The following is a 57671-nucleotide window of genomic DNA, read 5'->3' on the forward strand; positions in this document are numbered from 1 at the left end:
TCCAATGAAATTCAGGACAAAGGCCGCTTCGTAGCTTTTAATATTTGTGCTGTCTACTTGACGGGGTGCAGTTCACTATCGGGACAGCCTCTTCTTTCTATGTATGCTGTGTTCCAAGATTGTTGGCCTAATGGGGAAGAGGATGCATTCGCTCCGGTCGCTGTTGAAACCAGGAAAATAAGGATTATACTTTGCGGTATTTTCCCGGTTTCAAAGGCGAACGCCAGGTCTCCTCCACGGATACATCCTCTGATTCTGGGGCGCGGCCTCCAATCTTTCCACCCCCACATAAGAGAGCCATCCCACTCCTCTGGGATGGCTTTTTGGGGGCGGGGCGGAGAAGGGGGCAGCGCAGACTCGTATTACACGGTCAGCTTTGCCTGGTTGCATTGCCGAACATGCTGTGAATCCCTCTGGGACTCACGGGCTTGTCGGCGCAGCTTCTTTGGCCACTCGGGAGTTTGCAGCTCCCCCATACGGCCTTGTAGCATTATATCCACCACAAGGCTCCCTCGCTCAAGAATGCAAAAAGATCATGCCCATGATAAAGGGCATGATCTTTTTTTACTGTCTAAATCTATTTCTTCTATAATACTACTCTTTTATCGTAACTGTCACTGGAGAGTATTCGGCAATAACGGTTTGTCCATGCACGGATACGCTGCCTTGCGGCGTCAGGTCTTTTTCGGTCATGATGCCAAGGGCAATGGTAAATTTGTTGAACTTGACTGGAATGTTCTTCTCCCGGCGGATCTCTTCACCGTTCACGTAGAAGATCGCTTCGTCCTCGCCACGGTTATACGTAATTTTGTACGTATTGAATTCGCGCGGGGTAAAATGGGTATCTTCCTCTTTAAAAATGCAGAAGAAACGGGTCTTGTCCGATTCCGGCACCTCTACACCAGGGAACGGCAGAACCGCGTACACACTGGCATATTTGTCGTTCGAAGCAAAGAAATCCAGGGCAGCCCCGGTGCTGAAATCAAGCAGATTCAAAGATACGTAGCCGTCATACAAGTCGCCGGGAACCGTACCTTGGGTGCGTGCCCGAATTTGCAGCTCGAACGTGATCTCACCCGATTCCGGCACTTCCACCTCTTCGTTGGAATAATACATATGCTTGGCATTGTCGAGAATTTGAATCTGGTCGTTCTGGCGGCTTAGTGGCGCACGCACATACAGGATGCCGTTACGGACGATTACGACTGCATTCGGCTCGCGATATTCCCAGAATGAACCGTCCGGCAGTGGAAAGCCGCCGATCTTCCATGTTCCGCTCTCAGACAGAATGGAGTGAAAATCACCAAAAATACGTTGTTGTTCCATCTAATTCCCCTTCTTTCTACAAAGTCTGAATAATTCCCTGGATGATCAACGATAGAATTAATACAGCGCCGCAACGCATTGTCGTCATGGTTGAAGCGCCCATCAGCGGCAAGTACGCTTCAGAACGGTTGTTGCTCTTCAATCTTCCATATACCAAATACAATGGAATCATCGTCAGCAGTGCAATTAATGCATAGGGCGGCAGTGCCCCGGCTAATACGCATGCGATCAATGATAAGCAGGCCAGAAGCAGCAGGACTCGTGAGAAGATCAACGCTCTTTTTTCGCCCCATACCACGACCAAAGTCTTCTTCCCTGCCTGACGATCTGCCTGCCAATGCAAGAAATGATGATTGAACAGAATCAGTGTCGTCAACAGGCCAATGGGCAGAGACAGCAGCAGCGCCCGAACATCCATATGTGAGGTTTGAACGTAGTATGCGCCCATCACGGGCAGAATACCAAAGGATAGCAAAATCGCAATTTCGCTATAACCCTTGCCCCGGTAGCCAAATTGAATCGGCGGTGCGACATAGAAATAAGCAATCAGTCCGCCGAGCCCGCCGAAGATAAATGCCCACCAGCCGCTAATCAAGCTGAGAATGATGCCGCTCAGTGCCGCAATCCCAAACAGCCCCCAGGTGATCATCTCAAACTTGCGCAGTGACCAGACACCTTTCGTAAGAAAGCCGGAGTTGGTGGAGATCGCATCGACATGCTCCTGTGCCTCGGTGTCCGTTCCGTTCTTATAGTCCCATAAATCGTTCACCATATTGGAGAACAGATGGGCGGCGCCGCTTCCGATCAACGTCAATAAAAAGAGGCCTATATGAAATTTGCCCTCCCATACATAAGCCCCAAGCGCTCCCAAAGCAACCGGAATCAGCATGACGGGAATCACTTTGATTCGGGAAGCTTTTTTGAACTGTGCAAGGGCATCCACTTTAGATATGCTCCTTCCTCTGATGAAATTTGTAAAAATAACAGAATAGAACGCCTGCAACTGCTTGCAGACGTTTAACGTTGTGAAACATAGAACTTGCATAAATAAGAATAACATAATTGTCGAACTTTGTAATCCGTTTGTTATAACTTGCCTATGCCATTCATCACACCGAGGATCGCTCAATCAACTCAAAAGCAAGCTCCTTGCGAACCGGCTCTTTCTGCTCTCCTTGAATATGCGCATATAACATCCTGAAGGCCTCCGAGCCCATCTCAAGCAACCGATTATCGATGGTGGTCAGACCCAGCATTTTGCCGATCGGCTGGTTGTCGAAGCCAATGACAGCGAGCTCTTGCGGAATGGAGAGTCCTCTCTTCTCAGCTTCATAGATCAAACCCGCGGCCACATGGTCACCCGTTACCAATAAACTACTTGGACGTTCCTCCATAGCGGACAGCCGATCCATGATTGCCGCGCCGTCTTCCAGATCGATACAGCCATCCAAAATCCATTCCTGGCGGTAAGGCTCCCCGATCTCTTTAAGAACTTCTTCATATGCCACTTGGCGTGCTCTCGTGCTCGGACTATCCAGTCTTCCCACCGTGAAGCCGATGCGTCGATGTCCTCGCTCTATCAAATATTGCATGGCACTGCGAAATGCCTCAGCATGGTTTATATATATAGAAGAAAATAATCGTTCGCCCGCATCCTGACAGCATACAATCGGTCCATAAGCACAATAGGCTTCGATCTGTTTTGGGGTCACGGCCGATGATAAAATAATAATGCCGTCAATCTCGCGGTTTCGCAGCATCTCCAGCACTTCCACTTCCTTGTCCGGCGCATACCCGGTTTGGCACAGGATTAGGCGATAGCTAGCGGCAAGCGCTTCTTGGCCGGCTCCCTCCATCAGCAAGGAGAAGTAGGCATGATTAATAAACGGCAGCATGATAGCAATATTCATCGTTTTCCCTGTAATCAGATGAACCGCGTTCATATTCCGGGCGTATTTCAACTGTTTCATGGTCTTCAACACGCGTGTCCGCTTATCTTCCCTTACATAGGGATGGTTGTTCAGCACCCGGGATACCGTTGAGACCGATACGCCTGCCAGCTTGGCAATCTCTTTAATGTTAGCCACAATCCATCAAGCCCCCTTCATCCACTGGTTCCTTCCTGATACTATCATGATTGCTTTCCCTATTCAAAGAGAGGCAACCCGGTAGTAAAAAGCAGATGCGTTAGCGTGTAAATAATACCCATTTATTGATTTTTTTGGTATGATTACATGCATCATCCCTTTGGAGGTATTGGCATGTCTAAACTGTTCAAGACACTGGGCGCTATATGGCTCATCGGCGGTTTTATCGGAGGAGTCATCGTTTATATCATCATGGAAGGCAATTGGTTAACCGGTATCACTTGGCTGATTAGCGGCGCTATCTCGGGTGCTCTGTTCTATACGGTCGGTGAAATCCATGAAATTGTGTTGGAAAATAACGCCCTGCTGCGGGAAGTGCTGCACCGTCTTCCCGAGCAGCCTGGCGATCAGAAACCTTCCCTTGGAAATTCCAGAGCTAATCTCAGCGGACTGAAGGGGTATAAGATGAACGCAAAAGATGAACAACGATAAAAAGAAAACTTGATCTGGTATGCTTTTCATACTTTACACTAAATGTGTAGCAACCTTTCACTGAGGCCAGCGTGACCGTAAGGGCGTGATGGCACAGTAAAGGCTTCTGCCTTTTTTTTATAAAACACAAAATCTCCTCCGAATTCAACAACGAAAGCTGAGCTTTAGTAGATGATTTTTATCGTTGTCCATGTTGATAACGGTAACGTCGGAGTAAGGTTTTCCGCCGCCTTATTCCGCTTCAGCCACGCTCTAGCGTCTCCCTTCCAGTTCCCCGATCATTTTCTCCTCGACCTCATCCAGCTTGTAGAACGCATACAGTACGGCGCATAGAAGGAAGCAAATAAAAGGTATCCATACAAAATTGAACTGGATCGCGGCCAGACCGGAAGCCGTCTGTTTCTGGTTGGGCGCGTAATGACCAAGGGCTAACACCCATGCAGCTATAGCTCCTCCGATCCCCATCCCGAACTTGACACCAAAGGAGCTTGAAGCCGTCAGCAAGCCCTGTGCCCTGACACCCGACTTCCATTCTCCGTAATCTACCGTATCCGCGAGCATTGCATACATAAGTCCTGCTGTAAATCCGATTCCGATATTTCCCAGAATGACGGCTCCAACCAATACCGGAATGGAGCTGGCCACTGCTCCTGCATACATAATAAGCTGACTGACGGCACCGATGATAATACCAAGGAGTGCCGTATTGCGCTTGCCCATTCGCCGTGCCATCGCAGGCATCAAGGCAATACCGACAAGCATCAGCACATTTAGACTGTTAACAAGCGGAACGAGATCCTCGCGACCCAGATTATATTTGAGAAAAAATACAGCAGACTGACCTTTGCTCGTAAAAGCGACCCAGAAGAATACATTAATGAAGAGCAGTAGCCACCAGGGTAGATTACCCTTGAGTGCTTTCACACTTTCCTTAAACGGCACAGCTTGCCTGCTGCTTGCCGTCTGTACCCGTTCACGCGTATTCGCAAATGTGATGAAAAAGAATACGACCGCAATGGAGGCAAACAGAATCATAGTCCACAGAAAGCCCTGCTGCTGATTTCCCTGACCGAATGCTGCGACCAGTGGAAGCGCGCCAATGCTAACGATTAAACCTCCCAATTGGCCACCTATCATCCGAACGGAGTTCACGACTGTCCGTTCCTGTGAATTGCCCGTCATGCTCGGAAGGAGCGAGGTCAGCGGCAGATTGATGGCCGCATACAAGATACCGAGCGTAATATAAGTTGCGTAAGCGTATACAATTTTACCCGTCTCACTCAGATCCGGCGTCATGAACGTGAGTACAGCGACAAGCCCAAACGGGACTGCAAGCCAGAGGAAATAGGGTCTCGATTTGCCCCATCTTGTATGGGTCCGGTCGATCAGTACACCGATGATTGGACTATCAAAGGCATCGATGATCCGCGCAACCAGAAATAATGTGCCGACTGCTGCCACGTTCAATCCGTACACATCGGTATAGAAGAACATCAGATACAGCGTTATCATCTGGAAAACAAGGTTCGAAGCCGTATCCCCGAGACCGTAGCTAATTCGCTCTTTCCATGAAACCTGATTACCCATGGGACAACCCTTCTTTCGCATTCGGTTCAAGCAGTGTCCCGCCCGTTGCTTGAAAGCCCAAGCGAGCGGGCGAGACTCCACTTCATATCAATCCAAAATAATTTCTTTACCTGTTCTGGACGATTCATAAACCGCTTCCAGAATTGTTGTCACAATATAGGCTTCTTCCGGTTTGACCAGCGGCTCTTTATCCTCCATAATCGCTTCAATCCATTGTCTGGCCTCGCGATCCCCTTCGGTCTCCTCTTGTGAGCCATAGTATGGAATGGATGAGATCATCTCCGGCGTAATTTCGACCAATTTCCCGTACATTTCCGTATTCAGAGACAAGGCCGGATTACCGTTAACAGGATGACGGCGCATCTCGGCTCCGCCCCTTGTTCCGGAAAGCGTTGTCATCGCTTCGCGAACGTCAACCGTATTCAAAGCCCATGAAGCTTCCAGGTAGATCGTCGCTCCATTTTCCATTTTAATAAATCCGACAGCCGCATCCTCCACTTCAAATTCAGCAGGATTCCACTTTCCGAACATATTCGCTCTGTTCTGATCCTTCAACTTATGAAAGGCCGTCCCGGATACAGATTTCACTCTATAGTTGTTCATATACCAGAGCGTCAGATCCAGAGCATGTGTTCCGATATCAATCAGCGGCCCGCCGCCCTGCTTCTCCTTGTCCATGAAAACACCCCATGTTGGCACTGCACGGCGGCGAACGGCGTGCGCTTTAGCCAAATAGATGTCGCCGAGGAAGCCGTCGTCGCATGCCTCCTTTAGCATCAATGCATCTTCTCTGAAACGGTTCTGATAGGCGATGGACAGCTTTTTCCCCGTTCTCTTGGCAGCATCAAGCATTTTGCGGGCTTCCAGCGAATTAATAGCCATTGGCTTCTCGCACATCACATGCTTGCCCGCTTCCAGTGCATCAATCGTAATCGATGAATGGGAACTATTAGGTGTTAAAACATGCAACACATCAATTGTCTTATCCTCTAATAGCTGCTTATAATCGGTATAGGTTTTGGCTCCTTCAGCACCGTACTGCTTGGCGGCAACCTCCGCACGTTCTTCCAGAATGTCACAAAAAGCCGTCATTTCCACAAGGTCACTCAATTTGGCCAATGCCGGTAAATGCTTGGCATGAGCGATTCCGCCGCAGCCGATAATACCCAGTTTTAATTTACTCATATCGTCCTCCAGCTTCTTGAAGTATTAGGATTGAAAAAGTTCAGAGATATAGGTATAACTGATCTCAACGCTCTCCAGCTGATTCCGGGTTGTCCAGTCCTGCTCTACAAAAAGATACCGTGCCTCCGGCTTGCTCCGGAACGCCTCCACGATAGCCGGAATATCCATGATTCCTTGTCCCGCTTCCGTAAAATACTCAATTTTGTGAAGCTTAACCATCATCTCCATGTCAATATGGGCATCCTCGCCAATCACTTCAAACAGATTGACCGGGGATACGCCAGCTGGCAGATCCTTTTGGTGAATAAGGTCACAGCGGTCACCGAGCTTCTGTAAATATTCAATCGGGTCAACCCCGCCTCTCATCGCCCAATACGTATCAAATTCCACCTTCACCAACTGCGTATCCGTATTTTCCAGAATGATGTCCATGACATACTGTCCATCAAACTTCTGAAACTCTTCAAAGTGGTTATGATAATACAACTGAATGCCGTGCTTCTTGAACCGTTCGCCATACTTGTTCAAATCCGAGCACATATCGAGCACCGCCTGCTTGTCACTGAAGAAAGCGATTGCAATTGCCACCGAAGTGAAACCTGCCTCCTGAGCATAAGCGATAATTTTCTCCGTATTCTCCTCCGTCAAAAATCCGAGGTCGATATGAGCCGATACCGCCTTCAGGCCAACACGATCCAATTCCGTTCTCAGCTGGGCCGGATTCAAGCCGCCAACCGTACCACCGATGTTATTCGCATCATGGAAAAACAGCTCCACATTTCGATAGCCGATAGCAGCCACCTTTTCGAGGGTCCCTTTAAAATCCTTAATCAATTCATCCCGTACCGAATAAAGCTGTAAGCCAAATTCCAAACTCATGGATCATTCCTCCTTCTTGATCATACACAAATGAAATCTCCATTTTTGTAATGGATTACATTTTATAATATAAACATAATTAATAGCTAACGGATTAAAAATGTAATGGATTACATTTGTGTTAGATATATCGTACAATAATCTTTAAGCTCTCGTCAATACTAATTGAATGAAATCGACCGAAAGCACACAAGTAGTGTGACAATTCCATAATAAAAATGTCTACCACTTTCTCAGTACAGGCCGAGGGCCATGCTTCGAAGTTTAAAATCTGATATCTTGAAAAAAAGGAACCGGATGCAACCTGAGCGAGGCTCTCGGCACATACCGATTCCTATTATTAATGTACCGTGCTCTTATTCCTTCCGATTTACCGGCGTCGACTCTCTTTCAATCAACCTATGTGCGAGCGTCACATTCTCATACTTTTTGTCTGGCTGGGTCATATTATGAATCAACAAATCCATGGCGGTATAACCCAGATTATACTTCGGCTGATGAATCGTTGTCAGCGTTGGCGAGGACATGGTCGCCTCACGTGTATTATCAAATCCCATAACCGCTATGTTATGGGGTATAGTGTACCCCTTATTCCGGATGGCGTTGACACAGCCGATCGCCGTACTGTCACTCATGCAGAAGATAGCGCTAGGTGGATCTGCAAGCTGCAGCAGCTCATCCGCAAGCCTGGTTCCAGCGTGATGATCGTAATCGCCATATTTGATCCATTCTTCCCGGTACGGTATGTGGTGTTGCTCTAGCGCCCTTTTATAGCCGTCATGTCTCAGGCGGGTTGAATGGGCCAATTCGGAACCGCCGAGCAAGGCTATGCGACTGTGCCCCAACGTGATGAGATGACGAACAGCGTCGAAAGCCGCCTGCTCATCATTAATAGACACACAGCAGGTATGGGATGCATAGGTAAACTCACAGCATTGAACAATGCTGTTTCTTTGGCCCAGTTCACTCAGCTCTTCTTCGCTAAGCTTGGAGCTAAACGTAATGACACCGTCCGCCAGCCTCGTTTTCAGCATTTGAAACAATTCTTTCTCCCGATCCAGATGGTTGGAAGTCGGGCAGACCAGTACATAGTAGCCATCTTCTTTGGCACGGTCCTCGATCCCCTTCACAATATCCGCAAATATGGGGATGTCCAGGCTTGGGGTTACTACCAGCACCTTCATCGTCTCCAACCTTCTCAGGTCGCGCCCCAGCAGATTGGGCTGGTAATCAAACTTTTGAATCACGCCTAGTACTTTCTCCCGGGTCTTCTCTTTAACTAAAGGACTATCATTCAAAACCCTCGATACCGTAGCGACGGAAACGCCTGCGAGCTGCGCCACCTCCTGAATCGTCATCGATTTTTGCATTCGCTCCTCTTCCCCTATTCATCAAAATAATGTATGACTCCAATTGTTTTTTACATAAATTCGTTTTCAGTTTACCCCTTCATGCAATATGTCCGCAAAGTTTTATTGTGATCCATAACTCAACTTCAAAATTAAACATATCGTACAGGTTGTGTCAACATCGATTTGGTCTGACAGACTAATATAGCGGAATTTTTTCTTGCGATATCAACCCTGCTGCGTGCTTCCCAAGGGAACAACTTACGATGCACCGGGTCGTTGTGGCCCGTCTGATCATCGGGTTCGAGACACCAAGAAAGGACGACCTACCTTGGATATCCAGAAAAAAAAGACTCCCTCACTGAGGAAATCTTTATCAATAGTATTCAGTCAGCTTACCCTTGTATCAGAGGCCGATCACAACTTACTTCAAAATATTCTTGAAGGCCTCCGTCTGCTGCTTAATGCCAACCTCCGTGGCAAAACGCTCAATGCTGGATGCTCCGAAGAACCCTTCCACGTCCTTGGTTCTGGACAATACATATGCCGCATCCTCAGGCTCTGCAATCGGACCGCCATGGCACAGAATCATAATGTCCGGGTTAACGGTTTTTCCGGCATCACAGATCGCTTGAATCTTTTCAACGCAATCATCGAGAGTCAGTGCCGTTTTTGCGCCTATGGTTCCTTTGGTGGTAAGACCCATATGGGCAACCAGAACATCGGCTCCGGCTTCGGCCATCTTCTTCGCTTGATCGGCATCAAACACGTACGGGGTTGTCAGCATATCCAGCTCATGCGCCTTCCGGATCATCTCAACCTCAAGATCATACCCCATGCCGGTCTCTTCCAGATTCGCCCGGAATACGCCGTCAATCAGGCCGACCGTCGGAAAATTCTGCACTCCCGCAAAGCCCTGCTCCTTAAGCTGCTTAAGAAAAATGTCCATAATCCGGAACGGGTCCGTGCCACAAACACCCGCCAATACCGGCGTATGCTTCACAACCGGCAGCACCTCATTCCCCATATCCACCACAATCTGATTCGCATCTCCGTACGCCATAAGTCCGGCGAGCGAGCCGCGCCCAGCCATCCGGTAACGGCCCGAATTATAAATAATGATCAGGTCCACGCCCCCGGCTTCGGCACTCTTGGCCGAAATGCCCGTGCCTGCTCCCGCTCCCAACAATACCTTACCCGCTCCTACTTCCGATTTTAGTTTTGCTAATACTTCCGCTCTCGTTGCCATTGCCATGGTCATTTCCTCCTTCAGTATGAATGCTTGATGTGTTGTTGTCCCCATCTCACTGCCGCTTCATCAGTTCCATTAGCTTATCGGCCGCAGCCACTGCAAAAGCTTGATCATTGATGTCGGTATCCATCTCAATCAATTCAACGGTCTTGCGGTCAATGCGTTGTCTTAACGTATCAAACAGCATCTCATCCTCTTCCGTCCCACGGAATGCTTCACCCTCCACATCGAGCATTGATACGCCCTGCAGAGGAAGCATCAGCACCGTAGGACCTTGCGACAGATTCAGTTTGTCTGCAATAATCTCGCCAAGCTGCCGGTTCTCCTCCACCGTGGTTCGCATCAGCGTAACCGAGGGGTTATGCCTGTAAAGATTCCGTCCCCGGAATACCTCCGGCACGGAATCATAAGGACCGAAGTTGACCATATCCAGCGCTCCTGTCGATACAACCTGCGGCACTTTGCAGCGTCCAGCCGCTTCCAGTCGATGCGGCCCAGCCGCCAACACGCCGCCAACCAGCTCATCGCACCATTCCGTTGTCGTCAAATCCAGTACGCCATCTATATATCCAGCCTCAATTAAGCTCTCCATCGTTTGTCCGCCCGTACCTGTTGCGTGAAACACAAGCACCTCGTAACCATGCTGCTCCAGATGCTCTCTGGCATAATCAATACAAGGAGTTGTAACTCCAAACATCGTGGCTGCAATCAAGGGCTTCTTATCCGCCGGAGGCGCCGATTCAAACGTCACCATCCCGGCAATTGCGTGAGCCGCGTTCGTGAATATTTTGGTAGAAAACGAGTTCAGTCCGGATACATCTACGATGGAAGGAAACATGATAATGTCGCTTGTCCCTACGTACGGTGCCGTATTCCCGGAAGCGACTGTAGACACCATCAGTTTCGGGACGCCAATCGGCAAGGTTCTCATCCCCGCTGTAACGATGGATGTTCCTCCTGTTCCACCGAATGACAGCATGGCATCGAATTTACCTTCTGCATAGAGCTTCGGCACGATGTGCTCCATCCCGCGGGCTAATGTTTCGGTCCCGGCTGACCGGTCCTTCCGAGCAGCAATTTCCCGTATATCCGCACCAACTGCCGCTGCAATCTCCACATTGTTTACATCCGGCGTGAACATGGGTTCAAACACACCGCAGTGGATCGTAAACGTCTTTAGCCCCAAGCTCTCTATGACCGATTTTACATATAAAAACTCGGCGCCTTTTGAATCAAATGTTCCTGCAATCGCTACCGTCTTCACCGTACAGACCTCCTCTTATGTCTCCTGCGGGATCGCTTGTCCGTCCCGACCAGTCCGGCATCTGATCCCTACAAGACCATAATACAGCGCTTTCAAATAAAAAAGATCGTATCCATGTACGATCTTTATGTATATTTGTCTTTTATCTGCTGACGATAGGATTGGGGAGATGCACCCGTGTATTTTTTGAAGGTTTTGCTGAAGTGAACATAATCAGGATATCCTACCAGCTCTGCTATTCTGCCCAGGGACAACTTGCTCTGTTTCATGATATCCTGCGCCTTGTGGATCCGGTATTTGGCTATATACTCCGGAAAGGTGCATCCAACTTCCTTGTTAAAAAGCGCACTCAGATGCGTTCTTGAAACATGAATCCGCTCTGCCAGCTCCGTCATTGAAATCGGGTCTGCGTAATGCTCAGCGACATATTCTTTAACATAAGCAACATAATCCAGCGGCTCTTCAAGCTGTGTCAGCTTATCCATCAGCTGCTGATCCTGCTCCAGATGGCCCATAGCCTTAAAGCGATGTGTTGCATCCACTATGGCCTCTTCCGTCGGCGTCCGTTCAACACTCGACCCACCCACGTAACCCATGGCGGAGGTGTTGTCGTACATGTATTGCACATCAATCGGCGTATGAACCGGGCCGCCATAAACCAGCTTGATTGGCTGCTTGCCCGAAGTATCACACACTTCGAATATGCCTCTGGCGATTTCCGCTCCCTTCTCCAGCGACCATGACTTCGTGGTGCCCATCATGCCGCCTGCCGTGACACCCAGATGGGCACAGATCATATCTGCTCCAGCCTCCAGCATCCACTTCGCCTGCTCCGGATTGAATACAAAAGCCATCGTAAGCATCCCCTGCTCATGGGCGATTCGAATGGCTTCGACCTCATGCAGGTAAGTAATCCCTTCCTCCTCCAAAGCTTCACGAAATTGTCCATCAATCAATCCTACAGTCGGATAATTGATGATACCGGCAAAACCGCTGTCCCGAATCCATGCCAAATAATCCGGCATCTGGACCGTTGGATCCGTTCCGCACAAGCCGAAGATGACCGGCGTATCACGGACCGCCGACAGAATTTCACGCGAGCCGAATTCCATTACCATCTCATTGGAGTTGGCATAGGGCATGAGCCCAGCCAAAGAGCCAAGCCCCATCTGCCGAAAACGGCCAGAGTTCAGGGCCAATATAAAATCGGCACCGCCCCTGACCGCATATTTTGCTGAAATTCCCGCTCCTGCCGCAACGCCAATCAATCGTTCTTGAGTCTGTATCCCTCTATGTAATCGGTCTAAAATCTGTTCTCTGGTCGTTATCAAAGTTACGGGTCCCCTTATCTTCAAACTGACCGTCATATTTCATCATTTCCTGAAATCGCTAAACCTATTATAAAACGAATATCAATAAAGACGTTTCGTGTAACTGTCCTGCAGTGCCTGCGTAACGGACTCTTCCGTCACGCTCTCTTGATTCACATGATCCGCTATGATCTTGGACGGATTCGGAAGCTGCTCGCGGGCCAGCCATGAATCCGGATCCCAAATCTGCGAACGCATAAATGACTTGGCACAGTGGATATAGCATTCCTCAACCTTGACTCCGATGCCAAGCCATGGCCGTTTGCCCTGTACTCTAAGGTGATCCAAAATGTCTTCATCCCTTATCAAGACAGCACTGCCGTTGATTCGCAAGGTCTCCTTCAAGCCAGGGATGACAAACACGAGTCCAACTCTCGGATTGGACAGGATATTGCGCAGCGAATCAAACCGTCGATTACCCGGCCGCTCGGGAATAACCAAATAGGATTCATCCATTACATGCACAAATCCCGCCGCATCGCCCCGGGGTGAGACATCGCAGGATCCGGATGCATCGGAAGTAGATATAAATAACAATGGACTTTTCGCAATGAAGTCTATGCAGTGATGGTCCAATCGATCAATTGCCTTGTTTTTGACCACGGGGCTGGACTCGCCGAACAAATTCCGAAGCTCATCCTCTGATGTAATAACCGATTGAAAAGGAACTTTTGACATCACAATCACTCTCCTATTGGTTACCTCTTATATCATTCCTCTATATTTAATCATATCCTGATTTTTGTCCACTTTCATCATCAAAAAAGAAGCTTCCCACAAGTTCAATGAACCTATGAGAAGCCCTCCTAATCGTTCTTATAAGAAGATAATCAGCAACGTTCCTACGACAAAGCAGTAATAAGCAAAGTATTTCAAATTCCCGCGCGCCATAATATTCATGAACCATTTCATCGCAAAATATGTACAAACCAACGTAGCGATGAACGCGATCAGATACGGGATGAACAGCGAGGAGATGTTAGGATCTGATGCAATATCCTTTGCCCCCAGCACCATGCCCCCCAGGCTAATCGGGATGTATAACATAAATGAAAACCGCAGAGCCGTTTCCTGTTTCATACCTACCGCAATGGACGTAATGACGGTTGAACCCGATCGGCTAATACCCGGGATCAGCGCTACAGCCTGTGCCAATCCTACGATCAGCGCATCCTTAAATGACAGATCGTTATCCAGCTTGCGCCCCCGCAAATTCCGAATCAGCCACAGGGCAACGCCCGTGAACAGCAGCGCAATTCCGACCGTACGTACAGAGGCGAATATTTCCTCAATCTGATCTTTGAATAACAGCCCGATAATGACAGCCGGAATCGTACCTACAATAATATACAGAATAAACAGAAAGTCTGGTTTATATTCCGGTTTTCGTGTGCGCAAGTAACCTAAGCCATTAACGATCAGTCGCTGCACATCCTTACGAAAGATATACACAATCGCTATTAATGACGCCGTATTGGTCAAAATTTCAAACGACAGTCCGTTCTGCTCCATGCCCATAAGTCTCTGGGCGACAATCAGATGTCCACTAGAGGATACCGGAATCGGCTCCGTAACCCCTTGCACGATCCCCAGCAACAAATACTTCAACCACAAAATGAAATCTCCCATAAAACAAATTCTCCTAATCTTGTAAACACATTTGTCTTCCTTGTAAAAATACTATTCTATCATAGCCTAACAAAATAGGAAGAATCAAACCTTTAGTGGAACATGCTGGTGCCTTTTTGATATGATCTATATTCATTTGTTTTGCCAAAAAGTTATGTAAACAAGAGAAGCCCCTCTAACCACGGAATTAGAGGGGCTCCTAATCTATTGTTAAGAGGTGATTTCATCATAAGATATACAGCTTAATAAAACCTTAAAGCTTCATTAGGGGAACATAAAAAGTTAGCACACTCCCATGAATACGATGATCATACACTGCACAATCAAAATTTATAGCAGGTAGTTCTTTCAGCCCACCAAAACTTCTTTTTTCTACAATATTCTCACAATATAGCATCCTGTTATAGAAATAAATACCTAGTTCTGATAGACTGGTCTATAATCTTCCTATCATGAATGTGTTTATTATAGCTGTTCCCTCATAGCAACAAGTGGAATTCTTCCGCCTAAGCCAATCCCCTAGCCGATAGGGACTTAAAGAAAAGAGAAGAGAAGAAAAAATGAGATCAAGCGCAAAATTCACCCTGTTCATCCTATTATTAGCGGTTATGCTAACTGCCTGCAGTTCAGAGAAAAAAACAACCGAGGATTCACCCGCTCCTACGCCGAAAGAAGAAGTAGTAAAAAACACTTCTACTGACGATACAAAGGAGAAAGAAGTACATAATAAAACACAACAATTTTCAGGGGAGAACTTCTCCTTTTCCTACCCCTCGACTTGGAAGGATGCCGAGCTTAACGTTCCTCAAATTTCTGCTGCATTTGTAAATCCGAATTCCCAAGGGCCTTTTGCTGAAAACGTAAACTTAGTTATCGAAGAATCATCTGCCACACCTAAGGAAGCAGCTGATATCTCCGCACAAAGTTTAGCCAGTGGAGCTGGCGGAGAGCTAATACAAAACTACAAAAAATTAAATTACATGGATATAGCGGATAAAGCTGCAGGGATTCTCGAAGCTGAATACACGCAGGGAGAGTTGAACGCGCAGGTCATATCAACGCAATACTATGTCTCGGATGGCCAAGCGATGTATATTCTTTCCATTGCCTACTCCAAAGAAGCTTACGATAATGGAGGGAAAGCGATTGTCCAGAATATAATAGATTCCTTCGAAATCGTTAACGCTAACCATGCTGTTGCAGACCCGAATGCTAACGCTGGCACGAACAATGACGATCTTACGGAGGAAAATCTTTTTGCTGAAATGATGGCTTATATCATTCCGATCGAAGTCGAAAACGGAGCACTTGACCAAAAAACCTATAACTACATTGTTAAGAACTATACGTTATTTCCAGCACTAACACCTGAAACTCAAAAGAAGGCGATCGCCGAAGTCAATCCAAACATCGATTCCCGTCATCTGTTTAAAAATATCAATCCCTATTTAGAACAAATGATTGAGGTCAGCGGATACGTTGTTGAAATCATGGAAGAAGAGATCGATGAGGGTCTTACCGTTACCGAAATCCATATCATTGATGATTACGATAACTCCATTTTTGGCTATTACGCCCATACTACTGGCGATATTCTTCAAGACGATTACGTAACGATGCGAGGCGTGCCGGCCACCTATTATTCATTTGAAAATATTAGTGGCGGAACAACAAATTCTGTTCTTATGGGCATTTCGACAATCGAAAAGACTCCATAATCGTCTGGAACAGGGGCTCCTGCTCTAGGATGAACCGGATATAAAGAAAAAGCACCGCTCAAGGTGCTTTTTCTTTATTCTTTATTCTCGACATAAAGCGGGGGGTTCCCTGCTGGGATCGGGGTAAATAAACGGAATTTTCACCTATCGCACTGCTTTTACAATCCATACCTTAGCATTCCCTAATTTATGGTATATTGGTGGAGTCGTTGTTCCATTCTCAGAGGAAATTTTCATTATATAAAACATGTTGGTGGTGAAATCTAATGATGCTGCTCAAGCACAAACGAATGACCCTGATTACTGTCATGCTCATGTTGTCTTCCGTCATTTTGTTGTACGGACTGCTCTATATGAAAGAACAATCTGGCGGGTTTTCAGATTGGCGTATATCGCGCACCATGGGACTTGAGGGTACGATTCGAATCCCGCTTGGCAAGTCATCAGAAGATGCTGTTGAACAGTTTAGAGGCCCATCGACGATGCGGGTTATTCACCAAGAACCTGTAAGAGGGGGCACCCTTTTGTTTATGGACCGGGATGGTAAAGAGGACAGCAGCAATCTTCAGATAGAGTATGTACGAAAAACATGGTTTGGATGGAAATGGGCTTGGGGTGGAGGATATGGTATGAGTAAGTCCCCACAGTCTGCGTTAAACTATATGATCATGCCTAGACCTGATCATATCTCAGGTGCTTTTCCCATCGTTTTCGGAAATATTCTCGACCCCTCGGTCCAGAGTATCGCTATTCAGAGTAAGGGTGGAGATCATTACAACGCTGAACTGGCTGCCGTGGGCAGCGGGAAGAGAATCTGGTTTGCATATCTGCCCTCGTCCGCTTTTACCCCTTTTGATATCGAAGCTTTTGATGAACAAGGGGAGCTTATAGCTGAGCAAACCGTAACGGACCCCAATGACGGCGGCTCGATCGATGTTAGAAATTGATCTCATAGCATTACGGTAATAGGAGTGCTGTAAACCGGTCGCTTCTCATCTAGCGGAAACAATATCATCGATCTTAATCCAGTGCCATTCCTCTTCGGTTATGGACAGTTTGATCTCCCGTCTGAATGTATGAATTAATACCACAATCCCCACCAGCTCCGTATTCCCATATTCATCAAACAGCCTTACTGTAACTTGGTGGTGCTCATGAAAGGACTCGGCCAAAGCACTTTCGATCAGCTCCATTTCCTGTGGATCGAGGATTGGCCGCTCCCTTCTTCCCTCCTCCAACTGCCGGCGGATAATGGTTTCTTTGTGCTCGGGAAGCATCATGCGGCTGGACTCCCATAGTCCGTTTCCCTCCAGCTTTTTGCGTGTTGTCATTTATAGTGTCCTCCTATCTTAGCTGATCGGTCCAGCGCTTGGCCTGCGTCTGTCTTGGATACGGCTCGGATTACAATCGAATTTCCATACTTATTCTTAAGGGCGTCCGTCACCCGCTCCAGAGCCATCGACCGCTCCCGGCCGGTATCAAACAGTGATATCTGATATTCCGTGTCTGGACTAAGCTGTGATAAACTTACGCCTACTCTCCGAATCGGTAAGCCATCCCAATACTTCTCCAGTAACCGACAAGCCCATTGGTAGACTTGATTCGTAATGTTGGAGGGGTCCTCCATTTTAAGCTGACGGCTGAAGCCGGTAGGTCGATCGAAGTCTGCTCCCATGCAGCCGACCGTTACCACATGCCCCATAAAACCAAGACCACGGCAGCGCTGGCACACCAGTTCCGTAAGCTCCAGCAGCACCACCTTGATCTCCTCCAGCTTGCTGTAATCCCGAGGGAGCGTCATCATATGTCCCACCGACTTAGGATCGACCTGATGCGTGCCTGGACGTACGGGGCTATCATCGATTCCGTTAGCAATTCGCCAGTACATCTCGGCCTGGATGTCCGAGTTCTTTCCAAACTTGCGCCGCATCATCTGTTTGAGCTTGGCAAGCGGCGTCTGTGCGACGCTGCCGATCGTTGGCAGACCCATGACATTAAAATGGCGGGTCATTCGGCTGCCGGCCATGAACATTTTATTCACTGGCAGCTTCCAGAGCGTTTCGGCAAGCATATCCTTGGACAAGGTATAGATGCCTGAGGGATTTTTTTTGGCATAGTTATCACATGCCGTCTTCGCCAGAATCTTCGTCTCCGCAATTCCAAAGCGAGTGTACACGCCCGTTGCCGCCTGAACATGCGTTTGAATCATCTGAGCAAGCTCTTCCGGAGTATCGGCGTATAGATGCATGCTGCCGGTCACATCCAGGAACTGTTCATCGATGCTGTACGGCTCCACCAAGTCCGTATATCTCTTATAAATGTCCGTGATAAGCATGGACACATCAATGTACCGCTGCATTCTGGGCTTGATAACGACGAGATCTGGACACTTCGCCATGGCCTCCCCGAGTCTCTCAGCCGTGGTTATCCCCTTTTCCTTCGCAAGCGGGCAAGCAGCAAGCACAATTCCTGACCGGCGCTCCGGATCGCCAGCAACCACGAGCGGACGATCCTTGTACTCCGGATGCTCTGCCTTCTCCACACTGGCGTAAAAAGACTGGCAATCACCTAACATCACAATCCGTTTGGGTGATCTCACGGTTATTTCCTCCTTCAAGTCATGAAATAGGAACATTCGTTTGTATTATATGCGAACATTCGTTCTTTTATCAATGTAAATTTAACCCACCCATTAGAAGAAGCATCCCAGGGAGAAGTGAGAAGGATGTGGACATTTGATGCGCTTCCAAAAAATGAATGTGATAGAATAAAAGTGGTAAAGAACTGGCGAGGTTAACAACAGAGGGCATGATGGGAGGAGCATAATGAATTTTCTTATAACTGCAGGATTAGTATGCCTGGCGATTACCGGGCTATTGTCAGGAGCCTTTACGACAGGATATCAACAGAGAGGCAACTTCTATGCAGACTCCAAGGATGATCGCGCCTCTAAGAAGGTAGTGGCCAATGGGTTCTTCCTAGCTGGTCTTGCCTTTCTGGCAGCAGCAGGTATCGTCTATTTATTCAACTAACAGAGGGATTACGATAAAGTGGTGATCATAAAAAAAGGGGGCATATTTAAAATGGGATCAGCAGTTGGTTACGCGGGTATCATAACTATGCTAATCATATTTTTAATTACTTTATTAGTAGTATATCGATTGGTTAAACTTGCTGTTAACCGTTCAGAACTCAAAACAGATATTACTAAGTTGAGGATAGAGGTCAAAAACCTGAATGAAAAAATAAATAGAATGGAAAAGTCGGCAGGTGAGTGAGATCTATTCCCACTCCGGATCACTTACCAGCTTGCAGAATCACATACTGTCGTAACCAAAAAGTAACCGTCCATGAAATGCCTAGTTAGCATTCGGCTCGGTTACTTTTTTTGATCTATTTGGTGTGAATTGCATAAAGTATCGTTCTTTCTCTACAAATTTTGCAATGTTTTCAATTCTGAGAAAATTCTTTGCTTGCTTACGCTCTCGTTATACGCATCTTCTGGATCCGTCCCATCCATATTGAATTTACCAGCTTGCATATTAATTACGCTGTATTGTCCATACGTATTCTTCGCCATAAAGATCATATATCTGCTGCCGCTTTTCATTTCGGTATAGCCTGCCATTGTTAATTTTTCTTTCCCTGAAAGAGTTTGCCTCAGAACAATGGGTTCTATCACTTTCAGGTTACTCGCGTCTTCCTCTGGACCTTTCAAAACCCTTTCCACTTCAATCTCGGTTAATGTGTAAAAGTCCATAATCACACCATTCTCAACTGTTCTAATCGTCATTTCACGATCCTCAAAATCTTTCACGGGACTTCCAATAACGACTAACTCAGCACCAGAAAATAATGCTGGTCCCGTTGAGTACCCCTTATAATCTGGGTAAGTTCTAATATCGCGAACGGAATTATAAATGGCAAAATAATAATAGCAGGCTGCTGCAAGGATGATCGCCAACAATAGTGAAAGAATTAGGCTTTTCTTTTTTATAAATATATAAATCCCCCCCATAAGCTAACGGTCATGCTTGTGACTATGGAAAGTGCTCCATATCGAGCCATTCTATCTCCTCATATTTTAGAACGTTAATCAACGAGTGTTAGTTACTCCCTGCACCAAAAACTGCAGTTTAACACTTTCGCAAATATTTAGATGATTTCAATTCTGAGAAAATCCTTTGTTTGTATTGGTTCGATTGAAGTGCTTTAGAATGGGATGCAATCCCTGCAGAAGCTGAACAAGATGTGTCGGATGCCTGTTAAGAGTCCCTGCTATTCTATAGATGAACGGAGGTCGTTGGATGAATATGCTTGAAAACTTAAATGGAGCATTAGACTACATCGAACAAAATCTTGAGAATGAGATTGATGAACACGAGATAGCAAAACGTGCTTACTGTTCAGTTTTTCATTTTAAAAGGATGTTCTCATACCTGGCAGGTATTCCTCTCCAAGAATATATTCGCCGCAGACGTCTCACACTCGCAGCATTGGATTTGCAGGACAGAACACTTAAAGTGATCGATATCGCCGTTAAGTACGGTTATAGTTCACCCGACGCATTTACCCGTGCTTTTCAGGCTTTACATGGGATTACACCAACAACAGTGAGAACCACCAACCGTTCACTAAAAGCATACCCTCCAATGACCTTTCGATTATCAATAGGAGGTAGTGAGCCCATGAAGTTTAGAATCGAGCAAAAAGACGCGTTTCAATTGCTTGGGGTATGTAACAGAGTTACGCCGGTAGATTCTGGTGAACACCCTGGTGTGGAACAGGTCTGGAAATCAACCGACACCGAAGTGTATGATCAACTGAAATCACTAAATAATTTAGAACCGTATGGAATATTGCATGTGAATGTTGGAGATGGAATACGACTAAAGCAGGATTTTGATTATTACATGGGAGTTGCTTCAACAGAGCCATGTCCAGAAAACCTTTTAAAATTATGTGTATCAGCAATGACATGGGTCGTATTTGAAGTAAGTATCCCCTGGGAAAAGGAAAAATGGCATCGCATTTATGGAGAATGGTTTCCTTCCTCTGGATATGAGCAAGTTGAGGGTCCTATGATACAAGTAGGCCCTGAAATCAAAGTAGGCTTAGACAAACAGGTATTTAATGAAGAAAAAGAAGTTGAGTTATGGATTCCTATTGTAAAAGTCAGTTAGCAGCAAACCAAATTCATGAATAAAACATCTACTTGTGTTCAAATGCCTCATAGTAAATTTTACCCACCTCTGATATACTAAAAGCATAACTTTAGGCATAGGTATGTGATCAATCAAATGTGGGATAAAGAACTGAAAATAGCTATACAGAAGAAGCAAATCGTGACGATATACCTTATTGATGGCGCAGTATTACAAGGGATACCAGATACTTGTACAGATCGTTTAAAGATGCGGAGTGCTTATGGGCCAGTCTGGGTGCCATTAGAGGAAATAAAGCATGTGAGTCGATTAATACGGCTAGACGTAAAAAAGAACCTACTGGCACATCCCTAGTAGGTTCTTTTTGCTATCTACAAAGTGAAATGTACTTTGAGGAGCGTCCGAGTATATATGGGAAGAGGAACAAAAGCAATTAGATTTAGCAATTGAATCAGATGAGGAGGATTAAATAAAATTGAGGAAAATCATCACATTCATTGTTGTCGGAATATTGAGTGGCATATTACTTACTAGAATTTTGGCAAAAAGCGAATCCTAAAAAAAGACCCGTTATTAGGGTCTTTTTCTTTGAAATTAGTTAGACCAAAAAAATGACCATGAGTGTGACTACAAATTTTAGAAAGGATTAGACGAATTATAAAAATTTATAAATAGACCTGTTAAGGAGGTTTCAACAATGAAGCTAATTAAAATGAATTGAGCCGGATTCGTCTTGGAACAAATAGCACAGGTCGCAGTACGCAAATATTAATTGAATTGTTTATAATAATCAATTCGTTGTTCAATTTATTTCCTCCTTACTATTCCTTTCACTTAAAGAAGTATTAATTCAGATGCTAATCTTGAAGCAGCTTCTTCAGCTTCTTTATATGCTTTTTGTAATACTTCATTTAGCGTCAGTAAAGCAGTTCCTTGCGCCCGAATGACTTGGTAATCTTCAATTCCAATGAAATTAAACATCGACTTCAGGTATTTTTGAGAGTAATCAACTTCTGTATACCAATCATCATTTGTATAGATTGAGCCACTTGCTTGAATGATAAGCATTCTTCGTCCGTCTTTAAGTAGTCCCACTGAACCATTTTCAGTATATTTAAAAGTTTCACGTGCGATAAAGATATTATCCATATAATCTTTTAATTTTGATGGAATATTAAAATTATGCAAAGGTAAAACAATAACATACGTATTTGCGCTTTTAAATTGTTGTAAGATTTCTGACATACGCTCCATTACTTTTTGTTCTTGGTTAGTTAGTTCCTGTTCTTCTCGTTGTTTTTCCCATGCACTTAACACCGTTTTATCAATCATAGGCACTAAATCACTGTACAAGTTAATTTGTTCAATTACTTCGCTATCAGGAATTAATTCTTTATATGCTTTCAAAAAGTGGTTAAAAACCTGCAAGCTAACTGAAGAAGTATCATCAATTTTTGGATGTGCATTTATGATAAGTGTTTTGTTCATTATTATTTCCCCTTTAAAATGAATTTTAAGCCCTTATTAAAGACTGAGTTAATCGACGATTAACATTGTCCATGATATATGTTATAATTATTTTTGTCAAATGAATAAAATTAATCAAAAGCAGGTGAGTTTTTATGCAATATAGTGTCGGAGTTGAATATGCTTTACATTGTCTGGTTTATTTAATTGATGTTCCTTCCACAGAAAGTGTTGGGATAAAGGATTTGGCAGAATTCCAAGGACTTTCTGAGACATTTCTTTCGAAAGTTTTTGGTAAATTATCTAAAGCTGGTATTGTAAGTTCTGTCCCCGGTGTAAAGGGTGGATATAGATTATCTAAGTCCCCAGAAGATATTTCCTTTTGGGATGTTGTTGAAGCAGTTGAAGGTCCTAAGCCTATTTTTCAATGTAAAAATATTAAAGATAATGGTTATTTGTATAGAGAAGGCTGCTGTTCAGCTCCCTCCTTCTGTACAATCAATTTAGTTATGCTCTCTGCGGAAGAAAAAATGCGTGATGACTTACGTAGTAAAACACTTTCGTGGTTAAATGAAGAGCTTGATCGTGTCTTGCCCAAACAAATACGTGAAAATACCCGGAAATATTTTTCGAAAAGTAGCATATAAAACAAACCTCTCATGAACTCCTTAATTAAGAGGAATTTAGAGAGGTTTTTCTTAGATCAAGGAAATGTATCTTTATCTTTCGAATTAGGTTGAAGAGCAGAATAATTAAAGGATGTCAGGGTAGCCAATGGAGAAATAGATTGCATAGAGGTTTGTTCTGGAGTATTTCCACTTACTATTACCCCACTAACATCATTTACTTTTTCTTCTACTGTAGGCTCAGCGTAAGAACTACTAACAAAAGAGAGTAACATGATTACAGACAAAGCTAATGCAGAGAATACGTGAGTGTTATATAAAATAGGCTCCCTTCCGGGAGCCTCAGCCTTCAGTTCATTATGATATTCGCTGCTGTAAGGACCGACTCAATTCATTGCTGATGTATACCATAAGAATCATCAGGATGGTTCTCGAGCAATTTGTTAATTCTGGCGGTTTCCTCTTTATCAAGTTGCTCCGCTTTACTCACAGCGGCTGCCGAGTTAGCAGACTTACCCGGTGCTGCCTCGGCGGCAAAATTCATGGAACCCAGCATGAAATGTACCACTTAAGGCAGCAATCGTTATTTTCGCATCTTTTTTCATAAGTCATATTCCGGTAGTTGTTGTTGTCTATTTATATAACAATACCGATCAAGGAATTTGTGACATGAACGTAAAATGATAACCTACGTTATTATTTCTGCACCGCTTCTTTCAGAATTGCGACTTTCTGTTCCTTGGACATATCCCATGTGGCTGAAATGCTGTATTCGAAGCCGCCTTCATGCCAAAAAACGTATTTTGGATAGATATGCGCCGGGAAGTCATCTTCAAAGAAACCTTTCTTCTTAGTTCCCTCTGACTCCAACGTATATTTAGAAATGGCCAGCGTATCTTTCCCGTTCGTATATTCAAGACGGATGGTTGCCGCCTCTTTCCAATCTATTTTTTTCGCATAGACGGGTTTACCGCTCTTCTTGCCTTCGGCCCTTACTTCATCAAGGAACTTGCCTTCGGTTGGACCTTCAATTCTCGCTTTGGAAAACTTATATCCCTCCGGCAAGTTGGCGGGCTGCTTCAGGATGGAACCTTCCAGCGTGGAGGCTCTTTTCAAGTAGTCCTCGTAAAGAGAGAAGTGTTCTATCCCTCCCCAATAACTTAGGTCGAGTCCGCTGTTAAGATCCTTATATTTATGATACAGAACGTACATATCACCTGTCTCTTTGCTTAGCTTCTTCACTCTATTGGTCTCAGCTTCGATATACTTCTTTTCCTCTGGAGTTAGAGCCTTGGCTGCTGCTTCTGCTTTCTTTTCGGCCTTTTCCAGTTCTTTTTTGTAAAGCTCGCGGTCTATATCACCCTCAGGATAGATAATATCCGGCACGTTATTGACAACAGCTTTTGCATTCTGTTCCGATTGCACGGAAGCCTTTGGCGTTACGCTCTCTGTATCGCTTTCCTTGGCATTAACCAATGTCACGCTGCCAAGCGCGAGAATCATCCCCATCCCGAGAATGGACAGGCGGTATGATTTTTTGTGAAAATGTTTAATCATCGTAAGTCTCCTTTTCATTTGTTTATGCGTGGCGGACAGGCCGGCAAGCCCCGGCTGGCGTTGGTTTCCTGAAAAATGCTCCAACACGTGGATGATCGTTTGTCCGTATGCATTGTTTTGCTGCGGGGTCATCCGATTCAAGGCGCATGCATCGCAGGCCATCTCCTGATCCTGTCTTGCTTTACGTATGGCTAGCCATAATAACGGATTAAACCAATGGATGATCAGGATGATATGCATTAACCAGTTCACGGCGACGTCCCGCCGCTGAATGTGCGCGAACTCATGCGCCAGAATATATTGAAGTTGATCTTTTTTAAGCGTGATAAGCAGACTGGGCGAAATGACGATCGCCGGCTTGTTAAAACCGACCACGGCAGGTCCAGGAATTCGCTCGCTGGACAGAAATTGCACTTTTTGCTTCACGCCTAGTTGCTGTTTCGTCTCGTGAAACACTGCCGATAGAAAAGGCGTATCTATCTTTCGGCCTGCCCTCAGGGCTTGTTTCAATCGAAGCTGGTCGTATACCGTTTTCGCGGCAAGAATCAGCACGCCCGCAAGCCAAACCGCAATCAGCGTATTGGTGAAGCCTATTTGGTTGAACCCATTCCACCAAAAGCCGCTCTCCTGCACGAGTCCCGATTCAAGGGATGGAGCAGATACTTCCGAAGTTCCGCTTGCTTCCGGGTTTATAGAGCGCTTAACATGAATCGTCGCCTCGCTTATTCTCCCCGCTTCTTTCCCACCCGATGAAATTTGTGTTTGTTGATGAATACCGGGTGCTATGGCTTCCAGAGACAAAACATTGTATAGGCTAAGCGAGGATTCCGGAGCCCAAGGGAGCAGCAAGCGAATGACCACGGGCAGCCAAAGCCAATATTTCCATCTGGCTTCAATCTTGTTTCTTAATAGAAATTGCAGAATCAGGACAAGTACGATCAGGATGGAGGCCATGAACGATCCGCGAATCACCCAGCCAAAACAAAACCATAAATTTTCTTGCAATGTAAGACTCATCAGGGCTCTCTCTTTTCTGTTTCCCCGTCGCTGCGGTTATCGTCAAACAAAGCTTTTAGATCCTCGATTTCTTGCGCATTCAGTTTTTTATCCTGCAGAAAGTTGGCCAGCATCGGTTTTAAAGCTCCCCCATAAAGCTTTTTCATGAAGGATTTGGTTTCGGACTGCAGATACTCCTGCTCGCTGATGATCGGATAAAATAGTTGGGTGCGCCTTGAACCCTTTTCCAGTTTCGCACCCGCTGCTTCCTTCTGCACCAGACGACTGAGGAGCGTCCGGGTCGTATTGGGGCTCCACCCCATTTGATCCGTCATTTGTTTTACGACCTCGCTGGAAGGGCAGTCCGGATTTGCCCACAATACGCGCATAATTTCCAGCTCTGCATCCGTAATCGGTGGTATTTGATTCATGCATGAAACCTCCAAAGTCAATTTACTCAGACTACATATGTAGTTATAATACACATGCTACATTTGTAGTTTAGTAATGTCAACTTGTTTGTCAGAGCGTAATTTTCTCGTTTTTGTTACACGAAAAAATGATTCGCACCGCCTGTGGGCATGATGATCTGCAAAAGAACCCATGTCATCGTATTTTGGAGCGCCTGTCCGAGAAAATATATAGCTGGCGCAAAATGTTATTTTTTCACGGCTGCTTTTAGCACTTCGATCTTCTGTTTCCTGGACATATCCAAAGAGGAGGTTGAAATGCTGTATTCGAATTTGCCGCCATCATTCCAAAAAACGTATTTTGGAAAGACATGCTTCGGCAGCTTATCGTCAAAGAAACCTTTTTTCTTGCTTCCCTTCGAATCTACCGTATCCTTGGAAAAGCCCAGCGTGTCTTTTCCGCTCGCATATTTAAGACGGATGGTTGCCGCCTCTTTCCAATCTATCTTTTTCACATAGATGGGCTTCCCGCTCTTCTTACCTTCGGCCCTTACTTCATCAACGAACTTTCCTTCGATCGGACCTTCAATGACCGCTGATAAAAACTTATATCCCTTTGGCAGGTTGGCAGGCTGCTGCAGAATGGATCCCTTCAGGGTTGAAGCTTTTTTCAAGTAGTCCTCGTATGTTGTGAATTCATGAATCCCTCCCCAATAGCTAATATCAAATCCGCTATTTAATTTTGGGTACTTATGATACAGGACATACATATCACCCGATTCTTGGGCCAACTCCTTCACTCTCTGGATCTCAGCTTCGATAAACTTTTTTTCCTCTGCAGATATAGGCTTGGCTGCTTCGTCTGTTTTTTTAACAGTGGCTTCTTGGGCTTTCTCGTTGGACTGCGCCTTCGCCGCGAGGCTTACGGAAGAACCCATTAATAAAATGCTGCTTAGTGTCGCGATTGCTACTTTCGTTGCTACTTTCATTTGGTAATGCTCCTCTCCTATAATTTTTATTTTTAATAAACTACATCTGTAGTTTCGATTTAATACTACAATTGTAGTTCAATAATGTCAATACGTTTGTGCAGATTTTTTTATTTTCGTTTGAATACAAAAAAGACCCGCAGCGTCTGCGGATCATGAAAAAAAGGAACCCTTGCAATCCTGTAGCAGAATGACTTGCAGGCATCTTTACGCAAGAAATGCGACCTTTTTGTGACCTTATACAAGAAAAGAGACCCCAAGGGGTCTCTTTTTTATTGATATGACAGGCTTTTAAGGCCTTACTTACATCATGCCGCCCATTCCACCCATGCCGCCCATGTCTGGCATAGCTGGTTTTTCTGGTTCTGGCTTGTCAGCGATAACCGCTTCAGTAGTCAGGAACATTGCAGCAACGGAAGCTGCGTTTTGAAGAGCGGAACGAGTTACTTTCGCAGGGTCAACGATACCTGCTTCGAACATGTTCACCCAAGTATCTGTAGCAGCGTTGTAGCCAATACCGATCTCTTCTTTTTTCAGACGCTCAACGATGACGGAACCTTCTTGGCCAGCGTTAGCTGCAATCGTGCGGATTGGCTCTTCCAGAGCGCGCAGAACGATGTTCACGCCTGTTCTCTCGTCGCCTTCTACTTCCAGAGCAGCAACAGCACTATATACGTTAACGAGCGCTGTACCACCACCGGAGACCATACCTTCTTCAACCGCAGCACGAGTAGCATTCAGGGCATCTTCGATGCGCAGTTTGCGTTCTTTCAGTTCAGTTTCGGTAGCTGCACCCACTTTGACAACAGCTACGCCGCCAGCCAATTTAGCCAGACGCTCTTGCAGCTTTTCCTTGTCGAAATCGGAAGTGGTTTCTTCCAATTGGTTGCGGATTTGCTTCACGCGAGCTTCGATGTCTTCTTTGTTGCCAGCGCCATCAACGATGATGGTGTTTTCTTTGGTTACGCGCACTTGACGAGCGGTACCCAATTGCTCGATGGAAGCCGTTTTCAGGTCAAGACCCAGCTCTTCCGTGATCACTTGACCACCAGTCAATGCAGCGATATCTTGCAGCATCGCTTTACGACGGTCGCCAAAGCCTGGAGCTTTAACAGCTACCGCGTTGAATGTTCCACGCAGTTTGTTCACGATCAGCATCGCTTGTGCTTCGCCTTCGATGTCTTCAGCGATCAGAACGAGCGGCTTGCCTTGTTGTACGATTTTTTCAAGGATCGGCAGGATCTCTTGTGTGTTGGTTACCTTCTTATCCGTGATCAGGATGTATGGATTCTCAAGAACAGCTTCCATTTTATCCGTATCGGTAATCATATATGGAGAGATGTAGCCGCGGTCGAATTGCATACCTTCCACAACTTCCAGCTCTGTCAAGAAACCGCGGGATTCTTCAACGGTGATAACGCCGTCTTTACCCACTTTGTCCATTGCTTCTGCAATCAGTTGACCTACTTCTTCGTCAGCTGCGGATACGGAAGCAACTTGAGCGATCTCCTGGTGGTTTTTCACTTCTTTTGCGATGTTTTGAAGCTCAGTAACAGCAGCTCTAACCGCTTTGTCGATACCCTTGCGGATAACCATTGGGTTAGCGCCAGCCGTTACGTTCTTCAGACCCTCGCGGATCATAGCTTGTGCCAGAACCGTTGCAGTTGTTGTACCGTCACCGGCAACATCGTTAGTTTTGGTTGCTACTTCTTTAACAAGCTGTGCACCCATGTTCTCGAATGCATCTTCCAGCTCGATTTCTTTAGCGATGGTTACACCATCATTGGTGATGAGCGGGCTTCCGAATTTCTTCTCAAGCACCACGTTGCGGCCTTTCGGACCGAGTGTTACTTTAACTGCGTTTGCCAAAGCGTCTACACCGCGAAGCATGGAGCGACGGGCATCTTCACTGAACTTAATGTCTTTTGCCATAGTATTACGTACCTCCCTAGTGGATTATGGAATAATCGTACATCAAAGATATATTCAGGCGTTCATTAGCCTAGGATCGCGTGGATGTCGCTTTCTTTCATAATCAAATATTCTTTACCTTCGTATTTGATTTCTGTTCCAGCGTATTTGGAGAAAATAACACGGTCGCCTTCTTTAACTTCCAAAGGTACACGTGCGCCATCTTTTAGGGAGCCACTGCCAACAGCAATAACTTTACCTTCTTGTGGCTTTTCTTTAGCGGAATCAGGAAGTACAATCCCGAATGCTGTAGTTTCTTCTTGTTCGATCGGTTCTACCAATACGCGTTCACCTAAAGGTCTGATCATGAAAAAATAGCCTCCTTTAAATATGTTGTGATGCTTTTTTCAAAGCTTTATGTATTAGCACTCGACAAGCCTCAGTGCTAACAACCAATTTTATGATACTCAAGTTGTCTCGAAATTTCAAGTCTTTTGCATGATTTTTTGATCATTTTTTTGCAGATCGGACTCCGGCCAGGTTTGTCCTTAACCCCCTTCACCATTGTATCCACCATCAGCCAAAATATGCCTATTACTTACGGACCATGCGGCTGAAACACTAAGAACGAATGATCATTTCCCGACCAAACCAAAACAGCCTAAAAGGCGGACTCCTATGCCGGAGGCTCGGCCTTTCAGGCTGCTTCATCTAAAGCAATGTCGGTGCTCATTAACTAAAGTCTTGGATCGATTTCCTTCTCTTTGTCCATTTCAAACAGCAGCTGCATCGCAATCTCCTGATAGTGCCCGTTGCTCGGAAGCTGCATGCCGGAGTTCGGGTTCTTCTTAATGTGAAACGAAAACTGCGGATTCGTTGATGTGAGTTGTATAATTGCCAAAATGACTCTCTCCTATCGTCAAATGATCTTGACGTGCTCCCCTTGGAAATACTTCCGGTAAGTGCCTTTTTCTATGCTCAGGTAGTGGTGTACGCAAGATTTAGGTGAGAACGTAAGCGGAGATATGCTGCGGATTTGCTGGGCGATGCCTAGCGTCTCCTTATATTTGATGGGGGACTCCAACCATTCGAGCAAAGGCGGGTTTCGACTTGCGAAAAAGCCCCCGCCTGTCGCAGATCGGCCACTCAATCACATCCCATTTGTCGAAGATCGATAAATACCACTCCACGTCATTTCCTTCCTTTATGCGCTTCTCCATCCTTGCTAAAATAGTGGCAGACAGGATCACGTACGATCTAAACTATGATTTTAAGGAGGGCTCCATGGCTTGGGAAAGCTTCGATAAAGAAATCAGCTCATTCGCATCCTGGCGCTGGCCAGAGGTCCATACAACCGGTAACAACTGGCCGATCGACTTGGTATTTCAATACGTACCTATGATAAAACGCTCCGAAATTTAAAAAACATAAAAGTAAACTTAATTTAATGATGTTGCATTAAATAACTATCCACTCTAATCCGACCTATTCCAAGACATTCGGACTACTTATAATCTCTATTATTAAAAGAGACACTTCAACTTAGTTCTAAAGAATCATACCCTTTCATTCCAATTAATGGTATAAATTGGGTTATATCAAAAAGTAAAATTTTGGAGGTGCGTGAAAATTGAAGAAAAGAACCAAAGTAATCATCTCATCACTTATCGCGTTATCGACTATTATCGTTGCCATTCCCGTTGTAAATGCAACTGTGTTTAGTTACAAACGTTCAACTGGTACCTATAGCGCTTATTATGATTACTCTGTCGAACAAAAAAGCTATACTACGCAATACGATTGGGCGCGCTCGAAATGGTCTGGTATCTCTTCAAAAGTAAGTATTAATAAGACCACTGAACCATCAACCGCAACTGATATGTATTTTGTTGGGGAGAATCCCGTTGCTCATTTTTATGGTCAAACTGCTTTTTATACTAAGAATGGCTCTCCAGCAGATCCAAACGTTAAAAATTGGGATTACAGTGTAGTCTTCGTTTACCATAACAACATGGTTGCAGATGGTATGAACAATGACACTAACAAAAAGAGCATAACAACCCATGAAGTTGGACATTCGCTTGGTTTGGCACATACCAACGTAGCAAACTCAACCTTAAGATCACAGTCAGTCATGACATCAGGATCGGATCCATTTGTGAATTTCAATGTAACTTCCCCTTCTGATTATGATAAAGGCGAATTAAAGTATAAATGGGGAAATTAGGATATAGGAGGATGATAACATGTTATTAAAGAAGAAAAGTACTATTATTTCTCTGGTGTTGACTTTAATACTTGCTGCAGCAGCATACTATTACTTTGCCATTTATAATTCCGTTCGTGACATATCCTTGCCCGCCACCTACAAAGGTTTTTCAACTGCACAAGCATTATTCGCCGGTGCTGATTTGGTTGTGGTTGGGAGTCCAATTAAAGACTTTGAGGATCGTNAATTTTGAAAGAGCATTCTAGGGGGATTATCGAATATATTGTAACCTCTACAGAAATTAATGTAGAACAGGTATTGAAAGGGCCAAAAGAGGATGCTGTTAATCTTAAAGTGATTGAACCTATCGGTTTAAGACAGACTTATACAGGTAAAGAAAGAATCGCAAGTGAAGGATATACCGCAATGAAAAAAGGCAGCGAATACGTAATATTTTTAGGTAAAAACACATTTGGTCAATACAGTGTAATTAATATGCAAGCTGGAAAATTCAATCTGGATGGAACTGATCCAGATGACCTCTCGGGAGAAGAGTCATTTAATAAGCAAGAAATTTTCACAGAACTTAAAACGAATTTTTCTCAGGAATTAAAATAAGGCGGGATTATTCTGGAGAAGGCCAAGGAACATCACTTCCGTCATTTCGAATCGATCACATCAAGGAACGGCTGCAGAATCTGATAGAACATCGCGAGAAGCACGCTCTCATTGAAATCGATCGCCGATACAATGCGGAATTGTCAAGGATCCTGTACGCTTTCTCCTGTTTTGACAAGACCGTCGATTATGATGAGGATTCCAGCACTTACCGCATTAAGGTCTGCTATTTGGAGGATGAATGTGACTTTCTGCTCTCCCGCATTCGCTTTCTCGGACTGCGGGTGAGAGTGGTAGGAGGAAGCACGCTGCAGGCCCGCATGCAAGAAACCGCAGCGATGGCGCTGGCGAGGTACGCTCAAGATGAAGATGAACGTTAGGACAATATGAATGGATTTCTATGAGAGCAGGAGTTAGTGCACTTATGAAGTTAATATCTAACTATTCAATGCTTGAACAAAAAAACAACCCGCATAACGATACTCCCCTGGAGTAAGGTTATGCGGGTTTTTCTTATCCAATCCTATTAAGCAGTGCCTATTGTAACCAGTAGCTGCGATCAGTCCTCATCATCTACCTGCACGTACTTGCTGTCCCGTTCCATGTCCGCCACTAATTGCTTGCGGTAGATCACGGAAGACAGAAACACACTGAACTCGTAGAGCAGCAGCAGCGGAATCGTGACTAGGAAATCCGAGATGAAATCTGGCGGTGTAATGACAACCGCAATGAATACAAGCACGAAATAGGCCACTTTGCGCATCTTTCTGAGTCTCAGCGGATTCAGGATGCGAATTCTCGTTAAAAACATCACCACTAGCGGCAGCTCGAACAGCAAAGCCAGCGGCAATACAAGATTGAACATAAAATTTAAGTAATTGGTAATTCCGTAGGTCTCCTGGAGCCCCATGCCTTGCGTAATCGCCGTCGTGAATGACAGCGTCATCGGAAACACAATGTAATATCCGAACATAATCCCCACAATGAACAGAAGAAACGCATACGGCACGTAACGAATAGCTGCTTTCTGTTCTTCTTTGCGAAGCCCCGGCTTGACGAATGCCCACAGCTGATAGAAGATCAGCGGAACGGATATAACAAGCGAGAAAATGGCAGCGATCTTCATGTAGATCCCGATTCCATCCCAGAAGGAGAAGGCATGCAATTCAAAGTTCTTGGCTTGTTCGGCCGCCGTTAAATATTGATAGATCGGGTCGGCAACAAAAAGTCCTCCGATCAATCCGGCAACGAACACCACGAGCACGATAATAATTCGTTTACGCAGTTCGCCCAGGTGCTCCACGAGCGCCATATCTTTCATTTGCTCAGACATGCTAATCACCACCCTATATGTGACCCTGACAAAACAAAATCCCTCCCGAAGGAAGGGATTTCAAAAATTAACTTGCATGGCTTTATTCGGGAAGACGCTTGTCCTCCACCTTGCTTGGAGCAGGAGCGGCCTGCTGAGGAGTTTCCTCTTTCTTCTCCACAGGTGTATCATCCATAATCTCCCGAGCACCGTTCTTAAACTCACGGAAAGTCCGTCCCACAGCACGTCCCAATTCAGGAAGTTTGTTCGGTCCGAACAAGAGCAGCGCCAAAATGACGAGCAGAATGATGCCCGGCACTCCGATTGTAGAACCCATATCTGTTCTCCTCCTTGTCCTGCTTAATGCCTATAAAATGGACATCAGGATGAAATGAATCCAATGCCTTGCACTACAACAGGTATTAACTAATGAACCATCCGACTACAGCAGTTGAAACAAGCTCATATTATACCGCCATCATACCATAATGTAAATCACATATACAGGCCAGAAAGTGACAGTTTTTTTACATAATTATCTAAAAGGTTGCCCTTTAGAGCTGCTCCCGATACTGTCCCGTTACCATAAGCAAGGCCTCCGGAAGCTGATCCATGACAGCAGCCAAATTCTCATGCACACCTTTAGGAGAACCAGGCAGATTGAGAATCAGGGTACGGCCGCGGACGCCGCATACGCCCCGAAACAGCATTGCGCTTCGATTCTTCTGCATCACGGTAGAGCGCATCGCTTCCGCAATGCCAGGCACCTCACGTTCAACGACCCTCCTTGTCGCTTCAGGAGTCACATCCCGAACTGCAAGCTCCGTTCCGCCTGTCGTAAGTACGAGGTCCACTTGATAATAGTCCGTAAGCTCAATCAGTGCCGCGATAATTTCATCCTGCTCATCAGGAACGATCCGGTATTCGATAATTTCACCGTTCAGCTCTTCCTCTACCAATTCCCGGATCACTTGGGCACTCGTATCCTCACGTTCTCCCCGCGAACCTTTATCGCTCGCTGTCAGGATCGCCGTTTTCCACACCATCTATTCTCTCTCCTTCCCACTCGTACGTCTCTGTATCTAAGCACTTTATTTTATCTATCCACATTTTATGTCGTTTCGTGTATGTAATCTCCGCTCTTGCCACCGGATTTGCTCACGAGCAGGGTCGGTCCGATGACCATGTCTTTTTGCAAGGCCTTGCACATGTCGTAAACCGTCAGTGCAGCTGCAGAAGCTGCTGTCAGAGCTTCCATTTCAACGCCTGTCTTGCCTGTCGTCTTCACCGTTGTTTCTATATATAACTCATCTTTGGCGTTATCACTGAATTCTACGTTGACCCCCGTCAGTGACAGCGGATGACACATCGGAATCCAATCCGATGTCTTCTTGGCCGCCATAATGGCCGCAACCTGTGCTACGGCAAGCACATCTCCCTTGCCGATCTTTCCCTCCTGGATACGAGTCAACGTATCGGGATGCATCCGAACTGTAGTCTTCGCTACCGCTGTCCGGGTAGTCACATCCTTATCGCTAACATCTACCATTCGCGCTCTGCCTTGGCCATTAAAATGACTCAATTCCATTATTTATCCCTCCGGTGCAGATCTGGTCTTTACGAAATGTCCCCGTTCCGTAACTAAACCGTCCAATACCCTATCATGATCTTCCATGGGAACATGCTCAGCGACCTGAACCTCATAAGCAATTCCTATCCACAGTGGCTCTCTAGTCTGATGGGTGTTATCTTGCGCTTCCGCGCCAAGCCTGTCCGACAGCCGGTCATAATAACCGCCCCCGTAACCAAGTCTGCCGCCATTCCTGTCAAACGCGAGCCCGGGTACCCAGATCACATCCGGATTACCGTTCATCCATTTGTGAGAACGAGACGGATCAGGCTCCCATATGCCATAGGCTCCCGGTACCAGCTCATTCCATGCCTTAAGCTCGTGCAACTCCATCGATCGGTCTTCCGGCATACTCCGGGGAACGATAACATGCACGCCCTGACTCCATGCCCATTCGATTAAAGGCCGAGAGTCCAGCTCGGAGCGAAACGGGACATAAATCATCATGCTCTGCAATTGCAGCCGCTTCATGATCTCTGAAGCATATCCGCAGGCTTGCTTCGAACGCTCGGCCCGTTCCTCCTCGGATAGCTCATCCCTGCGCGATGCCATCTCTATGCGCAAGGCCTGTTTGGCGGATAACCGCTTTATTTCTTCCCCAGACTTGGTCAACGTGATCGTCCCTCTCACGCTTTTAATTATGTTTAGTTTACCACTGTTCCATCCATTAGCCAAGAATATGGGAAGGTGCCATCATGGTCGATTGTTCGTCCTTTTTCATGTACACTTACTCTAAGATATCAGAACGAATCAACTTGCTAGCATGATCATCTTGATATCGCAAGAAGAATAGCTTCTGCAAGCGGTCTGTCTTCTAAAGAGTGTACGCCGGTAGACGTTTTTCTTAAGAGATATGAATGTATATACATCAAAGGCATCCCCTCCTTATCTCGCAAGAAAAACTTCCGCTATATGCGGTCTGTCTTCTGAGAGTGTACGTCGGTAGACGTTTTTCTTAAGAGATATGAATGTATATACATCAAAGGCATACTCTCCTTATCTCGCAAGAAAAACTTCCGCTATATGCGGTCTGTCTTCTGAGAGTGTACGCCGGTAGACGTTTTTCTTAAGAGATATGAATGTATATACATCAAAGGCATACCCTCCTTATCTCGCAAGAAAAACTTCCGCTATATGCGGTCTGTCTTCTGAGAGTGTACGCCGGTAGACGTTTTTCTTATAATGAAGAAAGAAATATATAGAATGATGGAGGTTTCACATATCATGCTACTGCAAGCCAATGGCATTACGAAATTATACGGGGTTACCCCCGTGCTTGATAAGATCAATCTGCAAGTGCTTGAACGTGAAAGAATCGGCCTCGTCGGAGTTAATGGAGCGGGCAAATCAACCCTGCTTAAAATACTGGCAGGCGAAATGTCGTATGATGGCGGACAAATCTTCAAGGCAAAAGAAACCACTGTCGGTTATCTTGCCCAGAACAGCGGTCTTCAATCGGATTCATCGATATGGGGCGAGATGCTGGATGTCTTCTCCCCCTTGCTGGAAATGGAACGCGAGCTTCGTCAGATGGAGGAGCAGATTGCCGATCCGAAATCCAGCGATGATCCAAAGAGATATCAGGAACTCCTGGATCGTTACGCAATCCGCTCAGACTGGTTCAAGGATCAAGGTGGCTATGAAATCGAAACACGCATCCGCAGCGTACTGCATGGCATGGGATTCGGCAGCTTTTCGCCAGACACTCCCATTGCCACTCTAAGCGGCGGCCAGAAGACTAGACTAGCCCTTGCCAAAATACTGCTGCAGGCACCCGATCTGCTCATGCTGGATGAGCCGACAAACCATCTGGATATTGCGACCCTCACCTGGCTGGAGGATTATCTGCGGGGTTATTCGGGTTCCTTGCTTGTTGTTTCCCATGACCGTTATTTCCTGGATCGGCTTGTGACGACCATCGTCGAGATTGAACGCCGCCATTCCACCAAATATACAGGCAACTACAGCCGATACATTGAGTTGAAAGCAGCCGAGTACGAATCCCAGCTGAAGCAATACGAGAAGCAGCAAGATGAGATCTCCCGTATGGAAACCTTTATACAGCGGAACCTCGTCAGGGCATCTACAACCAAGCGCGCGCAAAGCCGCCGCAAAGCGCTGGAGAAGATGGAACGGCTGGACAAACCGCTCGGTGATTTAAAGAAGGCGCATTTTTCTTTTGAAGGTGAATATATGTCAGGCAAGGATGTGCTTCATGTTCGTGACTTATCCCTTGCATTTGAGCAGAATAAGCTGCTGTTTCAGTATGTTTCCTTTGATCTAAGCCGTGGCGAAACCGTCGCTTTGATCGGTCCTAACGGAGTCGGCAAATCGACTCTCCTTAAATGCCTGATCGGTACCTTGAAACCTGCTGCAGGATCATTTCAGTGGGGTACCAAAGTCAAGATCGGATACTACGACCAAGAACAGTCTGAGCTGAATCCCAGCAAAACCGTTCTGGAAGAGCTGTGGGGCACCTATCCTCATATGGAAGAAGCCCGCATCCGCACCGTTCTGGGCAACTTTCTCTTTAGCGGCGAGGATGTGCTCAAGAAGATCAGCTCCTTAAGCGGCGGGGAAAAAGCGCGTGTCTCGCTGGCCAAGCTCATGCTCCTTGAAGCCAATATGCTCATATTGGATGAGCCGACGAACCATCTTGACTTATTTGCCAAAGAGGTATTGGAATCAGCCCTTATGGATTACGAAGGCACCTTGTTATTCATATCCCATGACCGTTACTTCCTTAATAAAATGGCAGAGCGCATCATTGAGCTCCATCCGGACGGCACTCAACATTTCCTGGGTAATTATGACGACTATACGGAGAAAAAGCAGGAAATTCTTGATATGAATGACGAACCGACCGAGCCGTTTGCCCGCCACAGCCTGAACCAGGAAGGGAAAAACGAGGCTCCCGTTGAGAAGCAAGGGGCCGTTTCCTTCGAAGCCGACAAGCAAGCCAAGCGGGAAGAACGAAACCGTCAGCGAAAGCTGGCAAGCCTGGAGGAGCAGATTCACGTTCTGGAGTCTGACATTTCCGAATTGGAGGTCCAGATGACGAACCCTGATATCTATCAGGATTATATGGCGCTGCAAGAACGCCAGCAGGCACTGGATGAGAAAAAAAATCAGCTTGAGCAGATTTTTGCCGAATGGGAAGCATTGCTGGAATCCTAAAAAAATTCACAAAAGTGTTTCAAATCGATTTATTTTGTTTATACACACACTTATCCCCACAAAGAGTGCATACATTCACCTCAAAAATGACCCCAAGGGTCATTTTTTTGTTGTTATGCGCATGTTTCTTCTCCCCATCCAGCTTTATCCACGAAGTTATCCACATTATCCACAATTTTTGAGATCGTAATTGAAAATCCTGTCCGCTTTTTTCAGTGTTTTGCAAAATACCGATTTATCGATATTTTTCCGACTTGTACACAATCCGTGGAGGATATGTGGATAACTTTGTTCACAACTTGACAGATTTATATGTCTTATGTACTAGATCACTATATAGGATTCACATTCTGTCAGGCTAAAAAAGGACGACCTTCCTCATGTAGAAACGGGAAGGTCGTCTGGTTCAGAGCGTTCATGAATAGAACAGAGGCTTTCCCCCTGTTTTCGGTGCTTTCAGTTTTTTCAGTACTTCGATACTTTCGGAGCTTTCAGCGCTTCCGCACCTATACCGACATCAATGCTGAATTGCATGCAGCAACATAGCCCAGCCCCGCTGCCATGACGATGTCTTGATGAACGGCCGTTCCACGGAAGATCTTGCCGGCCTTCTCTACCGTAACGGCGGCTTCGGCGTGCGCATCTTCGCCGCTGCTTAAGGAATGGAGCTCCAGATCACCGAAGGTGATGTCGCTGCTTATGCCTTGGCTGATCGCAGAGATAACGGCTTGCACGGGGCCATCCGCTACGCTGGAGTAGGTGGCTTCCGTTTGATCATTCAGGTGGCGCAGCGTAACAGCCGCAACCCGGCTGCTGCCCGTTCCGGAAATGACCTGCGCTTCAATCAGCTCATATACCTGTGCCGGCTTTCCAAGTGTGCTGCTAACCATCTGCAGCAGTTGATCATCACTAACCACCTTCTGACGGTCGGCCGTCTCTTTGAAAGTGTTATACAGGGTCTCCATCTCGTCTCCAACAAGCTCAACACCATAACGGGCAAGGCGATCCTTCAGAGCATGGCGACCCGAATGCTTGCCCAGCACAATCATGCTGCGCGGTATGCCCAGCTTCTCCGGGTCCATAATCTCGTAGGTGCTTCGATCCTTCAGCAAACCGTCCTGGTGGATGCCGGATTCATGCTGGAAGGCATTCCGTCCGACGACAGGCTTATTGTAGGCAATTGGAAAATGCATGGCACCGCTAACGAGTCGTGAGACTTCATACAGCTTCTCGGCTGTAATTCCCGTCTCCGCACGCAGCATGTCACCTCGGGTAGAGAGAGCCATGACAAGCTCCTCCAAAGCGCAGTTGCCTGTACGTTCGCCAACCCCGTTCACAGTCACCTCAATTTGACTGGCGCCATTCTGGATCGCGGCCAGACTATTGGCCACAGCAAGACCTAAGTCATTATGGCAATGGGCACTATATTCAACTGTGTTTCCGCCACGGGCGCCTTCCCGCACACGCCGGAACATTTCGCCATATTCATTCGGAAGCGCATATCCAACCGTATCCGGCAGATTGATGATCGTGGCACCCTCTTCAATGACGGCCTCCACCATCTCGATCAGATCGTCGATGCCTGTACGTGAAGCATCCATTGCCGTAAACTCCACCACATCGCTAAACTGCTTTGCATAAGCTGTCATTTCACGTGCTCTTGCTACTACTTCCGGACGGCTCATGCGCAGCTGATGACGAAGATGGATGTCAGAAGAAGAAAGAAACAGATGGATTCGTCTTCTGGCCGCATCCTGAGTTGCCTTCACAGCAGCGTCAATGTCCCCTTTTACCGCTCGCGCGAATCCGCAAATCTCCACCTGCTGAAGCTCTCTTGAGATAGCCTGCACAGCGGCAAACTCCCCTGGGCTGGACACCGGAAAACCAGGCTCCATCACATCCACGCCCAGCTCTGCCAGTTTGCTGGCCAGTACTATTTTCTGTTCAGGCTGCAGACTTGCCCCCGGCGCTTGTTCCCCATCCCGCAGTGTTGTATCGAATATTCGGATCGTTCTCATGGCTTCATTCATCTTCGTATTTCCTCCTTGGTTACGATATAAACCCGGGTATGCCGGGAGTTCTGTCGAATTCGTTATGTTCGCTGTACGTCCGCACGTCGACTTGCGTAACGCATCCCACCCTGCTGCTGCCGGCAGCAAAAAAGCCCGCCATCTCTTATCATAAGAGACGACGGGCTTAGACCCTCCGTGGTACCACTCTAATTGACGCACCGTGTTCACAGCTGTTTTTGCCGCGTCACATATACGTCCACTTTAGTGTCCATAATCTCCCCATGCCGGCCGGACATGAAGAGAATGGACATCCTGATGACGGAGGAAATTCCGTAAGAGAGTACTGCTGCATTCATGATCGTTGGTCTGTGTTGCTCCATCAACCAATGCGTGCCGTTCCCCTCTTCCGCTTCCGGGCGAGATTCGAAGGTTGCTTAGCCGCTGCGTCACACCAATTTCGCAGCTCTCTGTAGACAGCTCCCTTTTACTGCTCCCGTTCATTGCGTTTATTCAATATGTTGTTATGTACACAAAAAGCCTGCCATCTCTTATTCAAGAGACGACAGGCTATCCTATCGCGGTACCACTCTTGTTGACTCCAAGCCGGATAATATCCGGACTATAAAGCCCCCTCAATCGCCAAATAACAAGTTATTTGTGCGCAGCCTGCTCACGGAGGCCATCCCGTAACAAGGTCAAACTCCGCAATCGATTCACGCTGGATCAGCGTATCATTGCATAAGGTTCCCCTGCTCCGTTCCCAGGTGAGTTCAGGTTCCTCTCGTCTGCGTTGCACCATCCCGCAGCTCTCTTCAACCAAGGTATACCTTACTAGTCCTGTTCATCACGTTTCAATATCCTGGAATTTGATCATGATTATACGTGCTGCCGAGAGCCATGTCAAGAAATTTCTGCGTCTTCTTCAGCCCAAAGTTCCAACGACATTTGCGGATCTGCCTTCATATCCAGCGGCGTAAAGCTCCCCTGCTTCCATTTCAGATGAGCCGCGGCAGCAATCATCGCTCCGTTATCGGTACAATACTGAAATGGCGGAATCGTCAGTTTAATCCCTTCCTTCTCGCAGCGATCAGCCAATGCTTTACGGAGTCCGCGATTAGCGGCTACACCGCCGCATAGCAGCAGCTGCTTCGCATCATATGCCCGAACCGCACGAACGGCCTTCTCCACGAGCACTTCGACAACGGATTCCTGGAATCCTCGGGCGATCGCTTCCGTCTTGACTTCCTCTCCACGCATTTTGCTCTGATTGACGACATTTAATACAGCCGATTTCAAACCACTGAAACTAAAATCGTAGGAATCCGGCTCCAGCCATACGCGCGGAAGCTCTACCACCTCTTCAGCCTCAAGCGCCATACGATCGACATGAGGACCTCCAGGGTATGGGAAACCAAGCGCCCTGGCCACCTTGTCATAGGCTTCACCTACTGCATCATCCCGCGTTCTGCCGATCAATTCAAATCGGCCTTCCTCTTTCATGTAAACCAGCTCGGTGTGACCGCCCGATACTACGAGTGCCATACAAGGGTAAGCGATATCGCCCACAAAGCGGTTCGCATAGATATGGCCGGCAATATGATGTGTGCCGATCAGAGGCTTGCCGAGCGCAAACGCGAGGCTTTTGGCAGCCATAACACCAACCAGAAGCGCTCCAACCAAGCCAGGACCCTGCGTTACGGCAATCGCCGACAAATCCTTCATTTCAATACCGGCTTCCGCCACGGCCTGCTCAATGATTAACGTGATACTCTCCACATGTTTACGGGAAGCGACCTCAGGCACCACCCCGCCAAAAGCTTTATGTGTTTCAATCTGACTAGCAATGACACTGGACAATACCTCGCAGCCATCCCTAACAACGGCAACCGAGGTTTCATCGCAGCTCGTTTCAATCGCCAAAATGCAGCTATGCTGCCGATCTATTTTATCATCCTTCATGATAGCCTTTGACTTCCTTCCTCGCCATCGTCCTCTCGATAAGGGGGCAGATCTGCCCACATAATGAGTGCGTCTTCCTGGTTATCGGAATAATACCCCTTGCGGACACCGGCTGGTTTAAAACCTTTTTTAATATATAAACGCTGGGCTACGAGATTGGATACACGAACTTCCAGCGTCATTTTTTCCATACCCATATAAGCAGCGGTCTTCATCAATTCCGTCAGCAGACGATCGCCCCACTTGCGTCCGCGATACTGCTCCAGCAGCGCAATATTCGTAACATGGGCTTCATCCACGATCGTCCACATGCCCGCATAGCCAATGGTCCGGCCTTCGTACTCCATGATCATGTAACGGGCAAAATGATTCAGTTTCAGTTCATTATGAAATGCTTCCTCGGTCCATGGCACGGTGAATGCTTCACGCTCCACGACGAGAACCTCCGGAATATCATCCAGGGTCATCAGCCGGAAGGCTAATCCGTCTTCTCCATCGATCGGCTTATTCTGCTTGTCCATAACGAATCCTACGCTCCTTTCACCGCTTGCGCAGCAGATTCGCTTCCGCTTCGGAAAGCTGTGTGTAATTGGGCACCAGTGCATGCAGATCATCTGCTTCTCCTGCCAGCAATCTGTCTGCTCCCAGATACCCTATCCAGCGTCCTTCAAACGCATAGGGATGGATGTGCAGATTGCCGCCAAACCATGTTTCCAGTCCTCGGGCTGTTTCGGCATGGAGATCCACTTCCCCAATAAACCATAGGCTGACAGGACGCTCCCCTTCAGGCAGCTTGCTGATCCGCTCCTTCAAGAACTCCACCCAAGATTGCATCAGGCGTATACCATCCGCTTCCATACGTACCGGCGCTTCCTCTTGGTGCTCCGGATCGACAGCGAATAATGCAGTATACACTTGTCCCCGCCTTGCATCCAGAAGTGGTATAACCCAGTGGATTCCCTTCTCCGGCACGGCTTGTTTCCATCCGGACTGCAAGCCCCCCCACGCCAATGCGTGGAGGCTTGATATCCCAACAACCGGGAGGTCATTCGCCCATGCCAGCGTTTTGGCTGCCGTTACCGCAATCCGAATCCCCGTGTAAGAACCGGGGCCTACCCCTACAGCAATGCCATCGATCTGGTCCATGCCAAGACCGGCTTCCGCAAGCGCCTGCGCCATCACCGGATGCAGATGCACCGAGTGGTTACGATCGGCATTCGTGTTCACTTCCGACAAAAGCTTGTCCTGGTCCATCACAGATACCGCCAGCGATGCCGTAGACGTATCCAACGCCAAAAACCGCTGCCGCGGCTTCATATCATTGTTGTTCATTCCTGCTACCCCATTTTTCATTCAAATCCCGGCACCACTCGCCGTATGGTTCCCCTTGGCTTGATAGCGTGATAATCCGGTGAGATTCGCCAGTGGTCTCAAGCTGGATATGCAGATACTGCTCCGGCATAAGCTCGGTAATCAGACTGCTCCATTCCACAAGACAAACCCCTTCGCCAAAAAAGTACTCGTCCAGCCCAAGCTCATCCGCTTCGTCTACCGACAAGCGATACACATCCATATGGTAGAGCGGCAAGCGCCCCTCATATTCTTTAATAATGGTAAATGTCGGGCTGTTCACGACCCCTTGCACACCCAGATGCTGTGCAAATTGCTTCGAGAAAGCCGTTTTTCCGGCTCCGAGATCTCCGTCCAGACCGATGACAGTCCCTGGCTCTGCTCTCATGGCGAGCCAAGCAGCAAGCTGCCCGGTATCTTCCAGGCTGCTTGATATCATTCGAAACTGGCCCTCCGTACGGCCATTATTCACTGATAACCCACCCTTTACTTATTCTGCCCATATCTCAAAATACTTGATCTTCATTATATCGGTCCTCCCAATCCGCTGCAAGAACAGAACATCGGCGTCGAGGATTCTCTAAGGTTCTCTCCTTCGGGGCTCGACCAGCGCCCATACAACATTATAGATGTTCAGCCCAGCCTGCCATTTCGCAGCCTTGAGATCACCCGATTTGCTGGGCGAATTGCCCAAAAGCGAATATATTCAGTTTCAACGCCAAACACACCTTATCCGGTTTCCGACAATACGGAACTGCGAATAAGGTGTATTTTGTTCACTCATATGCGTTTGTTGTTTCAGATTCCCATATCCAGTGTCCCCTTTTAGGAAACTATTCGCCTTCCTTCAAGCGATCCACATTTACGGTCAGCGTATTAGTAGGACGGGAACCAACCTGAACGGTAGCCATCCCGTTCTGCTGATCCACATGCTCAATCCAAACAGACTTCCCTTCCAGATTGACCTTGTACGTATCCTTGGAATTAAAAATTTCCACCGCGCGCTGTATCTCCATGCGTTTAACCTCCTCCTTACGGTTTTCTTGGTGATTCGTCCACAACATCCATCGTATCGGTGGTGGAAGGGCCGATCAGCCCGTTATCCAAGGTTACATTGCCTCCGCCAAGGCCTTCGTTGATCATCCGGTCAATATCGAACATCGTAGATTCCCGGGATATCTCAGTCTCCTCCGAGGTCAGGCTGTTCCAATCCACCATCTCACCATTGACCGATTGTGCAGCGGAATGGTCCGAAGCTCTGTCCTTCTGTATCTCTTCGGACTGGATATCTGCCGACGCTGCGGTTTCTTTAGATTCCATCATGATAATGATTACCTCCCTTTACAGGCAGAGTTCATCGTCAATATGCCACAAACAGGTTCTAATTATGCAATACAGAGCTATAACTCATACTAGAGTCATTTTTTGGGCACACTAATAGAGGAAGTTCAAAAAGTCATCTTTTGATCACGAAGTAGCGCTTGTAGCTTAATCGACATCGAATCTTGAATTCAGCCGGGCCTTCCGGTGCTCACGTAGGTTTGCCTACGCTCCGCTCCTCAGTCCCTATCTTCATCCAATCTTCTCGGTGCTGAAAACCTGACTTTTTGAACCACTAATTTATTGTTGTGATTCTTTACGCTTACTACACAGTCATCCCCAAACATATCAGAACTTGATAGGAGGTTTCATAGAATGCATACAGTATGGAAGGGCGCGATCAGCTTTGGTCTGGTGCACGTGCCTGTCAAGATGTTCTCAGCTACGGAAGACAAGGATATTTCGATGCGCTACATTCACAAGGAGTGCGGAAGCCCGCTCTCTTATATCCGCAAATGTCCGGTATGCGAAGAGGAGGTTGGCTGGGAGGAAATTACGAAGGGGTATGAGTATGAGAAGGGGAAATTCGTACTGTTCGAAAAAGAGGAACTGGAGCAGCTGGCTGAATCAAACAGCAAAAACATTACCATCCTGGACTTCGTCGATCTGACCGAAATTGACCCGATTTATTTTCAAAAAACGTACTACCTCTCGCCGGATCAAGCAGGTGCAAACGCATACCGGCTGCTGCTGGAAGCGATGAAGCAGTCCGGCAAAATCGGCATTGCCAAAATTGCCATTCGCTCCAAGAGCAGCCTGGCGGCGATTCGCGTGCTGGATGAATGCCTGTCGATCGAGACTATTTTCTACCCGGATGAGATCCGGCCAATCTCCCAGGTCCCGAATTTACCAGAAAGAACCGAGGTCAATGCCAAGGAGCTCGATATGGCCAAGCTGCTGATTGACCAGCTCTCAACTCCGTTTGACCCCGAGAAATATACGGATGATTATCGTGAACGCCTGCTGGATCTGATCAACAGCAAAGTATCCGGCGAAGAGATCAAGATTGCCCCTGCCCGTCAGGAGACCAACGTGGTGGATCTGATGGCTGCCCTTCAGGCGAGTATCGAAGCTGTGAAGCCGATCGGAACGGACCCAGGCACTAAACCGAAGCCGCGTAAAACGACCCACAAGACGGCTGCCAAAGAACCGGCCGCCAAGGTCAGCGGCGGAGAAGGCGAGCTTGACGCACCGAAGCCGAAGCGCCGGACAACCAAATCCAAGAAATCCGATTCGACCTCCTGATCCCTATGGGACAATTGCAAAGTTTGCTGCCCAAAGAGCCAATGGCGCCCATCTCGACGGATCAGATCATGACGGGTGAAGACTGGGGTTATCAGCTAAAATGGGACGGTGTGCGCATTCTGGCCGGACTGGACCAGAACCGCGTATCGCTGTACTCCCGTAAGCTGCTTGATAAAACCTCCCTGTACCCTGAAGTGGTTCAGGCATTAACCGGACTGCAAGAACGGCGTCTTCTTCTGGATGGCGAGGTTGTCTATTTTCATCCGGAGCTGGGCCGCCCCGTATTTCAGAAGGTGCTTCAGCGGGAGCGATCGCGTGCGATCAGCGCAAACGCTCCTCTGTTTACTTATGTTCTCTTCGACATTCTGGTGGACGGCGAGCAAGACATGCGCAAGCTGCCCTATCTCGAACGACATCACCGGCTAAAAGAGATCGTTTCCGACACTCCGGGCCTGCTGACCGCGGATCTGTTTCTCGAAGGCGAGCACTTATGGAACTGGGCCGAAGAACGGGGATGGGAAGGCATTGTGATGAAACGCCTCTCCTCTCCTTACCGTGAAGGCAAGAGACATCGGAATTGGTATAAGAAAAAAATTGCCGTGAACATGACAGCCACTGCCGTGGCCATGATCATCCGGGAAGGGCGCGTAGCCAGCCTCGTCATGGCGGATGACGACGGTAATTACATTGGCCGGGCTTCCCTGGGGCTTAATGAAGAGAAGAAGAGGCTGCTGCTGCAATATGCCGAAATCCATCGTGCTGAGGCGGTATGGAGAACGCTTCATACCGACCTGAAGAAAGAACAGCTGGCATGGCTCAGCCAGCCGCTTTCCGTTCAGGTTACATTTCTCGAGTGGAGTCAGGATGGCATGATGCGCCATCCCAAACTCGTATCGATTGAGGGGGTCTAAAACCATATGGCTCGTAGCGTCAAAGGCACCCTAATGATCGAGGGGCAGGAAATTCAAATTACGAATCCCGACAAACCGCTATGGCCGGAAGTCGGCATTACCAAAGCGATGTATCTGCAGAAACTTGCAGCCATCTCGCCGTTTCTGCTCCGCTATTGCCGGGGCAGGCTGCTCACGACCATCCGGTATCCGCACGGAGTCGAAGGCGAATCCTTCTATCAGAAGAATGCGCCGGAGCCGCTGCCGCCTTTTGTTCAGACCCATGTGCACGAAAACATTAACTACGTGCTGCTCAACGGACTACCGGAGCTGCTCTGGCTGGGGAACCTGGCTGCGCTTGAGTTTCACCCTTCCTTACACCTCGCAGGCAGTAATCTTCCCTGCGAATGGATGATTGATCTGGACCCCACGCTGCAGGAAGAACCCCGGATCATGGAAGCGACCGCCATTGTCGGGGATATACTCAGCTCTTTGGGGCTGTCCTCCGTCCCGAAAACCTCAGGAGCAACAGGAGTGCAGATCATCGTTCCGATATCGGAAGGCATTACGTTTGATGAACTTCGGACAGTCGGCCAATTCGTAGGGCAATATGTGACAGAGAAATTCCCCAAGCTGTTCACCATTGAGCGGTTGAAGAAGAACCGCGGCGATAAAATCTACTTCGATTATCTTCAGCACTACAGCGGCAGGACGCTCGCCGCTCCATATACCCCTCGGGCCCGGAGGCTTGGGACCGTCTCCACGCCGCTGACATGGGATGAAGTTCGTCAGAACGTGGCTCCGACGGAGTTTCACCTGCTTAATATCGAAGAACGGTTAAGAGAAAAGGGCGATCTGCTCCAGAGCCTGCCTCCCCAGCCAATAGAGAATGTCATCCGGCATCTGAAGCCACCGGGCAAGGGATCTTCAAAAAGGAAAGGATAGCTGTTCAACATCCGGCATAAGCTCCTCCCCGGAGACTGGTGCTGCTGGTTGTGGCAGCTTCTTTGACTGTGGAGAAGCAGCCAAAGTGTGCGATGCCAGATGAGGTTCACCAGCGCCTTCCACATGTGTCCTCTTCTCATGGGAAGCTCCACTTACTATCCTCTTGGACGGGCCCACGACAGGAGAAGCTACCTCTCTGGTCAGTCCATTCAGTTCATATTCCTTCAACAGCCTGGCTGCCATCGACTTGAAGGAACGTGAGTAATGCTCTTCGGCATAAGCTCCTTGCGCATATAATTCGCGGTAAGGCTGAACCACCTCGGGGAATTGGTGTCTCAGCGTTTCGAGGTACCATTTCTTCACGTCGCGCGACAGTCTCAGCAAGGAGATCATGGCATAAGAAACGCCTCTATCTTTTGCCTGTGATAACAGATCCTTCAATTCATACTCCCCATCCGTCAAAAAGGGCAGCACAGGTGCCACAAACAAGCTGGTTCTTATGCCTGCAGCCGATAATCTGTGGATCGCGTCGAGCCTCCCCTCGGGATGAGGTGATGCCGGCTCCAGCTTCCGGATAATATCCCCATTCAATGTGTTAAGACTTATGTTGACGGACACATTCTCCATTCGGGTCAATATGTCCATATCCCTAAGCACGAGCGGAGAGCGGGTCGTAATGCTCGTAGAAATACGATATTTGGCGAGCAGTTTCAAACATTCCCGCGTAATACCTTCCTTGCCCTCAATAGACTGATAAGGATCGGTTGCGGTACCGATTGCAACCTCTCCGATCGATCTGCTCATCGCTTCAATATCGTAATCAAACTTTCTCGCAGCGCTCGACAGCTGCTTCTCAAGTGCCTCAGCCGCATTCGATTTCATAAAGATATGATGCTGAAATTCATCCTCTGCCCCCATGCCCATAAAAACCTGAAAAGCGCGGGCATAACAGAAGCTGCAGCCATGCCCGCAACCCCGGTACGGATTGATGGACCATTCGAAAGGCATCCTTTCCTCCTTCACCCGATTGAGTGTCTGCTTGGTCGTTACCTGTTCATATATCGTTTTTGCCACGGCTTCCCTTCACCTCCGAATTGGTTATTCCACAAAGTTCTAGTTATATCATTATAACAAACATACGTTCTGATTAAAGTGTAATTATATGGATATCTTTTAAAGACTGCTTAGGATGAAAGTTTCATTTTTTACATATGCATTTACAGAAAACGTGGCTCTTTTTCAAAAATCACTACTTCTCGACAAAAATTTTTCTGCAAATTACGACATTATATGTCACATCCAAAACTATTAAACCCGTTTATAAAGACCTAATTCACTGTTTTGTCACGTCTGCCAACCACCCCAAATCCTATCTGAGTCGGTGGAAAAATGTAAAAATGAGAGAATTCATGGAAGATAGATCAATTCATGATCCTATGTTATGATGTGCCATGTTTTGATCAAACCTATTTTGTTAGATATTGGAGGATGCTACAGTGAAACGAGTTTTAGGGTTATGGCTGATCTTTATGCTCATGCTGCCTACCGTTGTCAGCGCTTCAGAAGATACGCTGAATTTTGTGGATGGTGGAGAAGGGGTAACAGTAAAAATCGGGGATGTCGGTACGATTGATCTCGGGGAAGGCTTGTACTACCTGGATAAAAAAGACACGGAAAAAGTCTCCCTCATGGATGGCAATCTCCTCACTGGATACGAAGTGGCCAGTATTGGATCGACAGATGAAAACCAAAACTGGTTTGTCTACTTCGACTACATAGACTCAGGACATATCAAGGATGCCAAGGATGAGAAAATTAATGCAGACAAGCTGTTAAAACAGATTAAAAAAGGCAACGAGGAAGCGAATAAAGAAAAACCGGAATCCGATCATATCTTCGCAACCGGTTGGGATATCGAGCCCTTCTATGACAGCAAGACCCACAATCTGACATGGTCATTAATGCTCGAAGACTCGGAAAGAGAACCATTTCTTAACTATCAGGTTAAACTGCTGACACGGCATGGCTATCTTTCCATTATATTAGTTACGGACTCAGCCAGCAGGGAACAAGCGGCTTCCGTCTTATCAAATGAAATTCTCGCAAACTTCACTCCTACACCAGGACAAGCTTATGGGGATTATGACAGCTCAACCGACAAGGCCGCCAGTTTCGGTTTAACCGGACTCATATTGGGCGGAGCCGGCGTAGCAGCAGCGAAAAAAGTCGGGCTCTTGCTTCTGCTCAAGAAATTCTGGTATATAATCGCAGCTGGAGTCGTAGGAGTTTTCAGCTTCATCCGCAATAAACTCAGAGGCAATAAGACCACTCACACACAAGATGAATCCGAGACGACTCCTGATCAAACGATAACCTAATTGAATTTACCTTGTGAAAAAAAAGGATGCCTTCGGTTCGTGATACACGACCCGAAGGCATCCTATTTATCATTACATCCTTTTCCCATCGTACCTGCCAGAAACAGAAGGCGCTTCGCCTACAGGCTGACACTCCTTGAACCAAAAATGCTCCACCCGCGTTTGAACAATCAACGCAGGTGGAGCATGAATGTTATGGGAAACTAATGAATGGCCTTTTTCTTAAACCGGCCGCCCTTAACGTCATGGATGTTGCCGACGGCAACGAAAGCTTGGGAATCCCAGTCTTCCACAATGGACTTGAGCTTGGCTTCCTCCAGACGGGTAATGACTACGAAAATAACCTTCTTGCTGTCCCCGGAATATGCTCCCTCTCCATCCAGATAGGTTACCCCGCGTCCCAAGCGATGGGTCAGCGCATCTCCGATTTCCTTATGCTTATCACTGATAATCCAAACGGATTTGGATTGATCGATCCCTTCGATCGTAATATCAATCAGTTTAAACGCCAGATAATACGCAATCAGCGAATACATCGCATGATCCCATCCAAAGATAAAGCCTGCACTGCCGAGAATGAATACGTTGATGAACATCACGATTTCACCGACAGAGAAGGGGGTTTTCTTATTGATCAATATGGCTACAATTTCGGTGCCGTCCAAGGAGCCGCCGGAGCGGATAACGAGCCCCACTCCAATCCCGAGAAGAATGCCGCCGAACACAGCCGCCAGTAGTGGATCAATGGTGATGGGATCAATCGGATGTAAAAAATAAGTGCCGATCGACATCACCACTACGGCGAATAACGTGGATAAAGCAAACGTCTTTCCGATCTGTTTATACCCCATAAACAAAAATGGAAGGTTAAACAAAGTCAGGAATACGCCCAGCGGAATATCGGTGACATGAGAAACCATAATGGATACTCCGGTAATTCCGCCATCTATAATTTTGTTCGGGACCAGAAATATTTCCAGCCCGACGGCCATCAGGATGGAACCGAAAGTTAAGAACACCAGACGGCGGAGAAGCTTCAAGGCTGTTGATCCTGCCTTGGGATTCTCCGGCTTCTGCTGCTCCGCTTTCACTTGAGCAAAAGTCTTCAGATCACTTGACATAAATCTCCCCCGTTCAACGTATGAAACTTAGCTAGTTACATATTTATAAATATAACTTATAAAATATTCTATCATATAAATAAAAGCAGAACACATAATTTTCAAGGTTCTTCCTGCCTTTACTTGCTTTCCCGTTAGTATTGCAACCAGATATACCCCCTCTAAATCATAGCAGCGGAGACAGCATCCTGCATAAAATTTCAGCTGCCTTCTGCCATCTTCCCCGCTGACGAAAGGCTTCAGCGTCAATGAGCCTGCTATGCTTCAGATCCTCTCTAAAATCCGATACCAAACGCTCAATAGGCTGGTGATCGAACATCACGGCTGTCAGCTCGAAATTGCAAAAAAAACTCCGCATATCCATATTCGCCGTACCGACCGAACCGAGAAGCTCGTCCACAATAAGCACCTTGGCATGGATAAAACCCTTTTCATATTCATAGAATTTAACACCTGCAGCCAGCAGCTCTTCTACATAGGACAGGCTTGCCATCTTTACAAAGCGGGAATCGGCGTGATCGGGAATGATGATCCTTACATCGACACCACTGACCGCAGCGGTTTTCAGCGCCTCATAGATTCCCTCATCAGGGATAAAATAAGGCGAGGTAATCCATATTCGTTCCTTCGCTACGGAAATCGCCCCAAAGCACATCTCCTGAATCGCATTCCAGTTCATATCCGGTCCGCTGCTCAGTATCTGCACTTGCTCCTTCCCCACGCAGTGATGCTCCGGATACAATCCAACATCAGCAATGCGCTCTCCGGCAGCAAGCTTCCAGTCATGCAAAAACACACTCTGCAGAAAATAAACCGCATCTCCCTCTATTTCCAGATGCGTATCCCGCCAATAGCCCATGTGGGGGTATTCGCCCAGATAATCATCCCCAACGTTGATCCCGCCAAGAAAACCGACCGTACCATCCACCACGACGATTTTGCGGTGATTGCGGTAATTAATTCTGCGGCTGAACATCGAAACCATCGCGGGCAGGAAGAAATAAAACTCCACGCCCGATTCCTTAAACCGCTGAATAAATGTCTTTTTAAGCTTGTAACTGCCTAGACCATCGCATATGAGGCGTACTTTGACACCTTCCTGCGCCTTTCGAATCATCACATCCTGGAACTTTGTACCGATCCGATCATGACGAAAAATATAGAACTCAACATGGATGTGATCCTTGGCCTGCTCCATCGCGCGCAGCATCGCATCATATGTCTCTTCCCCATCTGTCAGCACCCGGGTCTGATTACAACCTGTAATCGGGCTTTCTGACAAGTGATTGAGCAAATTAAACAAGCGATCATTATGATGAAAGCTTGCATTGTTCATATCTTCCTTGCGCCGGACAACAGCTGCCCGGTCCCACAAGTGTTCCCTGATCTCCTGAAACAGCCTGGAGCCCCGTTTACGAATCTTCAACCGCTGCTGGTAATCCTGGGCTACAAAGAAATAGAGTACGAACCCGATCAAGGGAAGGCAAAATAATATAAACAACCATGCTACGGTTTTGGATGGATTCCGAAACTCAAGCAGCAGCACTGCGGCCATCTGTAAAATAAACGCAATCAGTGCAACGAGAAGCCACAACATACCGGCAGCCTCCTCACGATAAAAATAATAGTATCTTCGTATAATGTGCATCGTGTACAAATGAAAGTCATGAGAGACAAGCGAATAACTACACTACATCATTGACCAATTTCTTATGTATTTATTCAATTACCCAAACGGATACCACACTGAATAAATTCTCTTACTCAATCATATTTTTGACATGTTCTCCGAAAGAATAGAATACATACTAGATAAGGAGTTGACCAAGTCTAGCGGATGCCATTGTGACCCTGAATTAGAGTATGAAATGTATGGAAGGGAGATGCCATGAAGACCACCAAGCGTAAACAGCGTTTGACCTTGCTGGTACTGCGGGATGCGCAGCATTCTGTCAAACAAATCCATCTGTCCAAGCCCCTGATGATTGCTGTGCCAGCCGCCGCTATTTTGTCAATTGCCGGACTGATTGTTACTCTGCAGATCCAGTCAGCGCATTCAATCTCGGAGCTCGAACAACAGCTAACACTGAAAAGCCTGGAAGCCTTAAAGATGGAAGTCACTGTCACTGACAAAGACGAGGCTATTGAACGCCTGAATAAAGCCATTCTTCAGCTATCAGGTGAAGCAGAGCAAACAAAAGCTCAGATGGAGCGTGTTCAACAGCTGGAGCAGGAGCTTCAACAGTTTATTCAGAAGCACGGGAGCCTGTCCGGACAGACCTCCTCCATCCCGGGTGGTGCTAAAGAGCATGTCGGCGGCGAATTCATCGCCGTTCATGAGAATGAATTGCTAGGTGTTGCCAAAGACGCCCAGGATGATTTTGAAGAGATTCAGCAGCTGATTTCACGCATGGAACGCCATATTCCCCGTACGCTGGATCAGGCCCAGGAAACCCAGGAGAAACGTGAAGGAATGCCATCCCTATGGCCGACAACCTCCAAACGGCTGACATCGAATTTCGGTTATCGGAGTGATCCCTTTACCGGACGTTCGGCCTATCATGCGGGCATCGATATTGCCGGTAAAACCGGCGACCCGGTCTATGCTGCAGGTGCCGGCGTAGTGACAGTCGCAGAACGCAGCGGAGCCCGTGGTCTTTATATCGTGGTGCAGCATCCTAATGGTCTGGAAACCTGGTATATGCATTTGAGTAAGCTTGACGTTTTGGTAGGCGATCATGTCGGTCAGGGTGAGACCATCGGCAAGCTGGGCTCCTCGGGACGAAGTACAGGTCCCCATCTTCATTTTCAAGTCGTAAAGAACAACCAGACCATTGACCCGATGCCATATCTGAATTAAGCCGTAATCATCTATATTTATGTTCAGGAGGATGGTAGTAATGAAGAAGAAAAACAAACATAAACGAGCCTCACAACGGACCGATACATTGATTGGTCCAGGAAGTGAGATGGAAGGTGTGCTGCAATGCGAGGATAATTTGCGGATTGACGGCCGTTTTAACGGTTCCATCGAAAGTCAGGGCTGTGTGACGATAGGCGAAGAAGCGATTGCCCGCTCCAACATTTCAGCTAGGGAAGTCATTGTTGCCGGCAAAGTGTATGGCGATGTTACTGCGGAGAGCAGGCTGACGATTACGCCTACAGGACAAATGTACGGAGATGTATATGCAGCTTCGCTGATCGTTATGGAGGGCGGACTTCTTAACGGTGCAAGCCGAATGGAAGAACAGAATTCCACTCAGACAACTTTGGAGTCAAAGGAAACCGCGCTGCCTGTCCAGCGTTCAGAAGCAGGTTAACTGATATATGGGCGACCGTCCGAATTCGTATATGTATTATACCATCGGCCATCTGTTCAGCCGATCTATTCAATGAGCTCCTTCTCTTCCCTGTTTCACACGGTAGAAGGAGCTCTTTTCTTCTAATGACTTATAGAGTTATGCTTCCACATCTCTCTTCGCAAAAACCATCCAGGAAATAAGGATGAACAGCAGGCAATAAACAACCAGGATCGTGATGGAGAAACCCAGACCCACTCCCCAGGGACCGACAGGCGATTTCAGGTAGCCGCTCAGATCGGTGTGAAGAAAGAGCAAGTATTTAGCCCATTCAAACCGCTCCGGATTAAAGATAAAACTGAATATATCCTTAGTGAACAGGAATAACAGAGATAATCCAATAGCCAAGCCGCTGGAGCGAAATACCGTGGAGAGCATAAAGGCGATCAGCGAAATGACAAACACTTGGATCGTATCTGTCAGCAGCAGCAGAAGGGAGCTGTCCATGGAAGAACCCCCAGAGCTATTGGCAAATCCGGTATTACCGGAAAATAACAGCAGCGAGGCAGTGATGCCTGCCACAGCTGTTATAGCAGCACACAGCAGAAGGAACAAACACAGGGAAACGAATTTGGACAGTAGAATCTTCCCTCGGCTCCATGGCCGAATCAGAAGCAGCTTGATGGTCCCCCCGGCAAATTCCCCTGCCACGATATCCGCAGCGATTATAACCGTAAATATTGCGCTCAAGTAGATGGTGAAGCTCTCTGTCCATGTAAATACAGTCCAGACATCCATCGGAGCATTGGTCCAGTACAGCATGGCAGGCATAGCTGCATTAAACAAGAGAAGAAGCGAGAGCATCACCCATGTTCGGACCCGATAATATACCTTCATATTCTCGTTCGCTACAAGACGGGCAAAGTTAATCAACAACAGATTCCCCTCCCGTCATTTCCATGAATTGATCCTCCAGCGACCGGGTTACCGGCTGTATGGCATAAACGCGCAGGCCTGCTCCAACCAATCTCGCATTAATGTCCGCAATCATATTCTGGTCTCCTCGAACCATCAGCTGGTGATCCCGAGCTGTTGCTTGGATGTCTTCCAGGAGTGCTGCAGCAGCTTCCACATCGTTGACGGTGAATGCCGTCTCTTCGTACATCCGCTCTCCCTCAGCCGTGCGAAGCCGGCGGATATCAATCAGCTTACCGTGACGGATAACGCCGATGGTATCACACATCTGTTCCATTTCGGACAACAAATGGCTGGATACAAAGACGGATGTCCCTTCCTCTTGTGTCAATCTGCGCAAATAATCCCGCAGCTCCCGAATACCTTGCGGATCCAAGCCATTCGTAGGCTCGTCCAGGATCAATAGCTTGGGCCTGTGCAGCAGCGCCTGCGCTACGCCGAGACGTTGACGCATTCCCAGCGAATACGTACTCACCTTCTCATGTATCCGCTTACCAAGTCCAACGAGTTCCACCACCTCATCGATCCGCGCCTTGGTGATGCCCTTCATCATTCTCGCAAAATGTTTCAGGTTGTTATAACCCGATAAATACTTATACATTTCGGGGTTCTCAACAATGGCACCGATCTGTGTAGCGGCCTGCTCGTAATTCTTACGAATGCTATATCCTCCTATGATAATATCCCCTTGTGTAATGGACATCAGTCCCACCATCATGCGAATGGTAGTTGTCTTGCCTGCTCCGTTAGGTCCCAGAAATCCGAAGATTTGTCCAGGCATGATATCAAAGGTCACATTATCTACCAGGACTTTAGATGATATTTTCTTCGTAACACCCACTAGGCTTACCAATGGTTCCTGCTTCATTTGATCTATCCTCCCTTGCCTATGCACCATGAATATCTCCACATTATACATTATCAGGACAAGAGACAAAATATTGGGCATGCGTTAAACCTACTGCTTTTGGCTCAATCGGTATCCTCCTGATGTACCAAATCAGCCGATTGACACTCCTTGCAAATCCCCGCTGGAACACCGTGCTTATAAAATCCGGTTTTAAACAAGCTGTCGCCTTGAGCAACCGGAATCAAGCGACAGCAGCCGACGCAATACATCATCACTTCTTTCATCCCGTCATCTCCTCCCCGGGATTGACGCATCTATTCTATGTATTTTTTAAAATGATACAAATTGTATCTATAACAGAAATTCTATATAAATTGTTGCACTTTGTCAAATATTATTGTGGATCGAAAGTAACTAATGCTCAAGGCTCAAAGGCTTAGAAGGGTTATGCTTATTTTTTTAATAAATGCTACAATATGTATTGACGATAGACGAAATTTAGGATACATTTTGTATCATATTGATATTTCCATTTTGATGTTTAGTCTACATGAATGGATCTTTTTAGAGAGGTGAGCATGCATGTCATATGGATCTCGCATTGCAAAATTGCGGGAGCAGAAAGGTTGGACTCAAGAAGAATTATCCGAGCTTATCGGTATCAGCCGTGCTTCTTTATCACATTATGAGAAAAATCGCAGAGAACCTAATCTGGAGACTCTAACCAAATTGGCGGATGTATTTCAAACCACGATTGACCAAATTATTGGTAGATAGCCACACTTCCCCCACTTGCGAATAACAGTACGATGCCCCTCATCCCCGTTATGTGCTCACGCCCAAAACCCCCTCTCTTAGAATAAAAAGGGGGGGTGGGTTGCAACTCATTCCATATATTCTCGCAATGTTGTGATAATGTCTTCCCTTTCCTTATCACCGACAATAAAATACCAAATTCCGTTTATTCTCTGCCCATAACCAGCAATCTCTACCTGCTCGACCTTCCCTATATGATGACGGTACTCTGTTAGAAGCTGTTTCATCTCCTCAAATGAAATATCG

At 46.9% G+C, this 57671-nt stretch carries 60 protein-coding genes, 4 pseudogenes and 1 other annotated feature (1 of these 65 only partly in view); of the genes and pseudogenes, 19 read left to right on the top strand and 45 right to left on the bottom strand.

The features are described 5' to 3' along the window. Window positions 1–362: 362 nt before the first annotated feature. From AM231_RS29185 to AM231_RS19235, 4 genes are all read right to left on the bottom strand, one after another. Complete coding sequence (locus AM231_RS29185; RefSeq protein WP_165593440.1) at window positions 363–500, bottom strand: hypothetical protein; 138 nt, start codon at window positions 498–500, stop codon at window positions 363–365. A 94-nt stretch (window positions 501–594) separates the two neighbouring features. Beyond that, a complete protein-coding gene (locus tag AM231_RS19225; RefSeq protein ID WP_054404062.1) occupies window positions 595–1326 on the bottom strand; it encodes a DUF6081 family protein in 732 nt (243 codons plus the stop codon). A 16-nt stretch (window positions 1327–1342) separates the two neighbouring features. Continuing rightward, window positions 1343–2269 (bottom strand): prenyltransferase, encoded by a 927-nt coding sequence (locus AM231_RS19230; protein WP_053491719.1) that lies wholly within the window; start codon window positions 2267–2269, stop codon window positions 1343–1345. A gap of 166 nt (window positions 2270–2435) precedes the next feature. Continuing rightward, window positions 2436–3413, bottom strand: coding sequence for a LacI family DNA-binding transcriptional regulator (locus AM231_RS19235; protein WP_054404063.1), 978 nt, complete (start codon window positions 3411–3413; stop codon window positions 2436–2438). Window positions 3414–3587: 174 nt separating this feature from the next. On the opposite strand from AM231_RS19235, the gene AM231_RS19240 reads away from it, so the two are divergent. Then, window positions 3588–3905 (top strand): hypothetical protein, encoded by a 318-nt coding sequence (locus tag AM231_RS19240; RefSeq protein ID WP_054404064.1) that lies wholly within the window; start codon window positions 3588–3590, stop codon window positions 3903–3905. 252 nt (window positions 3906–4157) lie between these two features. Here AM231_RS19240 and AM231_RS19245 read toward each other — a convergent pair whose 3' ends face one another. From AM231_RS19245 to AM231_RS19285, 9 genes are all read right to left on the bottom strand, one after another. Further along, the gene (locus AM231_RS19245) at window positions 4158–5492 is read right to left on the bottom strand and encodes a glycoside-pentoside-hexuronide (GPH):cation symporter (protein WP_106406101.1); all 1335 of its coding nucleotides are present in this window, start codon (window positions 5490–5492) and stop codon (window positions 4158–4160) included. An 87-nt stretch (window positions 5493–5579) separates the two neighbouring features. Beyond that, window positions 5580–6677 (bottom strand): Gfo/Idh/MocA family protein, encoded by a 1098-nt coding sequence (locus AM231_RS19250; RefSeq protein ID WP_054404065.1) that lies wholly within the window; start codon window positions 6675–6677, stop codon window positions 5580–5582. Between the two features lie 24 nt (window positions 6678–6701). After that, complete coding sequence (locus AM231_RS19255) at window positions 6702–7556, bottom strand: sugar phosphate isomerase/epimerase family protein (RefSeq protein ID WP_054404066.1); 855 nt, start codon at window positions 7554–7556, stop codon at window positions 6702–6704. A gap of 356 nt (window positions 7557–7912) precedes the next feature. Further along, window positions 7913–8926, bottom strand: coding sequence for a LacI family DNA-binding transcriptional regulator (locus tag AM231_RS19260; RefSeq protein WP_054404067.1), 1014 nt, complete (start codon window positions 8924–8926; stop codon window positions 7913–7915). Between the two features lie 403 nt (window positions 8927–9329). After that, the gene (locus AM231_RS19265; protein WP_054404068.1) at window positions 9330–10160 is read right to left on the bottom strand and encodes a phosphoenolpyruvate hydrolase family protein; all 831 of its coding nucleotides are present in this window, start codon (window positions 10158–10160) and stop codon (window positions 9330–9332) included. Between the two features lie 49 nt (window positions 10161–10209). Further along, window positions 10210–11421: a Tm-1-like ATP-binding domain-containing protein gene (locus AM231_RS19270; protein WP_054404069.1), complete on the bottom strand. Its 1212-nt coding sequence runs from the start codon at window positions 11419–11421 to the stop codon at window positions 10210–10212. Window positions 11422–11546: 125 nt separating this feature from the next. Beyond that, window positions 11547–12788: a phosphoenolpyruvate hydrolase family protein gene (locus AM231_RS19275; RefSeq protein WP_054404070.1), complete on the bottom strand. Its 1242-nt coding sequence runs from the start codon at window positions 12786–12788 to the stop codon at window positions 11547–11549. Window positions 12789–12833: 45 nt separating this feature from the next. Next, the gene (locus tag AM231_RS19280; protein ID WP_054404071.1) at window positions 12834–13469 is read right to left on the bottom strand and encodes a pyridoxamine 5'-phosphate oxidase family protein; all 636 of its coding nucleotides are present in this window, start codon (window positions 13467–13469) and stop codon (window positions 12834–12836) included. Window positions 13470–13607: 138 nt separating this feature from the next. Continuing rightward, window positions 13608–14420, bottom strand: a complete 813-nt coding sequence (locus AM231_RS19285; protein ID WP_054404072.1) for an undecaprenyl-diphosphate phosphatase — start codon at window positions 14418–14420, stop codon at window positions 13608–13610. Between the two features lie 560 nt (window positions 14421–14980). Between AM231_RS19285 and AM231_RS19290 the strand changes: the two genes are divergently transcribed. Continuing rightward, window positions 14981–16138 carry a hypothetical protein gene (locus AM231_RS19290; RefSeq protein WP_054404073.1) on the top strand — a complete coding sequence of 386 codons (1158 nt, stop codon included), beginning with the start codon at window positions 14981–14983 and terminating at the stop codon, window positions 16136–16138. 266 nt (window positions 16139–16404) lie between these two features. Beyond that, the gene (locus tag AM231_RS19295; RefSeq protein WP_242615240.1) at window positions 16405–17085 is read left to right on the top strand and encodes a hypothetical protein; all 681 of its coding nucleotides are present in this window, start codon (window positions 16405–16407) and stop codon (window positions 17083–17085) included. Between the two features lie 45 nt (window positions 17086–17130). On the opposite strand, the gene AM231_RS19300 is transcribed toward AM231_RS19295, so the two are convergent. Further along, on the bottom strand, window positions 17131–17469 hold the full coding sequence (locus AM231_RS19300) for a YolD-like family protein (protein WP_053491710.1): 339 nt from the start codon (window positions 17467–17469) through the stop codon (window positions 17131–17133). Next, window positions 17466–18713 carry a DNA polymerase IV gene (locus AM231_RS19305; RefSeq protein WP_207383652.1) on the bottom strand — a complete coding sequence of 416 codons (1248 nt, stop codon included), beginning with the start codon at window positions 18711–18713 and terminating at the stop codon, window positions 17466–17468. The genes AM231_RS19300 and AM231_RS19305 overlap by 4 nt, the downstream gene beginning before the upstream one ends. 250 nt (window positions 18714–18963) lie before the next feature. Between AM231_RS19305 and AM231_RS19310 the strand changes: the two genes are divergently transcribed. Together AM231_RS19310 and AM231_RS19315 are read left to right on the top strand one after the other, a co-directional pair. Continuing rightward, entirely contained in the window at window positions 18964–19170 is a 207-nt protein-coding gene (locus AM231_RS19310; protein WP_054404074.1) for a DUF5316 family protein, read from the top strand. Window positions 19171–19221: 51 nt separating this feature from the next. After that, window positions 19222–19416 (top strand): hypothetical protein, encoded by a 195-nt coding sequence (locus AM231_RS19315; RefSeq protein WP_054404075.1) that lies wholly within the window; start codon window positions 19222–19224, stop codon window positions 19414–19416. A gap of 152 nt (window positions 19417–19568) precedes the next feature. Here AM231_RS19315 and AM231_RS19320 read toward each other — a convergent pair whose 3' ends face one another. After that, window positions 19569–20156, bottom strand: coding sequence for a hypothetical protein (locus AM231_RS19320; protein WP_054404076.1), 588 nt, complete (start codon window positions 20154–20156; stop codon window positions 19569–19571). Between the two features lie 289 nt (window positions 20157–20445). Here AM231_RS19320 and AM231_RS19325 point away from each other — a divergent pair, with 289 nt between their 5' ends. Beyond that, a complete protein-coding gene (locus tag AM231_RS19325; RefSeq protein ID WP_053491704.1) occupies window positions 20446–21321 on the top strand; it encodes an AraC family transcriptional regulator in 876 nt (291 codons plus the stop codon). Window positions 21322–22137: 816 nt separating this feature from the next. Here the strand turns inward: AM231_RS19325 and AM231_RS19335 are convergent. Next, window positions 22138–22791 carry an FMN-dependent NADH-azoreductase gene (locus AM231_RS19335; RefSeq protein WP_053491701.1) on the bottom strand — a complete coding sequence of 218 codons (654 nt, stop codon included), beginning with the start codon at window positions 22789–22791 and terminating at the stop codon, window positions 22138–22140. A gap of 134 nt (window positions 22792–22925) precedes the next feature. On the opposite strand from AM231_RS19335, the gene AM231_RS19340 reads away from it, so the two are divergent. After that, on the top strand, window positions 22926–23417 hold the full coding sequence (locus AM231_RS19340) for an Rrf2 family transcriptional regulator (protein ID WP_053491700.1): 492 nt from the start codon (window positions 22926–22928) through the stop codon (window positions 23415–23417). Window positions 23418–23787: 370 nt separating this feature from the next. Here AM231_RS19340 and AM231_RS29190 read toward each other — a convergent pair whose 3' ends face one another. The 8 genes and pseudogenes from AM231_RS29190 to AM231_RS28365 form a co-directional block, all read right to left on the bottom strand. Continuing rightward, window positions 23788–23952, bottom strand: coding sequence for a hypothetical protein (locus AM231_RS29190; protein ID WP_165593441.1), 165 nt, complete (start codon window positions 23950–23952; stop codon window positions 23788–23790). Between the two features lie 140 nt (window positions 23953–24092). Beyond that, the gene (locus tag AM231_RS19345; RefSeq protein WP_054404077.1) at window positions 24093–25970 is read right to left on the bottom strand and encodes a M56 family metallopeptidase; all 1878 of its coding nucleotides are present in this window, start codon (window positions 25968–25970) and stop codon (window positions 24093–24095) included. Continuing rightward, a complete protein-coding gene (locus AM231_RS19350) occupies window positions 25970–26380 on the bottom strand; it encodes a BlaI/MecI/CopY family transcriptional regulator (protein WP_054404078.1) in 411 nt (136 codons plus the stop codon). The genes AM231_RS19345 and AM231_RS19350 overlap by 1 nt, the downstream gene beginning before the upstream one ends. 227 nt (window positions 26381–26607) lie before the next feature. Continuing rightward, a complete protein-coding gene (locus tag AM231_RS19355; RefSeq protein WP_054404079.1) occupies window positions 26608–27348 on the bottom strand; it encodes a hypothetical protein in 741 nt (246 codons plus the stop codon). 303 nt (window positions 27349–27651) lie between these two features. Continuing rightward, window positions 27652–29280, bottom strand: a complete 1629-nt coding sequence (gene groL, locus AM231_RS19360) for a chaperonin GroEL (protein WP_054404080.1) — start codon at window positions 29278–29280, stop codon at window positions 27652–27654. 65 nt (window positions 29281–29345) lie between these two features. Further along, window positions 29346–29627, bottom strand: coding sequence for a co-chaperone GroES (gene groES, locus AM231_RS19365; RefSeq protein ID WP_006212454.1), 282 nt, complete (start codon window positions 29625–29627; stop codon window positions 29346–29348). Window positions 29628–29995: 368 nt separating this feature from the next. Beyond that, on the bottom strand, window positions 29996–30160 hold the full coding sequence (locus AM231_RS29195) for a hypothetical protein (RefSeq protein ID WP_165593430.1): 165 nt from the start codon (window positions 30158–30160) through the stop codon (window positions 29996–29998). A 24-nt stretch (window positions 30161–30184) separates the two neighbouring features. Beyond that, window positions 30185–30449, bottom strand: a pseudogene (locus tag AM231_RS28365) (DNA polymerase beta superfamily protein); the annotation flags it as partial. Window positions 30450–30543: 94 nt separating this feature from the next. On the opposite strand from AM231_RS28365, the pseudogene AM231_RS28675 reads away from it, so the two are divergent. The 4 genes and pseudogenes from AM231_RS28675 to AM231_RS19385 all read left to right on the top strand — a co-directional run. Further along, a pseudogene (locus AM231_RS28675) lies at window positions 30544–30689 on the top strand (WYL domain-containing protein); the annotation flags it as partial. A 200-nt stretch (window positions 30690–30889) separates the two neighbouring features. Further along, the gene (locus AM231_RS19370) at window positions 30890–31486 is read left to right on the top strand and encodes a matrixin family metalloprotease (RefSeq protein ID WP_054404081.1); all 597 of its coding nucleotides are present in this window, start codon (window positions 30890–30892) and stop codon (window positions 31484–31486) included. Window positions 31487–31505: 19 nt separating this feature from the next. Beyond that, window positions 31506–31712, top strand: a pseudogene (locus AM231_RS19375) (hypothetical protein); the annotation flags it as partial. Between the two features lie 514 nt (window positions 31713–32226). Next, window positions 32227–32466 (top strand): hypothetical protein, encoded by a 240-nt coding sequence (locus tag AM231_RS19385; RefSeq protein ID WP_242615243.1) that lies wholly within the window; start codon window positions 32227–32229, stop codon window positions 32464–32466. A gap of 179 nt (window positions 32467–32645) precedes the next feature. Here the strand turns inward: AM231_RS19385 and tatC are convergent, their stop codons facing one another. From tatC to AM231_RS19410, 5 genes are all read right to left on the bottom strand, one after another. Continuing rightward, window positions 32646–33419 carry a twin-arginine translocase subunit TatC gene (gene tatC / locus AM231_RS19390; protein WP_053491681.1) on the bottom strand — a complete coding sequence of 258 codons (774 nt, stop codon included), beginning with the start codon at window positions 33417–33419 and terminating at the stop codon, window positions 32646–32648. 82 nt (window positions 33420–33501) lie between these two features. Then, on the bottom strand, window positions 33502–33735 hold the full coding sequence (locus tag AM231_RS19395) for a twin-arginine translocase TatA/TatE family subunit (RefSeq protein WP_053491680.1): 234 nt from the start codon (window positions 33733–33735) through the stop codon (window positions 33502–33504). 217 nt (window positions 33736–33952) lie between these two features. Then, window positions 33953–34444 carry a MogA/MoaB family molybdenum cofactor biosynthesis protein gene (locus AM231_RS19400; RefSeq protein WP_054404084.1) on the bottom strand — a complete coding sequence of 164 codons (492 nt, stop codon included), beginning with the start codon at window positions 34442–34444 and terminating at the stop codon, window positions 33953–33955. Window positions 34445–34509: 65 nt separating this feature from the next. Next, window positions 34510–34986 (bottom strand): cyclic pyranopterin monophosphate synthase MoaC, encoded by a 477-nt coding sequence (gene moaC / locus AM231_RS19405; RefSeq protein ID WP_053491678.1) that lies wholly within the window; start codon window positions 34984–34986, stop codon window positions 34510–34512. Window positions 34987–34989: 3 nt separating this feature from the next. Then, window positions 34990–35658 carry a 5-formyltetrahydrofolate cyclo-ligase gene (locus AM231_RS19410; RefSeq protein WP_242615244.1) on the bottom strand — a complete coding sequence of 223 codons (669 nt, stop codon included), beginning with the start codon at window positions 35656–35658 and terminating at the stop codon, window positions 34990–34992. Between the two features lie 594 nt (window positions 35659–36252). Here AM231_RS19410 and AM231_RS19415 point away from each other — a divergent pair. Next, complete coding sequence (locus AM231_RS19415; RefSeq protein WP_054404085.1) at window positions 36253–38205, top strand: ABC-F family ATP-binding cassette domain-containing protein; 1953 nt, start codon at window positions 36253–36255, stop codon at window positions 38203–38205. A gap of 506 nt (window positions 38206–38711) precedes the next feature. Here AM231_RS19415 and AM231_RS19420 read toward each other — a convergent pair. The 8 genes from AM231_RS19420 to AM231_RS28680 form a co-directional block, all read right to left on the bottom strand. Further along, entirely contained in the window at window positions 38712–40235 is a 1524-nt protein-coding gene (locus AM231_RS19420; protein WP_054404086.1) for a 2-isopropylmalate synthase, read from the bottom strand. A gap of 150 nt (window positions 40236–40385) precedes the next feature. Continuing rightward, window positions 40386–40727 (bottom strand) — a binding site (T-box leader). 160 nt (window positions 40728–40887) lie between these two features. After that, a complete protein-coding gene (locus tag AM231_RS30265) occupies window positions 40888–41016 on the bottom strand; it encodes a hypothetical protein (protein ID WP_278044643.1) in 129 nt (42 codons plus the stop codon). A gap of 101 nt (window positions 41017–41117) precedes the next feature. Further along, window positions 41118–42176: a tRNA (adenosine(37)-N6)-threonylcarbamoyltransferase complex transferase subunit TsaD gene (tsaD, locus tag AM231_RS19425; protein WP_054404087.1), complete on the bottom strand. Its 1059-nt coding sequence runs from the start codon at window positions 42174–42176 to the stop codon at window positions 41118–41120. After that, window positions 42173–42697 (bottom strand): ribosomal protein S18-alanine N-acetyltransferase, encoded by a 525-nt coding sequence (gene rimI, locus AM231_RS19430; protein WP_053491674.1) that lies wholly within the window; start codon window positions 42695–42697, stop codon window positions 42173–42175. The genes tsaD and rimI overlap by 4 nt, the downstream gene beginning before the upstream one ends. 19 nt (window positions 42698–42716) lie before the next feature. Beyond that, window positions 42717–43508, bottom strand: a complete 792-nt coding sequence (gene tsaB / locus AM231_RS19435) for a tRNA (adenosine(37)-N6)-threonylcarbamoyltransferase complex dimerization subunit type 1 TsaB (RefSeq protein ID WP_054404088.1) — start codon at window positions 43506–43508, stop codon at window positions 42717–42719. Further along, window positions 43495–43965 carry a tRNA (adenosine(37)-N6)-threonylcarbamoyltransferase complex ATPase subunit type 1 TsaE gene (tsaE, locus tag AM231_RS19440; protein ID WP_054404089.1) on the bottom strand — a complete coding sequence of 157 codons (471 nt, stop codon included), beginning with the start codon at window positions 43963–43965 and terminating at the stop codon, window positions 43495–43497. Before tsaE ends, tsaB begins: the two co-directional genes overlap by 14 nt. Window positions 43966–44359: 394 nt before the next feature. After that, window positions 44360–44542 (bottom strand): H-type small acid-soluble spore protein, encoded by a 183-nt coding sequence (locus tag AM231_RS19445; protein WP_054404090.1) that lies wholly within the window; start codon window positions 44540–44542, stop codon window positions 44360–44362. A 16-nt stretch (window positions 44543–44558) separates the two neighbouring features. Continuing rightward, window positions 44559–44849 (bottom strand): hypothetical protein, encoded by a 291-nt coding sequence (locus AM231_RS28680; protein WP_106406102.1) that lies wholly within the window; start codon window positions 44847–44849, stop codon window positions 44559–44561. A 372-nt stretch (window positions 44850–45221) separates the two neighbouring features. Between AM231_RS28680 and ku the strand changes: the two genes are divergently transcribed. The 3 genes from ku to ligD are packed head-to-tail and all read left to right on the top strand — an operon-like array spanning window position 45222 to window position 47986. Then, complete coding sequence (gene ku / locus AM231_RS19455) at window positions 45222–46151, top strand: non-homologous end joining protein Ku (RefSeq protein WP_054404091.1); 930 nt, start codon at window positions 45222–45224, stop codon at window positions 46149–46151. Window positions 46152–46156: 5 nt separating this feature from the next. Continuing rightward, the gene (locus AM231_RS19460) at window positions 46157–47062 is read left to right on the top strand and encodes an ATP-dependent DNA ligase (protein ID WP_054404092.1); all 906 of its coding nucleotides are present in this window, start codon (window positions 46157–46159) and stop codon (window positions 47060–47062) included. Between the two features lie 6 nt (window positions 47063–47068). After that, window positions 47069–47986, top strand: a complete 918-nt coding sequence (ligD, locus tag AM231_RS19465) for a non-homologous end-joining DNA ligase (protein ID WP_053491668.1) — start codon at window positions 47069–47071, stop codon at window positions 47984–47986. Here ligD and AM231_RS19470 read toward each other — a convergent pair. Then, on the bottom strand, window positions 47969–49060 hold the full coding sequence (locus AM231_RS19470; RefSeq protein ID WP_054404093.1) for an SPL family radical SAM protein: 1092 nt from the start codon (window positions 49058–49060) through the stop codon (window positions 47969–47971). The two genes, ligD and AM231_RS19470, sit on opposite strands and share 18 nt — an antisense overlap. A 422-nt stretch (window positions 49061–49482) precedes the next feature. On the opposite strand from AM231_RS19470, the gene AM231_RS19475 reads away from it, so the two are divergent. After that, window positions 49483–50364: a DUF2167 domain-containing protein gene (locus AM231_RS19475; RefSeq protein ID WP_054404094.1), complete on the top strand. Its 882-nt coding sequence runs from the start codon at window positions 49483–49485 to the stop codon at window positions 50362–50364. A 203-nt stretch (window positions 50365–50567) separates the two neighbouring features. Here AM231_RS19475 and AM231_RS19480 read toward each other — a convergent pair whose 3' ends face one another. Both AM231_RS19480 and cls read right to left on the bottom strand, forming a co-directional pair. Continuing rightward, on the bottom strand, window positions 50568–51485 hold the full coding sequence (locus AM231_RS19480) for a YitT family protein (RefSeq protein ID WP_053491663.1): 918 nt from the start codon (window positions 51483–51485) through the stop codon (window positions 50568–50570). A 166-nt stretch (window positions 51486–51651) separates the two neighbouring features. Beyond that, on the bottom strand, window positions 51652–53082 hold the full coding sequence (cls, locus tag AM231_RS19485) for a cardiolipin synthase (RefSeq protein WP_054404095.1): 1431 nt from the start codon (window positions 53080–53082) through the stop codon (window positions 51652–51654). 291 nt (window positions 53083–53373) lie between these two features. Between cls and AM231_RS19490 the strand changes: the two genes are divergently transcribed. Together AM231_RS19490 and AM231_RS19495 are read left to right on the top strand one after the other, a co-directional pair. Continuing rightward, the gene (locus AM231_RS19490; protein ID WP_054404096.1) at window positions 53374–54345 is read left to right on the top strand and encodes a M23 family metallopeptidase; all 972 of its coding nucleotides are present in this window, start codon (window positions 53374–53376) and stop codon (window positions 54343–54345) included. Between the two features lie 40 nt (window positions 54346–54385). Beyond that, entirely contained in the window at window positions 54386–54805 is a 420-nt protein-coding gene (locus tag AM231_RS19495) for a bactofilin family protein (protein WP_054404097.1), read from the top strand. Window positions 54806–54943: 138 nt separating this feature from the next. Here AM231_RS19495 and AM231_RS19500 read toward each other — a convergent pair whose 3' ends face one another. From AM231_RS19500 to AM231_RS29200, 3 genes are all read right to left on the bottom strand, one after another. Then, window positions 54944–55720, bottom strand: coding sequence for an ABC transporter permease (locus tag AM231_RS19500; RefSeq protein WP_054404098.1), 777 nt, complete (start codon window positions 55718–55720; stop codon window positions 54944–54946). After that, window positions 55710–56627 (bottom strand): ABC transporter ATP-binding protein, encoded by a 918-nt coding sequence (locus AM231_RS19505; protein WP_054404099.1) that lies wholly within the window; start codon window positions 56625–56627, stop codon window positions 55710–55712. Before AM231_RS19505 ends, AM231_RS19500 begins: the two co-directional genes overlap by 11 nt. A gap of 104 nt (window positions 56628–56731) precedes the next feature. Further along, window positions 56732–56893: a hypothetical protein gene (locus AM231_RS29200; protein WP_165593431.1), complete on the bottom strand. Its 162-nt coding sequence runs from the start codon at window positions 56891–56893 to the stop codon at window positions 56732–56734. A 298-nt stretch (window positions 56894–57191) separates the two neighbouring features. On the opposite strand from AM231_RS29200, the pseudogene AM231_RS19510 reads away from it, so the two are divergent. Next, window positions 57192–57383 (top strand): annotated as a pseudogene (locus tag AM231_RS19510) (helix-turn-helix domain-containing protein); the annotation flags it as partial. A gap of 110 nt (window positions 57384–57493) precedes the next feature. Here AM231_RS19510 and AM231_RS19515 read toward each other — a convergent pair. Then, window positions 57494–57671, bottom strand: partial view of an LCP family glycopolymer transferase gene (locus AM231_RS19515; protein ID WP_054404100.1) — the final stretch only. Its footprint extends 749 nt past the window's final position; 178 of the gene's 927 nt are visible here — the last part of the coding sequence; the start codon falls outside the window, past its right edge; its stop codon occupies window positions 57494–57496.

This window comes from Paenibacillus solani (assembly GCF_001277345.1).
GTDB classification, from domain to species: domain Bacteria; phylum Bacillota; class Bacilli; order Paenibacillales; family Paenibacillaceae; genus Paenibacillus_AQ; species Paenibacillus_AQ solani.

Bases quoted from the DNA above. Each gene is read 5' to 3' on its own strand.
- AM231_RS19225 (WP_054404062.1), bottom strand. From the start codon at position 1,326: ATGGAACAACAACGTATTTTTGGTGATTTTCACTCCATTCTGTCTGAG.
- AM231_RS19240 (WP_054404064.1), top strand. From the start codon at position 3,588: ATGTCTAAACTGTTCAAGACACTGGGCGCTATATGGCTCATCGGCGGT.
- AM231_RS19245 (WP_106406101.1), bottom strand. From the start codon at position 5,492: ATGGGTAATCAGGTTTCATGGAAAGAGCGAATTAGCTACGGTCTCGGG.
- AM231_RS19250 (WP_054404065.1), bottom strand. From the start codon at position 6,677: ATGAGTAAATTAAAACTGGGTATTATCGGCTGCGGCGGAATCGCTCAT.
- AM231_RS19255 (WP_054404066.1), bottom strand. From the start codon at position 7,556: ATGAGTTTGGAATTTGGCTTACAGCTTTATTCGGTACGGGATGAATTG.
- AM231_RS19260 (WP_054404067.1), bottom strand. From the start codon at position 8,926: ATGCAAAAATCGATGACGATTCAGGAGGTGGCGCAGCTCGCAGGCGTT.
- AM231_RS19265 (WP_054404068.1), bottom strand. From the start codon at position 10,160: ATGGCAATGGCAACGAGAGCGGAAGTATTAGCAAAACTAAAATCGGAA.
- AM231_RS19275 (WP_054404070.1), bottom strand. From the start codon at position 12,788: ATGACGGTCAGTTTGAAGATAAGGGGACCCGTAACTTTGATAACGACC.
- AM231_RS19280 (WP_054404071.1), bottom strand. From the start codon at position 13,469: ATGTCAAAAGTTCCTTTTCAATCGGTTATTACATCAGAGGATGAGCTT.
- AM231_RS19285 (WP_054404072.1), bottom strand. From the start codon at position 14,420: ATGGGAGATTTCATTTTGTGGTTGAAGTATTTGTTGCTGGGGATCGTG.
- AM231_RS19290 (WP_054404073.1), top strand. From the start codon at position 14,981: ATGAGATCAAGCGCAAAATTCACCCTGTTCATCCTATTATTAGCGGTT.
- AM231_RS19295 (WP_242615240.1), top strand. From the start codon at position 16,405: ATGATGCTGCTCAAGCACAAACGAATGACCCTGATTACTGTCATGCTC.
- AM231_RS19300 (WP_053491710.1), bottom strand. From the start codon at position 17,469: ATGACAACACGCAAAAAGCTGGAGGGAAACGGACTATGGGAGTCCAGC.
- AM231_RS19305 (WP_207383652.1), bottom strand. From the start codon at position 18,713: ATGTTAGGTGATTGCCAGTCTTTTTACGCCAGTGTGGAGAAGGCAGAG.
- AM231_RS19310 (WP_054404074.1), top strand. From the start codon at position 18,964: ATGAATTTTCTTATAACTGCAGGATTAGTATGCCTGGCGATTACCGGG.
- AM231_RS19315 (WP_054404075.1), top strand. From the start codon at position 19,222: ATGGGATCAGCAGTTGGTTACGCGGGTATCATAACTATGCTAATCATA.
- AM231_RS19320 (WP_054404076.1), bottom strand. From the start codon at position 20,156: ATGGGGGGGATTTATATATTTATAAAAAAGAAAAGCCTAATTCTTTCA.
- AM231_RS19325 (WP_053491704.1), top strand. From the start codon at position 20,446: ATGAATATGCTTGAAAACTTAAATGGAGCATTAGACTACATCGAACAA.
- AM231_RS19335 (WP_053491701.1), bottom strand. From the start codon at position 22,791: ATGAACAAAACACTTATCATAAATGCACATCCAAAAATTGATGATACT.
- AM231_RS19340 (WP_053491700.1), top strand. From the start codon at position 22,926: ATGCAATATAGTGTCGGAGTTGAATATGCTTTACATTGTCTGGTTTAT.
- AM231_RS29190 (WP_165593441.1), bottom strand. From the start codon at position 23,952: ATGCTGGGTTCCATGAATTTTGCCGCCGAGGCAGCACCGGGTAAGTCT.
- AM231_RS19345 (WP_054404077.1), bottom strand. From the start codon at position 25,970: ATGAGTCTTACATTGCAAGAAAATTTATGGTTTTGTTTTGGCTGGGTG.
- AM231_RS19350 (WP_054404078.1), bottom strand. From the start codon at position 26,380: ATGAATCAAATACCACCGATTACGGATGCAGAGCTGGAAATTATGCGC.
- AM231_RS19355 (WP_054404079.1), bottom strand. From the start codon at position 27,348: ATGAAAGTAGCAACGAAAGTAGCAATCGCGACACTAAGCAGCATTTTA.
- groL (WP_054404080.1), bottom strand. From the start codon at position 29,280: ATGGCAAAAGACATTAAGTTCAGTGAAGATGCCCGTCGCTCCATGCTT.
- groES (WP_006212454.1), bottom strand. From the start codon at position 29,627: ATGATCAGACCTTTAGGTGAACGCGTATTGGTAGAACCGATCGAACAA.
- tatC (WP_053491681.1), bottom strand. From the start codon at position 33,419: ATGTCTGAGCAAATGAAAGATATGGCGCTCGTGGAGCACCTGGGCGAA.
- AM231_RS19395 (WP_053491680.1), bottom strand. From the start codon at position 33,735: ATGGGTTCTACAATCGGAGTGCCGGGCATCATTCTGCTCGTCATTTTG.
- AM231_RS19400 (WP_054404084.1), bottom strand. From the start codon at position 34,444: ATGGTGTGGAAAACGGCGATCCTGACAGCGAGCGATAAAGGTTCGCGG.
- moaC (WP_053491678.1), bottom strand. From the start codon at position 34,986: ATGGAATTGAGTCATTTTAATGGCCAAGGCAGAGCGCGAATGGTAGAT.
- AM231_RS19415 (WP_054404085.1), top strand. From the start codon at position 36,253: ATGCTACTGCAAGCCAATGGCATTACGAAATTATACGGGGTTACCCCC.
- AM231_RS19420 (WP_054404086.1), bottom strand. From the start codon at position 40,235: ATGAATGAAGCCATGAGAACGATCCGAATATTCGATACAACACTGCGG.
- AM231_RS30265 (WP_278044643.1), bottom strand. From the start codon at position 41,016: ATGGTGCAACGCAGACGAGAGGAACCTGAACTCACCTGGGAACGGAGC.
- tsaD (WP_054404087.1), bottom strand. From the start codon at position 42,176: ATGAAGGATGATAAAATAGATCGGCAGCATAGCTGCATTTTGGCGATT.
- rimI (WP_053491674.1), bottom strand. From the start codon at position 42,697: ATGGACAAGCAGAATAAGCCGATCGATGGAGAAGACGGATTAGCCTTC.
- tsaB (WP_054404088.1), bottom strand. From the start codon at position 43,508: ATGAACAACAATGATATGAAGCCGCGGCAGCGGTTTTTGGCGTTGGAT.
- tsaE (WP_054404089.1), bottom strand. From the start codon at position 43,965: ATGATATCAAGCAGCCTGGAAGATACCGGGCAGCTTGCTGCTTGGCTC.
- AM231_RS19445 (WP_054404090.1), bottom strand. From the start codon at position 44,542: ATGGAGATACAGCGCGCGGTGGAAATTTTTAATTCCAAGGATACGTAC.
- AM231_RS28680 (WP_106406102.1), bottom strand. From the start codon at position 44,849: ATGATGGAATCTAAAGAAACCGCAGCGTCGGCAGATATCCAGTCCGAA.
- ku (WP_054404091.1), top strand. From the start codon at position 45,222: ATGCATACAGTATGGAAGGGCGCGATCAGCTTTGGTCTGGTGCACGTG.
- AM231_RS19460 (WP_054404092.1), top strand. From the start codon at position 46,157: ATGGGACAATTGCAAAGTTTGCTGCCCAAAGAGCCAATGGCGCCCATC.
- ligD (WP_053491668.1), top strand. From the start codon at position 47,069: ATGGCTCGTAGCGTCAAAGGCACCCTAATGATCGAGGGGCAGGAAATT.
- AM231_RS19480 (WP_053491663.1), bottom strand. From the start codon at position 51,485: ATGTCAAGTGATCTGAAGACTTTTGCTCAAGTGAAAGCGGAGCAGCAG.
- cls (WP_054404095.1), bottom strand. From the start codon at position 53,082: ATGTTGTGGCTTCTCGTTGCACTGATTGCGTTTATTTTACAGATGGCC.
- AM231_RS19490 (WP_054404096.1), top strand. From the start codon at position 53,374: ATGAAGACCACCAAGCGTAAACAGCGTTTGACCTTGCTGGTACTGCGG.
- AM231_RS19495 (WP_054404097.1), top strand. From the start codon at position 54,386: ATGAAGAAGAAAAACAAACATAAACGAGCCTCACAACGGACCGATACA.
- AM231_RS19505 (WP_054404099.1), bottom strand. From the start codon at position 56,627: ATGAAGCAGGAACCATTGGTAAGCCTAGTGGGTGTTACGAAGAAAATA.
- AM231_RS29200 (WP_165593431.1), bottom strand. From the start codon at position 56,893: ATGAAAGAAGTGATGATGTATTGCGTCGGCTGCTGTCGCTTGATTCCG.